Genomic DNA, 57,671 nt, shown 5'->3' with positions numbered 1-57,671 from the left:
GGAAGAGCTCCACATGCCTCTTTCTGAGCAGCTGCCAGGCGCTCACCCCGGCGACGAACGTCCCGGCGGCGATGAACGCGCCGAACAGCACGTGCGGGAAGGTGACCAGGGTGGTGGAGTTGGTGAGCACCGCCCAGATGTCGGTGAGCTCCGCGCGGCCGGTCTGCGGGTTGAGGCGGTAGCCGACCGGGTGCTGCATCCAGGAGTTGGCGGCGAGGATGAAGTAGGCCGACAGGTTGGTGCCGATCGCGGCGATCCAGATCGTGGCCAGGTGGACCCTGGGCGACAGCCTCTCCCAACCGAAGATCCACAGTCCGAGGAAGGTGGACTCCAGGAAGAAGGCCATCAGTCCCTCCATCGCCAGCGGCGCGCCGAACACGTCACCGACGAAGCGGGAGTAGTCACTCCAGTTCATCCCGAACTGGAACTCCTGCACGATGCCGGTGACCACCCCCATCGCAAAGTTGATCAGAAACAGGCGGCCCCAGAACTTCGTCATCCGCAGGTAGGTGGGATTGCCCGTACGGTGCCAGGCGGTCTGGAATCCCGCGACGAGTACCGACAGACCGATCGTCAGCGGCACGAACAGGAAGTGGTAGACCGTCGTAATCCCGAACTGCCAGCGCGACAGATCCAAGACGTCCATCAATGCTCCGTCTCACGAGTGATATCTCCGCAAGGATTCCGATTAGGGGTGTTTGCCACGTAGGGCCGCCGGGCCCTGATCGGAAGGACCTTGGTCCCGCCCCCTCGTCCCGGTATCCGGGACTTACGGCCCTCACTGTGGAAGATCACGGACGGCGGCGAGGTTTCCGCAGGTGAGCTGGTGGGTTAGGGGTGTGTGGCTGCGGGGGAGGCCTCAGGTGATGCCGATCGGGGGACGCGGAGCCGGAGGAGCCCCGGACTCGCGGCGACATCGATCTTCGCAGTGGGAGAAACCCATGACCGGACGCAGATCGGCGCCGGGCGACCTTGGCCGCCGGATCGCCAGACGACGCGAGGATCTCGGCCTCAGCCGGGAGGAGCTGGCGAGGCGGGCCGGAATCGATCCCGGTTATCTCGCCTACCTGGAGGAGTCCGTGGCCTCACCGAACACCGGCACCGTGAACCGCGTGGCCACCGCCCTGGACACCAGGCCCGAGGAGCTGCTCGGCAAGTACACCGACCTGCCGCCCGGCCACGGCCGGGCAACGGGTCACCCCGTGCTGGAGAAGCTCAACCGGGACGAGTGCCTGCGGCTCATCACCCCCGGAGGGGTGGGCAGGATCGCCTTCGAGGGGGCCGACGGTCCGGTGATCCTTCCGGTCGACTACGCCCTGCTCGGCGACTCGGTGATCTTCCGCACCGCCTTCGGCGGCCCGCTCGACGCCCCCCTGCGCACCGGGGTCCAGGGGGTCGAGTGCAAGGTCGCCTTCGAGGTCGACCGGATCGACGACGCCTGCCACGAGGGCTGGAGCGTGCTGGTGCGCGGCGGGATCCAGCACGTCTCCTCCGAGGAGGACCGGGCCACCCTGGCGGCGCTGGGCGTCCGGCCGTGGGCGGGAGGCGAGCGGGAGCCGTACGTGAAGATCACCGCCGCCGAGGTCAGCGGCCGGCGCATCCGGCGCGGCGTGTGATCCCCGCGGAGATGGACGCCTGGGTCGTCGCCCACCCGGGGCCGATCCTCTCGCGTCCCCTGCGTCGGGTCCGCGTCCCGGTCCCCTCCCCCGGGCCCGGTGAGGTGCTGGTCCGCGTCGAGGTCTGCGCGGTCTGCCGGACCGACCTGCATCTCGCCGAGGGCGACCTGCGGCCACGCCGTCCGAGGACCACACCCGGCCACGAGGCCGTGGGCCGGGTGGTGGCCGCCGGTCCCGGCGCCGGGCGGCTGTCGCCGGGCACCCGGGTGGGCGCGGCCTGGCTCCGCTCGACCTGCGGTCACTGCCGCTACTGCCTGCGGGGCTCGGAGAACCTCTGTCCCCGCTCGACCTACACCGGCTGGGACGCCGACGGCGGCTACGCCGAATACCTGACCGTTCCCGAGGACTTCGCCTACCCGCTGCCGCCGGAGGCGCCGGCGGAGAAGCTGGCACCGCTGCTGTGCGCCGGGATCATCGGCTACCGCGCGCTGCTCCGCAGTGACCTTCCTCCCGGCGGGCGCCTGGGCATCTACGGCTTCGGCGCCTCGGCGCATCTGACCGCGCAGATCGCCATCGCCCAGGGCGCGACGGTGCATGTGCTGACCCGCTCGGCCAGAGCCAGGGAACTGGCCATGACGCTGGGCGCGGCCTCGGCGGGCGACGCCGCGGACGCCCCGCCCGAGCCGCTGGACTCGGCGATCCTGTTCGCCCCGGTGGGCGAGCTGGTACCGGTCGCGCTGGCCGCGCTGGACCGGGGCGGCACCCTCGCGGTGGCGGGCATCCATCTCAGCGACATCCCGCCTCTGACCTACCAGCGCCACCTGTTCCAGGAGCGCACCCTGCGCAGCGTCACCGCCAACACCCGGGCCGACGGCCGGGCCTACCTGGAACTCGCCATGGCCCACCCGCCCCAGGTGACCACGGTGCCCTACCCCCTGGCCGAGGCCGACCGGGCCCTGGCCGACCTGGCCGCCGACCGGGTCGAGGGCGCCGCCGTCCTGACGATCTCCTCCCCCTGACCGGTTCCGGCCAAAGGAGCTCAGACCTCCCTGAGGACGCGGTGCAGGATGGCCGCCGTCCCGGCCGGCTGCTCGGCCTCGATGCCCAGGCGGTTCAAGATGTGCCAGTAACGCTCGACGTCGGCGGCCTTGTCCAGGTAGAGGGCTCCGGTGAGCTGTTCGAGGTAGACCACATCGGGCAGTTGCCCCTCGGGGAAGCGCAGGATGGTGGCGGGGCCGGTCACCGCGGCGGCGGCTCCGACGCTGAAAGGCATGACCTGGAACGTGACATGGCCGAGCTCGACGATCTCCATGAGGTGCCTGAGCTGGGCGCGCAGCACCTCGGGGCCTCCGACGGGGCGGCGCAGCGCCGCCTCGTCGACGACCGCCCAGAGCGTGGGGGGCTCTGGACGCCACAGGAGTCGCCGGCGTTCCATGCGCAGGGCGACGCGGCGCTCGATCTCGGAGGTGGAGGCATCGGCGCAGGCGGACCGGATGAGAGCACGGGCGTAGTCCTCGGTCTGCAACAACTCCGGGACGGACTGGACGTCATAGGCGCGGATGAGGGACGCGGCCTGCTCCAGCCCGAGATAGGCGTCGGACCAGGCGGGAACCACGTCACCGTAGGCCTGCCACCAGCCGGGCCTGTTGGCCTCCGCGGCCAGGGCGAGCAGCGGGGCGCGTTCGTCGTCGTCGACGACCCCGTAGAGGGTGAGGAGATCGGCCACGTCGCGCTGCTTGAAACCGGTCCGCCCCAGCTCCAGGCGACTGATCTTGGAGTGCGACCCGCGGATCGCCTCCCCGGCCTCCTCACGTGTGATGTGACCGGCCTCGCGCAGCCGCCGCAGCTGCGCGCCCACCAGCATGCGCACCACGGTGGGCCCGGCCTGCCGGTGATCCGGGCTGTGACCATCGGTCTGCGCATTTACCGCCCGAACAATGCGCAAATCTGCTCCTCTGAATCGCAGTCGCTTGATCCGTGACTCTTCAAGACTTTCACGCCGAGGTTGCTTTTCGCAGTGGGACGAGGACTCTCCGCGAGAAATTCGTACCATCTCCACACGTAATGGCAAGATCGTGGCAGCCTCGGCGATCCGGCGGGGCAGCCGGCCGGAGCGCCCGCCGGGTCCTTACGGCTCCCGGAAACCGGCCCGGCCCCGATCCGACCCCAAGGAGAACGCGTGGACGGCGAGCGACCCCCTTTCGGATCCAACGAGCTCAACCCGCATGTCGCCCACAACGCCAGGGTCTGGAACTACTGGCTGGGCGGCAAGGACCACTATTCCGCCGACCGGGAGGTCGGTGACCGTGTTTTCGCGATGTTCCCGAACATCGTCCATGTGGCCCGCGCCGACCGGGCGTTCCTGGGACGGGTGGTCCGCCACCTGACCGGCGAGGTGGGGATCCGGCAGTTCCTCGACATCGGCACCGGGCTGCCCACCGTGGACAACACCCACCAGGTGGCGCAGCGGGTGAACCCGCGGGCGCGCGTCGTGTACGTCGACAACGACCCCCTCGTACTCGTGCACGCCCGCGCGCTGCTGTCCGGCACGCCGGAGGGCGCCACCGACTACGTCGACGCCGACGCCCGCGACCCCGAGACGATACTGCGGGCCGCGGCGAAGACACTGGATTTCGGCCGTCCGGTGGCGGTCATGCTCCTGGGCATCCTGAACTTCGTCCTCGACACCGCGGAGGCCCGGTCGGTGGTGCGCCGGCTCATGGACGCCGTGCCCTCCGGCAGCCATCTGGTGCTCACCCACCCGACCCTGGAACTCGGCGGCGAGGGCAACGTCGAGGCGATGCGTTTCTGGAACGAGCACGCCAAGCCCCCGATCGTCGCCCGCAACGGCCAGGAGATCGCCGCCTTCCTCGACGGCCTGGAACTGCTCGAACCCGGCCTGGTCTCGTGCTCGCTCTGGCGTCCCGAGCTGGCCGGCGTCGGCGGCGAGCCCACCCGGATCGCCCAGTACGGCGCCGTCGGCCGCAAGCCGTAGGCCAGGCGCCGCTCCCGGCTCCGCCCGGAGCCTGGAACGGCGTCCGGCTCCGGGCGGAGGTGATCGCCGGCCACCCCCGTTGCTAGCATCGACCCATGCCACGCCCGCGAACCGTCAGCGACGAGGCGATCTTCGCCGCGGTCGCGGGGGTCGTCAGCCGGGTCGGTCCCGCCAGGCTCACCCTGGCGGCCGTCGCCAAGGAGGCGGGGCTCTCGCCCGCCACCCTGGTGCAGCGCTTCGGTTCCAAGCGCGCGCTGCTGCTGGGCCTTCACCAGGGCGACACCGAGGACGTCCGCCGGCGGCTGCGCGCGGCGGGCCCCCGGAACGGGATCCTTGAGACGCTGCTGGACAACCTGGCGGACCTGGCCGGGCCGGTCTCCGACCCCGTGGCCTTCTCCAACCACCTCGCCGTCCTCCACCAGGATCTCAGCGACCCCGAGTTCCACGCCCAGGCGCGGGCACACGCCCGCGCCATGCGTGAGGAGATCCACGACCTGCTCGTCAGGGCCACGGAGGCCGGCGAGCTCCTGCCCACCGACCTCGCACAGCTGGCCCGCTCCGTGCAGTCGACCTACAACGGCGCGCTGGTCACCTGGGCGATCCATCGCGAGGCGCCGCTGGAGACCTGGCTCCGCCGCGAACTCGACGCGGTTCTCGCCCCCTGGCGCGCCACCGGGAAAGCACGGGAGCGGCAGGCACCCTAGGGCGGGCCCCTACGGCCCCGCCTGCCGGGGCGGACAGGTCGTCAAGGTTCCCGCCGCGGGCACCTCGCAGACGTGCCACCGGTGCGGCCACCGCGAGGCCACTAATCGCGACGGAACAAAGTTCGCGTGCCGCAACCCTGATTGCGGGTGGGTCGGCCACGCCGACACCAACGCCGCGATCAATATCAAGAACGTCGACGGCCCCAGCCTCGCCCCGGTCGTCGGCGAGCGTGGCCCGCCGCGCGGTGGGGACGTTCCCGACCGCTGCGGTCGCCCCGGGCGGGGCACGCGCCGCCGCCAACCCGGACGACAAGTTCCTGGCCGGGGAATTCGATCTGGTCCGGGTCGTGGATCCGGCGGGAGGCCAGGACAACCAGGTCAGGACCATCGACACGTCACTGAAGACCCTCCCCCACCGGGGCGGGAACAGGACGAGGATCCTGCTGACGATCTACGAGGGCCTGGGGAGGAACAGCGGTCCAGGGATCGTGGACGTGGCCCCGCCGCGGAGCTGGAGAAGGTCACTCTCTGGTACACGCCCAGGTGACCGGCCGCGGGGTGCGCGTCACGGCCCGGTGACCTGGCCGTCCTCTCTCCCATCGGCCGCCCCGAGTAAGGGATCGGCGCAGGAGGCGCCTGGCAACCCGCGAAAAACGACATCCGTCTGGAACGATCCAGGATTTCACCTCCCCGCGATCACCGCCAGGGCATGCGGTACGGGCACCTCAAGCACTCTCTTGTTCGCCGAAGGTTCCGATATCTTCGCAAAACAGCTGAAAAGCCGCAGTAGACACAAATGACTTTGACCTGCCACCGAGGATTGGCCATATTTGCGCAATGGTTAATCTACGCCCCCTCGCGGGAGCGATCCTCACATCCGCTCTGCTGATCGGCTACACCGCCGCCACCCCTGCGGCCGCCTCGACCGCGGAGACCGTCACGGTCTCCGTCACGGAGGCCGCGGCACGGCCGAGTAACGGAAAGATCCTCTACTCCCGCTACAGCCGCGGGCAGGGCACCCTGAAGGTCAAGAACGGCAACCGGACGGACGCCGTCATCACCCTGGTCCGCGGCAAGTCCAAGGCGCTCAGCGTCTACGTCCGCGCGCGGTCCACCGCCACCGTCAAGGTGGTCAGGGACGGCACCTACACCATCTTCTACACCTCCGGCTACAGGTTCAGCACCTCCAGCGGCAGGTTCACCCGCAACCCCTCCTACCAGCGCTTCGACGACCGGCTGAGGTTCGTCACGACCTCCACCAGCTCGACCATCTGGACCCTCACCCTCACCCCCACCAGGGGAGGCAACGCCCGTACCCGCGGCGTCTCTCCGGGCGACTTCCCGGCCTGATCCCCCGAGGTCCCGCACGCCCGACCGCCATCGCGACGCCCGCAGCGTCACCGAAGGGCGGCCGGGCCGCCTTCCCGCCGAGCGGGCGGCCCGGCCGCCCGCTCGGCGGCAGAACCCGACGACCCCACCCCATGAGAGCCCCGGCGGCGGAGGCTCTCCGCTCCTGGCGAAGGACACGACGGCGAGCCAGGCGCCGCAGCACACCTTCGCGGGACGTACCTTGAACTGCACGGGTTGTTGTATCTGACCAGACCCAGGGAAGGTGTGAACGCCATGGAAGCCGCCACCGTGGAAGGCACCGTTGAGGAAGACGAACTCGTCCTGACCGACGACGACGAGATGCCCGCCGCCCTGGAGGCGAGTGTCGGAGCGAGCACCGACCCGGTCAAGGACTATCTCAAGCAGATCGGCAGGATCCCCCTGCTCAACGCCGAGCAGGAGGTCGAGCTCGCCAGACGCATCGAGGCCGGCCTGTTCGCCACCGAGCGGCTCAACGACAGCGATCTACTCCAGCCCGACGTGCGCGCGGAGCTCGAATGGCTCGCCGAGGACGGCCACCGGGCCAAGAACCATCTGCTGGAGGCGAACCTGCGCCTGGTGGTGTCGCTGGCCAAGCGCCACACCGGCCGGGGCATGCTGTTCCTGGACCTGATCCAGGAGGGCAATCTGGGCTTGATCCGCGCCGTGGAGAAGTTCGACTACACCAAGGGGTTCAAGTTCTCCACGTACGCCACCTGGTGGATCAAGCAGGCGATCACCCGGGCGCTCGCCGACCAGGCCCGCACCATCCGCATCCCCGTGCACATGGTCGAAGTGATCAACAAACTGGCGCGCGTGCACCGGCAGATGACGACGGACCTGGGCCGCGAGCCCACCCCCGAGGAACTGGCCGTGGAGCTGGAGATGACCCCGGAGCGGGTCGTCGAGGTCCAGGGCTACGGCCGAGAGCCGATCTCCCTGCACAGCCCGCTGGGCACCGAGGGCGACAGCGAGTTCGGCGACCTCATCGAGGACTCCGAGGCGATCACCCCCGAGGACGCGGTGGCCTCCGCGCTACTCCAGGAACAGCTGCACACGATCCTGGAGGCGCTGTCGGAGCGTGAGGCCGGGGTGGTGGCGATGCGGTTCGGGCTTGGCGACGGGCGGCCGAAGACCCTGGAGGAGATCGGCCGCGCCTACGGGGTGACCCGCGAGCGCATCCGGCAGATCGAGTCCAAGACCATGACGAAGCTGCGCCACCCCTCGCGCTCACGGGCCCTGCGCGACTATCTGACCTGACCGGCCGCCGGAGCTCAGCCGCCCATGCGCGCGGCGAGGGCGGCGGCCGTCTCCTCCAGGCCGGCGGCCGGCCGGCCGAGCAGGCGCGCGAGGTCGGGGCCGGTCGCCGCCAGGGCACCGGCGCGCACCGCGGGGAACAGGCTGCCCAGCCAGCCGGCCTCCGCGTCGGTGATCTCCCGGTAGCCGACGGGGCTGCCCAGGACGCGGGTGAGAACCACGGCAAGCTCCGGATAGGTCCAGAGCGGGCCGTACAGCTCGTAGGTCGCGTTCTCGTGCCCGGCGCCGGTCAGGGCGGCGCTCGCCGCCAGCGCCAGGTCACGGAGCCGCGCGGTGTTGAGCGGCCGGCCGCCGGTGGAGGAGGTGATCTCGCCGGTCTGCCTCGCCTGGGCCAGTGCGGTCCCCAGGAACGCCTCGGAGTAGAGCGCGTTGCGCAGCACGGTGTAGGCCGTCCCCGACTCGCGAAGCGCCCTTTCCGTGGCCGTGTGGTCGGCGGCCGGGCCCTGGCCGTTCTCCGCGCCGGCGGCACTGGTGTAGACGATCCGGCGCACCCCCGCCCGGACGGCGCGGTCGACGACCGTGCGGTGCTGCCGCACGCGGACCCCGGGCGTCATGTCCGGGCCGGACACCAGGAGCAGGATCTCGATCCCCTGGAGAGCGGCGTCCAGACCGGCGGCGTCGTCGTGGTCTCCCCGACGCACCTCGACACCGCGTCCCGGCAGGTCGGCCGCCTTCTCCGGGGTGCGGGCGAGGGCGACGAGGTCGCCGGGAGGGACTTTGGCGAGCAGGTCCTCGACAACGAGGCGTCCTAGATTTCCCGTTACACCGGTCACAGCGATCCTGGTCAACTACGGCTCTTCTTTTCCGGCCCCCCGCGGGCGGCCTGGTCGGTGACAGCGTGGAGATGCCGAGGGAGCGTACCGGCGACGGGCCTTCGCCCGCCTCCGATTTAACTCCCGCCACGCTCCGGGCCGTCACCGCCGCCCGGCGGGGACCGGGCCACCCACCGGGCTCTCCAGGCATGCGACGGTGTCGCGCGCTGTCGTCTCCCAGGCGATCGGACCGCCGACGTCCGGATCCCCGGTGTCGGCGGTCCCCGGCCACCGGCGAGGCCCCGGGGGACCTCGCCGCCGGCACGGCTAGTACTTCCGATCGGGCAGGGCCGCCTTGGCCTGCTCGGGGGTGAAGGTGGTCTCCTCGGTGAGGACCCGCTGCGGGATCTGCTCGCCCTTGACCGCCTTCTTGACCAGGTCCATCAGTTGCGGGCCGAGGAGCGGACTGCATTCCGCGATGAAGTTGATCTTCCCGTCGGCCAGGGCCTGCATGCCGTCCTTGACCGCGTCGATGGTAATGATCTTAATGTCGGTGCCCGGCTTGAGCCCCGCGCCCTCGATCGCCTCGATCGCCCCCAGACCCATGTCGTCGTTGTGCGCGAACAGGACGTCGATGTCCTTGTGCGCCTTGAGGAAGGCCTCCATGACCTCCTTGCCCTTGGCGCGGGTGAAGTCACCGGTCTGCGAGGCGATGATCTTGAACTTGGGGTCGGCCGCGATGGCGTCCCCGAAGCCCTTCTTCCTGTCGTTGGCGGGCGCGGAGCCCGTGGTGCCCTGAAGCTCGACGATGTTGACCGGGCCCGGCTCGCCCTCGTACTCCTTGACCAGCCACTCGCCGGACTTCTGACCTTCGATGACGAAGTCGGAGCCGATGAAGGTCCGGTAGAGCGAGGTGTCGGCGGAGTCGACGGCCCTGTCGGTCAGGATGACCGGGATGCCGGCGTCCTTGACCTCCTTCAGCACGGTGTCCCAGCCCGACTCGACCACCGGCGAGAAGGCGATCGCGTCGACCTTCTGCTGGATGAACGAGCGGATGGCCTTGATCTGGTTCTCCTGCTTCTGCTGGGCGTCGGAGAACTTCAGGTCGATGCCGGCCTCCTTGGCCGCCTCCTGGACGGACTTGGTGTTCGCGGTCCGCCAGCCGCTCTCCGCGCCGACCTGCGAGAAGCCGAGCGTGATCTGGTCGGATCCGACACCGGCCCCGGTGTCACCTCCGCCGCAGGCGGTGAGCACGAGGGTCAGAAGCCCGGCGGCCAGCGCCGCGGGTACTTTCTTGAACATGGTTTCTCTCTTTCAGTGGGGGGCGGGACCGCTGCTCTCCCTGACCACCAGTTCGGGTTCCACGATGCGCGGGCCTTCTTGCTCGGTGCCCTGGATCCGGTCGAGCAGCAGCCGGAAAGCGTGCCGGCCGACCTCGCCGAAGTTCTGCCTGACCGTCGTCAGCGGCGGCCAGAAGTAGGCGGCCTCGGGCACGTCGTCGAAGCCCACCACGCTCACGTCCTCGGGGACGTGCCGGCCGGCCTCGCGCAGGGCCCGCAGCACCCCCAGGGTCATCTGGTCGTTGGCCACGAAGACCGCCGTGACCGACGGATCACCGGCCAGCCGCTTGCCGAGCCGGTAGCCGGAGTAGGCGCTCCAGTCACCGGCCGCCGCCTCGGGCACCGGCCGCCCCTCGGCCTCCAGAACGGACCGCCACCCCTCGACCCGTCCCCTGGCGTCGATCCAGTTGGGAGGGCCGGACAGGTGCCAGACCGTCTCATGGCCGAGGCTCAGCAGATGTCGCGTCGCCCGTACGGCGCCACCACGCTGGTCGACCATGACGACGGGGACCGGGATGTCCTCCCCGGCGTCCACCGCGACCACCGGGAGACCGGGTGAGAGGTGGCGCAGGCCGTCGGCGGCCGACTCGTGGGGAGCGACGATGACGATGCCGTCGACCGACTGCGCGCGCAACCGCTCGACCCCCTCACCGATCGACCTGCGATTCAGCGCGCCGAGGCTGGCGATGTTGACCACGTAGTCGTTCTGCCTGGCCGCCTGCTCGATCGCGTAGAGCGTGGAGGCGGGCCCGTACAGGGTGGTGTCGAAGCTGACCACGCCGAGCACACCCGAGCGGCCCGTGACGAGCTGGCGCGCGGCCGGGTTGGGCCGGTAGCCGAGCTTGTTCACCGCCGCCATGACGCGCGCCCGGGTCTCGGGGCGCACCCTGTCGGGCGCGTTCAGCGCTCGCGACACGGTCATGGCGGAGACCCCGGCGAGCTCGGCGACGTCGTCGAGCACCGCCGGTCTGGTCCGCGCCCTGCCGTCGTCGGAGCTCGGTGTCATGGGTTCCTCGCCATGTTTCGCTGGGGTTACCAGAGTGTTTGCGATAACACAGGACCTGTCAATACCGAGGAAGACACCTTTCCTCCACTCTGCCCGGCGAGCTGGATTTCCCTTCCCAGCCGGAGTTTCTTCCCGAATCGTGACACCGGATACTCTTGACGCCCTAGCTGATAGCGCTAACAATCAGAGCCCGACAACCACCCCTTCCGACCCGCACACAAGGGCGCCGGGCAGGACCTGAGAGAGGTGGACATCGTGGAAGAGCGTCAGACGTCCTGGAGTACGAGTGGCACCAGGACGGCGAGCCCGCGGGGCGGGTGCGCCGGGAGCCGGCGCACGACCCCGGCCAAGGGCACCAGGGTCGTGCTGGCGCGGACGGTTCCCGCGCGGCCGGCCGGCCTGCGCACGACGGCGCTCGCCGCCTGGCAGACGCACCTGGAGTTTGCTCTTCGCGGCCGTCCAGGGCGAGCCCCGGTGCCGGTCCGAGCGCCGTGTCGAGGGACTGCGGAAGCTGTACGAGGAGCGCCTGGGCCGACGGCGGACGGGCGCACCGGTTCAGCCGGTCTTGCCCACCCTCGCCTCCTCCAGGAGCACCAGGGCCAGCGCGTCGGCGGCGTCGACACGGCCGAGGGAGCCCGCGGCACCGGCCATGGCGGCACGGGCGCCCGGATCCCGCAGGAGCGCGTCCAACTCGGCCAGGAGCGCCTCGGCGGTGGGACCGTTCTCCAGCAGCGCCCGGGCGGCACCCGCCTCGGCGAGGTAGCGGGCGTTCTGACGCTGCTCGTCGGCGGCGGAGGGCACCAGGGGGATGAGGACGGACGCCTTGCCCACGGCGGTCAGCTCGGCGACGGTGCCCGCGCCGCTGCGGGAGACCACGACATCGGCCGCGGCGAACACGTCGGCCAGCTCCGCACCGACGTACGGCACGGGATGGTAACGATCGCGCAGCCGCTCGGGGAGCCCCGCGGCGGTACGGGTGAGCTGGCCGATCCAGTCGGGGCCGCACTGGTGGAGCACCTGCGCCCTGGCGAGCAGTTCGGGCAGGATCGTCTCGACCATGGTGTTGATCTGACGGCTGCCCTGCGCGCCGCCGGTCACGTAGACCACCGGCAGGTCGGGTGAGAGCCCGAAGTGGCGCCGTCCGGCGTCGACGTTGCCGCGCAGCAGATGGGGACGGACCGGGTTGCCGGTGACCACGGCACGGTCGCGCACCCCGGCGGGCAGGTGCTCGATCGAGGAGGGGTGGGTCAGCGCGATCCGCCGGGCGAAACGCGACAGGATGCGGTTGGCCAGACCCAGCGAGGTGATCTGCTCGTGCATGACCAGCGGGCGGCCCAGCACCCGGGAGGCGACGCCCAGCGGCACACAGACGTACCCGCCGGTCGACAGCACCACGTCGGGGCGGTAGCGGGCGGCGATGCCGAAGGCCTGGAGCACGCCGACGGGGATCCGGAACATGTCCACGAGGTTGGTGACCAGCTCACGCGGGTTGGGCGAGCGCCTGAGCTTCCCGGCCTTGATGGCCCGGAACGGGATGCCGTGCTCCGCCGCGATGCGGGCCTCCAGGCCGGTCGCCGTACCGACCCAGAGCACGTCCAGGCTGAGCCCCCGCGCGCCGGCATGGTCGCGCAGGGCCGCGACTGTGGTCAGTGCGGGGTAGGTGTGGCCACCGGTTCCGCCTCCGGTGACGAGCAACCGCAGGGTCCGGTGATTGCCGGCGTCCATGTCTGTCCATCCTTCCGATATCACGACGGTCCATGTTCGCGGTGTGCCGGACTGCTCCTGAGCCCCGGGCACGCCACCCGAGCCTCCGACGAAGATCCACTGACGAGCGACCGCAGGGTCCGGTGAATGCCGGCCTCCATATGTCGGTTCATCCTTCCGATGTGACAATGGTTCGTGTTCGCGGGGCGCACCGGAGTTCTCCGGGGCCCCGGGCACGGTACCCGAGGTCTCAGCGAAGATCCACATTGCCCTTCGTCGCCGGGCGGTCGCGCCCGGTGGTTTCTCCGACACGCCCGGCATCCGGGAGCGTCACTCGAACGGCGCACGGCATTCGTTGCGGTGAGTACCGTATGTGACATGGATTTGACGGAAGAGCATTTCGCCGGGGCGTCGGAGCGTCTTGGTGACGCGCTGACGGTGCTCCGGCAGCGAGCCGGGGCCGGCGCGGAGGCGCTGGACTATTTCGGTGACATCGCCGAAGAGCTGCATCCGATCGGATCCTGGCTACGGCGACCGGCTCAGGCCGGGGAGTGGCCGCACCACATCATGCCTCCCGTCTACGGTCTGCTGTTCGCCCAGGCGTGGTCGCTGGCCTTTCCCGGCGAGGCACCTTCGGTCTTCCCCCACGGCGCGGAGCGGACCGAGTCCGGGTGGACCGTGCAGCGGGCCACCATCTGGTTCGGCGACACCTACGTTCCCGGGTGGCTGGATGTGAAGGCGCCGTTGATCGTGATCGGTTCGCTGGTGGTGGAAGGGCTTCTCGACGACGGCGACGTCTCGGAGAGCTATCTCGCGGTGACCGGTGACCTGCGGGCCCGCGCGATCCACAGCGCGGCGGACCACCTGGTGCTCGGCACCGTCGCCGCGGGAGTGATCTTCTGTTCCGGCAACGACGGCTCCCTCGTCGCGGGCGGGGACATCATGGCGGACCTGTTCGTGCCCGCCGAGCACGCGTACGAGCACTACGGCCTGCTGCGGGCCGGTGTGGTCGGCGTCGGTGACCGCGCCGACATCGTGGCCGAGCGGCTGGCGCCGTGGCTGCCCTCGGGCTACGTCCGCCTCGGCGGGCTGGGCGAGCCGGTGGACCGCTGGCGTGTCCTGCAGGAGGCCGCCGCCGGGCGGTCACCGGTGCTCGCCCAGCCCCGGCCGGTGATGCTCCCGCCGCCGGCGCTCCTGCTCTCGGCCCTCGCCGCACCTGCCGGGGTGACGGAGCTCGACCTGTCCGGCAGCCGCCTGCACCGCATCCCCGAGGACATCTCGGCCCTCACCTCGCTGACCCGGCTGGACCTGGAGCACACACCGCTGACCGGCCTGGACGGCATCGAGGGTCTGCGCATGCTGGAGCACCTGTCGATCAGGAACACGCCCGTGCGGTCACTGGCCCCGCTCCAGGCGCTGAAGGATCTCCGTCACCTCGACGTCTCCTACTGCGAGGACGTCCAGGACTGGGCCGTGCTCCTCGACCTGCCCTCGCTCGACACGCTCGTCGCGCACGGCTGCGCCCTTCCGGCGCACGTACGCGCGCTGCTCGTCGCCAGGCTCGGCGACCGGATCATCGGGCGGGGCTAGGGCCTGTCCCGCGGATCTTGCCGTGGCGAGGATCGATCAGGTGGTGTCTCGCAAGGCGGAGGAGGGAGCCGCAGCGTGCTGCGGTGACCGACGACAACGCGGCGAGGCGCCGCCTGGGCGACCGCGGTAGGCAAAAGATCCAAGGGACAGGGCCTAAGCGAGGAGGACGGCCGGGCCCCGGCAGGGGCACCGGCCGAAGAGCTCTCACAGGCCGTAACGACTCTTGAGATGGCGCCACCAGTCGCGGAACATCCACTTGTCGAACTCGGTGATCTGACTGGCGCTTCCCGCCTTCATGAGGAAGCCTCCGACGCCGGTGGGCGTCCAGTCGTAGAAGTCGTCGAGGCCGAAGCTGTGTCCCAGCTCATGGAGCAGTATGTGTATGTTGTCGGCGTTGAGGTTGTTCACGTAGTACTCGCTGCCGGTGCGCTGGCCCCAGTCGCCGCCCGCGCCGCCGCTCATACCCGCGGTGAGCCACAGGGACATGTCGTAGTGGCGCGCGAGACCGCCGGGGCAGTTGGGATACTGACCGTTCTGGTTGAAGAACCGGCCGCAGGGCTGGGCGCACTGGGGGGCGTTCTCACGGATGTCGTTGACGTACACGTCCACGGAGCTGTCGCTCCACTGCAGGGTGGCGCGGTCGCGCACGGCCCAGCCGACCACCTTGACCGGGACGTTCGCGTACGGCCAGCCGTTGTGGCCGGCCATCACGTCCATCCACTTCTTGAACTGCCGGGCGAGCGAGGCGTGGATCTGGTCGCGCAGGGTGGCCGAGACCGGCGCCGAGGAGTCCCACCGCACGCAGTAGTTGATGCTCCCGCCGTTGGCCATGACCTGGTCCCAGCCGTAGTTGCGGAAGGCGGAGGGCCCGGGGTTGTAGGTGCTCTCGACGTGCTGCCAGACCTGGTTGAGCGGGGTGACGAGGCTGGCCGGCGGGCTCCAGCCGGTGCCGCCGCCTCCCTCGCCAGGTGACTCGGTGGCATAGACCTTCACCTCCAGCAGGCCGACCGAGCCCGCGCCGCTCTGCAGCAGCACGCGCAGCCTGGTCGTGGTGACGCCGGTGAAGGTGACCCTGTTGTAAGCGTTGACCGCCGTCGGGTAGCCACTCGCGCCGGTGACGTCGGCGTAGGCGCTCCCGTTCCAGTACTGCAGCCTCCACGACGCGGGCACGCGCACCCCGCCGTTGTCGTCAAAGAAGTACACCTGTGCCGAGCGCAGTGCCTGCGGCTGCGCCCAGGTCAGCTCGGCCCACTGCGCACCGGTCTGCGGCCAGGTGCCCCAGCGGGGGTTGACCGTGTCGTTGGACTGCGTGGGGTCGATGTCGTCCTTGATCGCCGCGATGCTCTCCCAGGGAGAGGTGTAGGAGGCGGTCGCGGTCGCGTTGACCGCCAGGTTGCCGTCTCCGGGCGCGGCCGCCGCCGCGTCGGCCGGAGACATCAGTAAGCCGAGTATCAGGGCGGGAACGGCCGCCATCCACCAACGTCTCATGCGCGAACCTCCGTAAGGCGTCAGGTCTCGAACGGTGGGCGTGCTTGCGGGGCCTTCCTCCCGGGCCTGAGCCCGGGAGGAAGGTGGGACACCGGTGCCTAGCCGGATGAGGCGGCGCCTCCCACGGCGCCTCCCACGGTGACGGTCGCCTGGGCGGTGAGCGAGGTGCCCGGCACGGTGCCGGTGACGGTGAAGGTCCCGGCCGAGGCATACCGGGAGGCGGGGATCGACGCCCAGTTCACCGTCGTGGTGACGTTGTCCTTCGAACCGTCGTTGAAGGTGGCGGTGACCGTCGGGGGCAGGGACGGGGCCACCTCCACCGGGGTGGAGACGGCCTCCGGCTCGATGAAGGTGATGCTGACCGCGCCGGTCGTCCGCACCCACACCGTGGCCGAGGCGGTCGCGGTCACCCCCTCGACGATCCCCGCCACGGTGAGACTCGAGCCGCCGTTCGCCACCTGGGCGGGGGTGATCTGTGCCCAGCTGACCGGGGAGTTCAGCCGGGAGCCGTTGGCGTAGACCTTCGTGACCGTGGCGGGCAGCGTGGGGACCTGCCCCGCCAGGGTCGCCTGGTGGACCGGGCGGATCGACTGCGGGACCTCCGCGTAGGCCCGCCACTCCAGGAGGCCGACGGATCCGGCACCGCTGGTCAGCGACACCCGCAGCCGGGTCGTGGTCACCGAAGTGAAGTCGACCTTGTTGAAGGCGTTCAGTGCCCTGTTGTACGCGCCCGCGCCGGGCACGTCGGCGTAGGCGCTCCCGTTCCAGTACTGCAGCTTCCAGGACGCGGGCACGCGCACCCCGCCGTTGTCGTCGAAGAAGTACAGTTCGGCGGAGTTGAGCCGCTGCGGCCCGCTCCAGGTCAGCTCGGCCCACTGGGTGCCGGTCTCGGGCCAGGTTCCCCAGCGCGGGTTGGCGGAGTCGTTGGAACTCGCCGGGGTGAACCCGTCGTTGATCGCGTTCACCGACTCCCAGGGGGAGGTGTAGGACGCCGACGCGATGGCCGAGCCCGCCACGTTGGCCGCGCCGCCCCCGCCGCCGGAGCCCTGGGTGACGGTGACCGTCACATCCGAGGTGGCCGAGGAGGTGCCGTCACTCGCGGTGAGCCGCACCGTGTAGGTGCCCGCGACGGTGAACGAGGCCAGCGTGACGGCCGCGGTCGGCGCGGTGAAGACGGCCGCCCCCGGGCCGCCGACCAGCGACCAGGCGGTGCTCAGGGTGCCGTTCGGCAGCGCGTCGTCCTTGACGGTGCCGAGCAGCCGCACCTGTGCGGGCTGGTTGTAGGCGGGATCCTTTCTGGCGAGGACGTACGGGGCCTGGTTGGTCGCGGCGGGCGGGCTGCCCGCGGAGTTGTAGATCTTGACCTCGGTGAGGCCCGTCCTGAGGCCCGCCCGGTGGGTCATCAGCACCCGGACCCGCTGGGCGCCGATCGCGGGGAAGCGGACCCGGTTGTAGTTGGACACCGGCGCCGCCGGGCTCTTGGCCTGGTTGGGGACGGTGACCCAGGTGCTGCCGTCGTGATACTGGATCTGGTACATCGCGGGTTCGGCGTAGCCTCCCGCCGCCCGGTCGTTGCGGAAGTGCAGCCGCACGTCGTTGAAGGTCTGCGACGAGCCGAGGTTGATCTCGTACCAGTCCTGGGCGTTGGCCGAGCCCTTGGCACCCCAGATCGGGTCGTTGATGGTGTAGCCGTCCACCGCCGCGGCCGTGGTGGTTCCGGACGCGGTGTAGGAGGCCGTGGCGGCCCGGCCCTGGGCGAGGTTGGCCGGGGCGGCGCCGGTGGTGAGGTTGACCCCGGCCTTGGCGAACATGTCGACCACCCGGGCGTCGGTCTGCACCACCTGGGTGGGCGCCTGCATGCCGGGCATCGCGACGTTGTAGCCGACGGTGCCGGCGGTGCCGGGGAAGGTCACCGCGCCGGTGGCCGGGTCGTAGACGAGCCGGGTGAGGCGGTCGACGGTGAGGGCACGGGTGCCGTTGACGTACACCGAGTAGCCCTGCGGGACACCGGCGTAGCGGACGACACCGTCGGCGGGGTCGTCCCAGACGATGCTCAGGTCGCTGTTGCGGTAGCGCAGGTTGTTGACCGTGAAGTGCGACCAGCCGATGTCGATCGGCGACAGTTCGACCTTGCCGTCGTCGCGCGGGCGCAGCCCCGCCACGTCCTCGACGACCGTCCAGTTGCTGCTGCCCAGGATCGTGTGGTGGATCCAGGAGCGGTAGTCGATGGTCTTCGTCCCGGGGTTCCAGTTGGCCCAGAACTCGTTGGAGTCGGGCCAGGCGGTGTTGCCGCCGACGTACTGCGCCCAGGCGTTCCAGTACAGCAGCTTCTTGTAGTGGTCGGCTGTGATGTAGGAGGTCGGGTAGTTGCGCAGTGCCGAGGAGAGCAGCCGGAACTGCACAGTCGAGTTGATCTGCGAGAAGTTGTTGGAACCCGGGTTGCCCGCGGCCGCCGCGGCGGCCTTGTCCTTCTGGTCGGCGGTGTAGAACGGGAAGATCGGATACTCGGTCTCGTCGTCGAACAGCCGCAGCGCCTCACGGTAGGTCGCGGTGTTGGGCATCAGGCCCACCGAGTACGGATAGAAGTTGTTGATCTCCTTCCAGGGCACCAGCGCGTTGGTCGACACGTGCCGGTGCTGCAGAACCTTCGCCGTGGGATTCCAGAGCACGTTGACGACCGCGTTCTTGACGTTGGTGGCGATGGTGCGCATCTCGTTGGCCTTGGCGGTGTCGCCGACCGCGTCGTAGGCGGAGGCCGAGGCCATGGCGTTGCTGTAGACGTAGGCCGACTCGGTGCGGTCCAGGCGCCCGGCACGCCAGTGGAAGGAGACGGCGTCGGCGTCGTTGCCGGTCAGCGCTCCCCAGTCGTACTCGATGAGGTTGTTGTGGTCCTGGTCGTAGAAGGCGAGCTGGCCCTTGACGTCCTGCTCGGCGTAGCGGGCGAGGTTGGCCGCGATGCCGGGCTGGCCGCCGTGGATCTGGTAGCTGCGCCAGGCCGCCTCGGAGATGTACTGGGTGTAGCTGTTGGACCAGTTCTCCGGATCACCCGGGTTGTCCATGTAGCGGCCGTTCTTCGACACCTCCCCCGCCGACACCCACGGCCCGTAGGAGTACATCGGGTTGCGCAGGTACTTGAGCTCGTCGACGAACATCGGCACGGTCAGCGCGATGGCGTTGTTGTACCCCAGTGCCCCCTCGACCGAGGTCGGCCACTGGTAGTCCTGGCCGGGGATGTCGGCGTCCAGGTGGTTGAAGCGCATCAGCCACCAGCGGTAGTAGACGCTCTTCTTGATGGCGGGCTCGGGCACGTCGATGTAGGGGACGTTCTGCGCCCACCACTGGTTGTAGGCCCGCACGTGCGTCGCGAACGCGGCGGCGGGGGTGGCCGAGCGGTACGACTGGTACTCGGTGAGCGAGGCCGGGAGCTCGTCGGTCACGAAGCCCATCGCCACCTTGGTCGTCACGGTCGCCCCGGCGGCGACGGTGACCGAGCGGGTCAGGTCGGTGCCGCTGACGGCGAAGCCGTCCCCGGAGAGCCTGGGGAAGATCGTGGTGAGCTTGTTCTTGGCGTCCACGATGCCGGTGAGCTCGGCGCCCGCCGGGGTCTTGGCGTACGGCGAGGTCGCCTTCAGGGTGAGCGTCTGGGACCCGGAACCGTTGTTGGTGACCGACAGGTTGGTGACGGCGACGTTGTTGTGGGTGATGAACTTGGTGACGTTCACCACCAGGGAACCGCTGGTGTGCACGCTCTTCCAGTGGCTGGGCGCCTGCCGGCGCTGGGCGGGCTGCTCGGTGAACGTGCCGGGCGAGATCGCCACCGAGTAGGCGTTCTCATTGGAGATGCTCTCCCAGTAGGCCACCTGACCGCCGAAGCCGATGACGGACGGGGTGTGGTTCTTCATGAAGACCGCGCGGCCCCGGCTCATCAGCCAGGTGCCCGCGGGGTCGTTGCCGGAGCGCGACAGCAGCCGGTCCATCCAGAAGTCGGTGCCCGGACTCTCGGCGTCGTAGATGCTCTGCATCATGTTGCCGGGCGTGTACGAGACGGGCGGGGCCGGGATCGCGGGCCCGCCGAAGGTGGGCAGTCCGATGCTCTGCACCGCCGAGGCGGAGGTGCCGAGCGTGAGCGAGGTCGCGGTGAGAAGCAGGGTGACGGCGGCGGCGGTCAGCGACCGCCGGGCGCGGGAGAGGACGGGCATCGCTTCACATCTCTCGGAGGGGGGTTGACGCGGGGGCCTGCGTGCTCCTAGAGAGCCATCCATTCCAGGACACCGGTCGAGTAGCCGGTCCTGGAGGTGATGCTCAGTCTCAGCCGGGTGGTCGAGACCGGGGTGAACGTGGTGACGTTGTAGGTGTTCGCCGCGACGCCGCAGGCCGACTGGCCGGGTACGTCGACGTAGGCGCTGCCGTTCCAGTACTGCACCTTGCAGGAGGCGGGCAGGTCGATGCCCTGGTCGTCGTCGAACCAGTAGGTCGCCACCTTGCCGACGCTCTTCGCGGTGGGCCAGCGGTACTCGATCCACTCGGTGCCCTGGTGGTTCCAGTTGCCGTACGCGCCGTGGCTGCGGTCGGCGGAGCTCGCCGGGACGTGGCCGTCGTTGATCGCTCCGAGGGTCTCCCACGGAGAGACGTACGAGGTGGAGGCGGTGGCGGTGAGGGCGTGGTTGGTACCGGAGGGCGGCTGGCCGCCTCCCCCTCCGCCGGAGGTCTGCACGACCTTCTGCATGGTGCCGTCGGCGTTCCAGTAGAGCTTGTCCAGGGTGACCGAACGGCGGAAGTTGCCCCCGCCCGGCGCCGCGGCGTTGTGGTAGACCATGTACCACTGGCCCTTGAACTCGATGATGGCCGGGTGGTTGGTGGTCGAGCTGACCTGGTCGAGCACCACGCCCCGGTGGGTCCACGGGCCCATCGGGTTGCCGGCCGTGGCGTAGCGGATGCAGGCGTAGCCGGGCTGGGAGCAGCCGGAGTCGTTGGCGGCGTAGGCGAGATAGTAGGTGCCGTTCCGCTTGAACATCCAGGGGGCCTCCCAGAAGTTGCTCACCCCCGCCGGGGTGATCACCGGGCCGTCCAGATTGATCATGTCGGGCTTGAGCTTGGCCGCGCGCAGGCCGTAGTAGGAGCCCCAGTAGATGTACGCCTGGCCGTCGTCGTCGGTGAAGACCGTCGGGTCGATGTTGAGCGGCGAGGAGTTCGGGGTGCCGTCGCTGATCAGCGGCCCGCCCTTGGCGTCGGTGAACGGGCCGAGCGGGCTGTCGCCGACCGCGACGCCGATGTCCATCCAGCCCGCGCCGTTGCCGTTGACCGGGACGTACCAGTAGTACTTGCCGCCGCGGGGCTCGACCTCCCCCGCCCACGCGTCGGCACCGGCCCAGGGGAAGTTCGACAGCGAGAGCCTCGCCCCCTGGTCCGTCCAGGTCGTGGCGTCGGTGGAGGAGAACACGTGCCAGTCACGCATGACGAAGTTGGTGCCGCCCGGGGCCGCTTCGTCATGGCCGGTGTACAGGTACATGGTGTCGCCGACGACCAGCGCGGCGGGGTCGGCGGTGTAGATGGACGTCGTGATCGGGCTCGCGGCGGGTGCGGGTCCGGCCGAGGCGAGGACGAGGGTGAAGGCGAAGATCATGGCGAGGGCCGTTGTCCATCGTCTTCTCATGACACTGCTCCTGGGGGGTGATCATGGCGCTTGCCAATGTCCGGCAACTACTTGTGTTAACGCTAACAATTCCGATCGCGGGAACTCGCCGCCCGAAACGAGGAACCCTGAGCTTTGTTTCGCCGAGGTTTCCTGAGTGTTTGCGATAACAGAATCGCTGTCAAGACCCAATCTCCAGGGCTGTCAGAAACGCTTTGAACTGGTGCTTTGTCACTCCGCTTAACGCCTGTGGCCGAAAAAAGTTGGAAAAAAATGATAGGGCTAACATTTGCGATGTCTGAGCCTCGAACAGCGAGAGAGGGGATTTACCGGGGGCCGACCGTGGACATTCGGCGGCCCCTCGATCACCCCGCACCCGGCCCACCATGCCGGCCCCCCGTACTCGAAGTACGCGGCGGCCGAACCCACCCGGGACCCCGGCCAACGCCTCCCTCGCGAATTAAGGGAATGCCTAGGTGGCCGTTGACAGCTTCGCGGGGCCGGAGTGCACCGGGCTGTCGAGCACGAGGGCGATCGCGAAGTCGTCCAGCTCCGTCCGCGCGTGGTGCCGGCGCGGCGACGGTCTCGGGGTCCCGTTGAAGGCCATGAGCGCACAGGGTAGGGCAGGCGAGGGTCACCTGGACGGCGCGGAACGAGAAGACCTATGCGGGGTCGCCGAACCAGGTGGCCAGCGCCTCCCGGAGGCCGAAGCTCACGGGGTCGCCCGTTTCCTCGCCAGGGGCCGCCCAGGCGACGTAGCCGTCCGGGCGGATCAGCAGCCCGGCGGGGACCCGCCGCCTGGAAGTGGCGGTGACGACGTCCACCCGGTCCTTCCAGCCCGCCGCCGTCTCATCCAGCTCGTCGCCCCCACCGAGGTCGAGGAGGAGCGGCCGGGCGCCGTGCGTCAGGTCCGCGAGCCGCACGGTGCCCGCGTCCGTGGCGAGGGAGAGATCCGGTGCCGGGCGGCCGAGGAGGGGGTGCGACGCCGCACGGGCACCCCCCATGTCGTAGCGGATGTCCGAACCCGCCATGAGCTCGGCGATGTGCCGCCGGTTCTCCTGGTGTTCGAGCAGCTCGGCGAAGAGCGCGCGCAGCGCGGTGACCTCTCCCCCGGGCGCGAGCAGGGCGGCCTGCGCCTGAGTGTGCATGACGACCCGCCGGCCCACGGGGTGCCGTTCATCGTGGTAGGTGTCGAGCAGTCCCGGCGGCGCCCAGCCGTGAACCTCGGCGGCGAGCTTCCAGCCGAGGTTCACGACATCCTGCAGGCCGAGATTGAGCCCGGGGCCGCCGACCGCCGAGTGGACGTGCGCGGCGTCCCCGGCCACCAGCACGCGACCGGCGCGGTAGCGGTCGGCCAGCCGGGTGTTGCCGCCGGTGAGGCGGCGGAGCACATGGGGTCCTCGACTCGCGGGCGGGGTCATCGGCAGGTCGGCCCCGAGCACCCGGTGCACGCTGTCACGCAACTCCTCCAGGGTCATCGGCACCCGCTCGTCGATCTGCTCCCGCCGCCCCCACTCCATGGTGGTCACGAGGTGCACGCCCGGCTCGAACGACGCGAGGGCGAACACGCCGTGTGCGGTTCGGTGGATCATGAACGGCCTCCAGCGCGCCCCGGCCAGCAGCAGCTCGCCGGTCGCGGGGTCGAGCACGGAGGCGGGCAGGACGGCGTGCGCGCTGCGCGACACGACGTCCTCGGCGGTGACACCGGGGAAGCCGATACCCGCCCGCTTCCGTACCACGCTGTGGGCTCCGTCGCAGCCGACCAGGTAGCGGGTGCGCAGCTCGTAGTCTCCGTCGGGGGCGTGGACGGCGACCGTGACACCGTCCCCGTCCTGCGCCAGGTCCACCAGTTCGTGGCCGCGCCGGATCTCCACCCCGAGCTCCAGCGCCCGCTCATGGAGCAGCTGTTCCAGGCGGCGTTGCGGGATCGGGAGGGTGTGCAGCGGGCCCGGGTCCAGCGTGCTCAGGTCCAGGGGCATACCGCCGAACATGAAGAACGGCACGGGAACCGGGGGCTGTGAGGTACCGGTGAACCGCCGGTACAGGCCCCGGCTGTCGAGAACCTGGACCACCTGCCCGACCAGGCCATTGGCCCTGGGCTCCTCGCCCGGCTGCGGCAACCGCTCCAGCAGCACCGGGCGGACGCCTGCCAGGCTCAGCTCACAGGCCAGCATCAGCCCGTTCGGGCCGCCGCCGGCGATCACGACGTCAACGGACATCACAAACCTCCTTGATCGGATGAGGGAGCGGGCGCGATGGCACACCGCCCGCCGGGGGCCGGCGGAACAGCCATGGCCCGTATACGGCCACGCGTCGAAACCGTCTCGGTGCCCGCGCACCGCCCGCGAATGTCAATATAGGTTGACAGCAACCCTACGTCAACCCTGGTTGACGAGAGGTCTGCGCCCTCCCTCGAACACCGGGGAGCACATCTGGGAGCACGGCCGCGACCGTGCCCGGTGGCCGTGTTCGCGTCAACGGCCGCGAACCGGGAGAGGTGCCCCGGGCACGGCCGCGGCCGGGATCCTCCGGGTTCCCCCCTGCCGGGAATTGCTGCCAGGATCGGCACATGGTGAGGATCGGACAGGTGGTGCTGGGCGTCACCGACATGCGACGTGCCGTCGACTTCTGGACGCGGGCGCTGGACTACGCGCCCCGCGAGGGCGAGACCGGGGACGACTGGACCGTGATCGACCCGGTGGAGGGGAACGGCGTCCCGCTGGCACTCGACGTCAGTCGGACACCGGCGCGTCGGCATCCCCGGATGCACCTCGACCTGTTCGCCCCCGACGCCGCCGGGCAGGCGTCAGAGGTGGAGCGACTGGTGTCGCTGGGGGCCGAACGGGTCGCCTGGGACCTCTACCCGGACGACCCCGACTTCGTGGTCCTCGCCGACCCCGAGGGCAACGTCTTCTGCGTCATCGACCTCAGTCACGGCTGAGAACCGGAGCGCGGCCACCCGGCCGGGCCCGTCCCGTCCCGTATCCAGGCGGTTTCCCGCCAGGCACGCCATGCGGCCGACTACGACATGGGGCTCCTGCACGAGCGCGTGGCGGCCCGGGTGTCACCCGCCGGAGGGGTTACCCCGGGCCGGGTCTCAAGGCGTACCTGGACGACATCGCGACGGGCCGACACCGGCGAGAACGGCTCCCTAGGCGGCCACGGCGGGCGAACGGTCGCCGGCGATGCGAATGGCGAGGCCCGCGAGCACGGTGCCCGTCAGGTAGCGCTGCACGCGCATCCAGGTGGGCCGCCGGCCGAGGAAGGTCGCGACCGAGCCCGCGGTCAGCACGATCATCGCGTTGACCGACAGGGCGATGACGATCTGGGTGGCTCCCAGCAGGAGGCTCTGCGTGCCGACGTCACCCCGGGCCGGATCGACGAACTGGGGCAGCAGCGACACATACAGGATGGCGATCTTGGGGTTGAGCAGGTTGGTGACCAGTCCCATGGAGAACAGCCGCCGCGGCGGATCCGCGGAGAGGGCGCCGGGGGCGAAGATCGGCTCACCGCCGGGCCTGACCGTCTTCCAGGCCAGCCAGAGCAGGTACCCGGCGCCCGCGAGCTTGACCGCGACGTAGACGGCGGGCACCATCGCGAAGATCGTGGCGATCCCGGCCACCGCCGCCAGCAGGTAGACCAGGAAGCCCGCCGCGACGCCCGCCAGGGAGATCAGCCCGGCCCAGCGCCCCTGCGTCACGGACCGCGACACCAGGTAGATCATGTTGGGGCCGGGAGTGAGCACCAGGCCGAGGGCGACTGCGGCGATACCCGCGAGGGCGCTGACAGAGATCATGGGCACATCATCGAGCATCCCTCCTGCCGGGAGAACGGCCAATTTTCAGAATTGGCCTGGTAACCATCGATCCCGGCCGCCGGCCGATCGGACCAGGGCCCGGAGACGCCCTCGCCCCGGCAGTGAAGCCCCTGGCCGGGCTCGCCCGGTTAAGGACACCCGATATGACAGATGAATTCTAGTATCGGTAGTGATAAATGGCGTTGACGGTGGCATACGTGTTGAAGTCGGCATCGCCGTTGTAGTAGTTCCACCAGGCCTTTTCCAGACGCGAGTCGACAACGGAACATCGGCTGGTGCGAGAACCACCACGCTTGATGGATCCTATATAGACCTGCCCCTTTCCCACTACGCGCCCGTTGACCCGGAGGGTGCACTTGCCCCCCACCCAGTCGATGTGACGACGGCTCTTGTTCGTGACGGTGACATGGATCACACAGGCGGTCTCACACCATCCGAAGCGCAGCTTGAGCCGGATTCCAGGGGCCTCTGCGGCCGCGGCCGAGGGAACGGCGACAAGCGCGGCGGCGCACAGGAGAGCACTTATCAGAGCGATCAAACGTCTCATGGCATGCCTTAATCCGGAAATCACCATACTTAACCGATAATTTCACGTGACCCCGTTTACCACAACGCTGTTCATCGAGGTTCTTCGCCCTGACAACGCAGACCACGGACACGCCTCGGGAAAAGGCGGCACGCCATTTCAGGGCACTCGCCCTTCACCACGAAAAGGCCGTCTCCGGCACCCCCGCCGGCGGGCGGCGAGACCTCGCCTCAGAACTCCCCGAAGCCCCGGCACCGCCCACCTGGCCCATCGGCCGGCGCGGCGGGGAGGCTGCGCGACCCGCGGTCAGGCCTCGTGGAAACGGATGTCGCGAGATGACGCCTCAGGGGCGACGAAGTCGAGCAGGCGTGCTCCCTCCACCTCCAGGTCCGCCCGCTCCCCCGCGCTCACCGGCGCGAACAGCTCCACCTCCAGGATCGCCTCGCCCCGTTTCCCCGTCACCTTCCACATTCCCCGTACGAAGCCGTCGACCAGTACCGTCGCCTTGATGATGCCGTTGACCGTGAAGATCCGTCCCCGATACTCCTCCTCCGTGATCCGGGTCCTGGTCCGCGGGGCGAACGACAGCAGCGTGTTGTCGAACTCCGACAGGTAGCGCACCGGGGCAGGGGTCTCGGGGCCGGGGCGCGGCGCCTCTGGCAGGTCGAACAGCTCCGCGCCGTCCTCGGTCGCGAAGGTCCGCAGGCCCATCCCGCGGACGATCTCCCCCAGACGGGTCATGCCCGACCACTGCTGGACGTCCATCACCGTGGCGGGACCGTAGGCGGCGAGATAGCGGCGGATCGCCTCCTCGGCGGAGGGCCGCTCCTCCTGCGACCGGCCCAGCCATGCCTCCGCGGTGGTGTGGGTGGCCTGGCCACCCACACCCCAGATGCCTCTCGGCGGGACCTGCACCAGCGCCAGCGTGTTGCGCACCCCGGCGGCCAGGGCGTCGGCGGGGGAATCCGGCCACCGCTCCCGCAGCACCGCCCCGAGCTCACGGAAGGTCAGCGGACGCTCCTCCACCAGCTCGCGCCCCGCGGCGGTCAGCTCGTCCAGGTCCACGCCGGCCAGGCCCTTGCTGTGCGTACCCCGCAGGCCCCGCGCCAGCAGCGGTCCCAGCAGCGGGCGAAGCGCCAGGCAGTCGTCGGCGGTGACCAGGTGGATGGTGGAGCGCATCAGCGCCAGCCTCACCACCAGGCGCTCGTTGATCAACCGGGCGAGGTCGTCGTGGGCGAACCCGGCCAGGCGTGCCCAGAGCCCGACGTAGGGAGGGTTGGGGGCCTGTGCCTGCATGCCGTACAGGTGCCGGACCGCCTCCAGCGCGGACAGCTCGGCGCGGGCCAGCAGCAGCTGCCGCTCCAGGGTGGCCCGGTTGAGCGCGCGCCGGCTGAGCACCTCGGGCATGCGTGTCCTCTCATCGCGAGTCGCGGCGGCGCGGCCTCGTCTTGATCCACTTCAAGCTACCAGAACGGAATAATTCATCCCACACGGCTTCCAGCGGGCGGTGCCAGGTCAGAGGGTCGGCGGCACCCACACGTACGGCGTCGTCGTCGTGATCGCCTCCAGCCCGAGCCTGGCCAGGATCGGGCGGCTGGCATCGGAGGCGTCCACCTGCACCAGCCGGAAACCTCGCGCCACCGCCAGCTCCGCCCGGTACGACACCATCGCCCGGTAGATACCCCTGCCCCGCCACTCCTTCAGGGTCGAGCCGCCCCACAGGGAGACGAAGTCGGTGCCCTCGTGGAAACGCACCCATGCCGCGCACACCAACTGCCCGCCCGCCTCGGCGATCACCACCGTGCACGGATCTCCAGGACCGGCGAGCTCGCGCTCCAGCATGCCGGGCAGCCAGCCGTGGTCGGCATCCCAGACCGTCTCCTCCAGCTCGCGGATGCGCTCCAGGTCATCGCGCCCCGCCACCTCGCGCAGCCGCACCCCGGCGGGTGGCACGTGGGCACCGGCCAGCTCACCGGCCTCGCCGACGAGCACCGTCTCCCGCTCCCCCGCCTCGAACCCGGCCACCACGAGCCGCTCGGGCAGGTCGGCGGGCAGGTCATAGCCGTGGTACTTCCACTCGACCTCGCGCCCGACCCGGGTGAAGAAGTCCCGCTGGCGCGCGATGAAGGCGTCCAGTTCGACACCCTGCAAACCACCAAGGTCGCGATATGTCAGGAAACCTTGGCCGTGGCCGTTCGACACGACCCTCAGCAGCGGCCCGATCCTCTCGGCCGTGCGACCCGGCATCGGCCGGGCCCGGAGCTGCTCGTCATATGCCCGAAGGTAGGCGGAAACCCGCGATGAGATGTCCATTGGAGACAGCCAACCACACACTTATCGGCTTCGACATGGCGTTATGGACCTAGACACGGTCCAGGCGCCGGTGCGGGAGCGGTGGCCGCTCCACCTCGATCGGATCGCCGGGCCGCACCTCACCGCCCGCCACCACCACGCTCATCACCCCGGCCCTGCGGACCAGCTCACCGTTCTCGTCCCGGCCCACCACCTGCCTGAGCAGGCCCTTCTGGAAACCCTCGATCTGCCCGCAGGGATTGCGCAGCCCGGTCACCTCCACCACCGCGTCCCGCCCCAGTCTGAGCAGTGTCCCCACCGGCAGGCCGAGCAGGTCGACGCCCCGGGTGGTGACGTTCTCCCCCAGCTCTCCGGCGGCCACCGAGAAGCCCGCGGCCCGCAGTTCGTCGTGGAGCTCGGCCTGGATCAGATGAACCTGGCGCAGGTTGGGCTGGGTGGGATCCTGCGCCACCCGCGACCGGTGTTTCACGGTCACCCCGAGATGCGCGTCCCCCTCCACGCCCAGCCCAGCCAGCAGCCGGATGGCGGGTTCCGTGAACTTGCCAAAGGTGTGGGTGGCGCTACGGCTGACCGCCGTCACCAGGATGCCCCGGCCTTCAGGCCGGGGAGGAATCGGGAGCGGGAGGGCCGTCAAGGCCCGAGCGTGCTCTGACTGGTCGGTCATTTTGATCGGCTTCTTTCCGGGTCGTGTAGCCGTAGCCGTCCGCGCGCTGAAGATGACGGACGTGCCGGTGGTTGATCCCGGCGACGCGACCGTGCCGGGTGGTGATGTCGAACGAGCCAGAAGAGCGGACCAGGACTCGCCCGGCGTGAACCCCGGCCTTCTTGCCCGCCGGGACGTTCGCCCGGACCAGGTCGCCGGTTTGGAAGCGGTGGTGCCGTTTGCTCCGTGGCCGGACAAGACGGGGGAACCCGTATCGGTCGGGGATGGTGCGGGCGTAGGTGCCGCGCCCGGTCGCCTTGGCCACGAGCACGGTGGACGGCCAGGCGGCCACGCTCTCCAGGTGGCCGACGTGCAGCGCGTCCAACGTGTGGGATTTCGGGGCGCCGGTGCGGGAGCGGTTCCATTTGGTGCGCCCGCCGGAGGCGGTGTGAACGGGCAGGTCGGTTGCTTCCAGTGCCCGCCACAGCGCCCAGCGGGTGGTGTTGACGGCGGCGGCGTCGCGCAGCGGTGCTTTCGCCTGCTTGAGGATTTCCGCGAGGAGGGCGGGCTTGTCCTTGAGGAACTCCTGCACGGGGGTGGCGTTCTTGGTCTGGTTACACGGGATGCAAGCCAGGGTGAGGTTACTGACGCGGTCGGAGCCGCCCCGGCTGCGGGGGTGGATGTGATCGAGGTTCAACGGCACGTCCTGCTTGCCGCAGTAGGCACAAGCGCGCCCCCATTTGGCGAGCAGGTATTCGCGCACCTCGTACCCGGCGAGGGTTCCCCGCTTGTATTCCGCTCCTTCGAGCGGCCGCCCGGCCGATAGGGCGTGGGTGTCGAAGGAGACCTTCTCCACGTGGACGGCGGCCACGGGCGCCCACCGGGTCAGCCGCGCCACCCACGACACGGTGGTGTCGACGCGGTGTCGCAGCGACGGCGCGAGCCACCCCTGCGGTTTGATGCGGTTGAGGAACCGGGGGGAGCGGTAGCGCAGGTTCGCGCTACGGCGTCGCCGTCGATACCGCGAGCGGGCGGTGAGCTTGTCACGGATCAGTGCGCCTCGGTGGTCGAGCTGGATCGCATACCGTCCGGCCCGGCTCCCCTCATGGTTGGTGAACACGGCCAGGCCGGTGTGCTTGCTGCCCGGGTCGATGCCCACGTGCACGCCCTCGACGGTCGAGGCCGCCGCGTCGCGATCTTTGAGACGGATGACGAACGGGGTGTGACGGGCCACCACCGCCCGCCCGGCCGCCAGCAGGCGACGGGCACGAGCGGGATGGCAGGGATCGAGCGGGTGGCCGCGGGCGTCCAAGACGAACACGACCGGGTGAACCTCACGGTTCGCTCCCTCGGACACCGAAGCGTCCTCGGGGTGACGCCGAGCAGGCCGGGTGCCGGTCCGCTCGATCTCCCCTCGCCCAGGTCGAACACCAGGTACCGCCTGGCGGCGGTGTCCGTGAGCCGTTTCGTGCCCACCCTCGGGCGTGTCTGCTCCCACGGATTCCAGAGCAGCAGGCTGAGGAAGCACCCCAAGGTCGGTCTGCGATCTCGTGTTCAACGTAGCCATCAAAACGCACCTCCTTGAGCTGATGACTAGGGCTGGTCAACGCGGGGCTTGTGAAGCGCATCGCTGCGCCTCAAGCCCTCTCCTTCAGGAGGGGGTCGTTGACTCGTCCGTCCGTCATACTGCGATCCTTCCTCCTCTCCGGCAAGGATGGAATCTCGCGCCCGCGCCTGCACAGCGCGGATTCATGACCCCCGGTAGGGTCGGCATGGTGAGCGTGCCAGCCGTCCCCGCCTCGCCCGGCCCCTCCATCGAGCCCGCGCGAGACCCCTACCGGGTGTATCTCGACTCCCTGACCAGCGCCGAGTCCCGCCGCACCATGCGCGGCTGTCTCGACAGGCTCGCGGCGCTCGTCTCCGGCGACGAGGTCTCCAGCGGCGCGGGCCGGCCCTGGCACCTGCTGCGCTATGAGCACACGGTGCGCATCCGCGCCCTGATGACCGAGCGCGGCTGGTCCCCCTCGTACGTCAACAAGCACCTGGTCGCGCTGCGCAGGGTGCTGCGCGAGGCCTGGCGGCTCGGCCTGATGACCGCCGAGGAGTACCAGCGCGCCGCCGACCTGCCGACGGTCGAGCACACCCGCCTGCCGACGGGCCAGCACGTCCCGCCTGAGGTGGTGGGCGCCGCGCTGGCCGCCTGCGACCGCGACGACTCCCCCGCGGGGGTCCGCGACGCCGCCCTGCTGGCGGCGCTCTACTCCACCGGCTGCCGCCGCGCCGAGATCGCCGGGCTCGCACTGGGCGACTACGACCCCGGCTCCCGCTCGCTGCGGGTGCGCGGCAAGCGTGACAAGGAGCGGATGGTCTACCTCACCACCGAGGCCATGGCCAGGATGGAACGCTGGCTGGCCGTACGGGGCCGCTCCGCGGGGGCCCTGTTCTGCCCCGTCAGCAAGCTCGGCCGGTTGCGGACCAGGGACGGCGGGCCCGCGCCCATGACGGGACAGGCGGTCGCCGACATCCTGACCAGACGCCTGGCCGAGGCCGGGGCCGGGGCACGCACCCCGCACGACTTCAGGCGCACCTTCATCGGCGAGCTGCTCGACGCCGGGGTGGACCTGGCCACCGCGCAGGCCCTCGTCGGCCACTCCTCCCCCGCCACCACGGCCCGCTACGACCGCCGCCCCGAACGACGCCGCCGCGAGGCCGTCGACAGGATCACCCTGCCCGCCCCCAGGCCGCTCTGACCGTCGGCGCGGAATCGCGGGCGGTGATCTCGGGTGATCCCACCGGCACCGACGGCCCCCGATCTCGCCACGATTCACCAGCCTCGCGGTAACTGTCGGTGGCGCCCCCTACTATGAGCCACCTCAAGGAGGGATAACCGCTCATGGTGAACGCACTGAGGGTTTCGCTGCTGGTCACGACCGACCTGCCACCGGATACCGACCTGACGGAGTTCGGGCGGTTACTGGTCGACTCGGTGCGTACGCTCCAGCGGGACGAGGTGACCTATCCCGCGTTCCTGCGCGGCGGGGTGTTCTGGCTGGACCGGCCTCTGCCGCCGTCCGACGACGGGATTCCCCGCGCGGCGGCCGAGGAGCTGCGGTTCGCGGCGCTGCTGGGTCATCTGTCGGCCGGTCACCCGCCGGGCTCCTCGAAGGAGACGGTCGCCGACGCCTGCCGGGCGATCACCGCCGCCGTCGCCGCCAGGTACGGTGACCTGGGCAGCCCGCCCGCCGTGATGGCGATCCGCAGCGAGGACGTGCGTGAGCGCACCCCCTCCTCGGCCGTCTCCGTCGGCCCCGCGGAGACGTTCCCCAAAACCGCGGATCCCTCCGCCCGGGACGTGTGGTCCCGGGCGGAGGGATCCGGGCAGGTGGAGGGTCAGCCCTTGGCGACGGCCCGGAAGGTCCAGGTCCCGGAGCCGACGGTGTAGACCGTCGCGGAGGTGTTCTCGGGCATGGGCGGATGGACCCCGAGCCGTAGGGGGCCGGGGGCGGCCTCGGATGGGTGGCGGGTGGTTCACCCCTGCGCGGGGCGCTTTCCCCGAAGCCGCGGGCCGCGCCGTCGCCCGGCGGAGCGGTCATTCCCTCGGGAGAGCCGGCCGGCGGGGCCGCGCCTCAGGGCTGGACGTGGACGACCTCGATGCCGAGCAGGTCGGCGACCGCGCGCAGCTCGGCCAGCCGGTGGCCGGTGCCCAGCGCCCAGTGATGGGAGATGCCCGTGGCGCTCCACGCGTCGGTCCACTCCCCCGGGTCGCAGCCGAAGTCCACCCGCGAGGTGGTGTTGCCGATCCGCAGCAGCGGGCCCTCCACCGTGACGCCCTCGGAGACCACGAAGGCGAACGTACCGTCGCGCCGCTGCAGCAGGCCGAGCGTGGTCACTGGACCGTGCGCCACGTCGAACTCCACCGAGACGCCCCACCCGCGCTTGCCGTGGTAGACGCCCAGCCCGCGCAGCAGCGGCCGGCGCGCGCTGATCGCCAGGTGGGCGGGGCCGTCGTGGCCCATCTCCACATGACCGCGCGCGAAGTCCAGCGCCTGCAGTTCGGTGAACGAACCGCCTGCCCCGATCCGGTCCATGACCAGCATGGCGAGCGAGGTACGCAGCTCGTACTCGCCGGCCGTGGGGATGCCCCGCGCGGTCAGCAGGGACGAGCCCAGGATCATGCCCGCGCCCAGCCGCTCGTGGATCTCCCCGTCCAGGCCCCGGTGGTAGTAGGCCAGGCTGTCGAGGGCGAAGTCCTCCACCAGCCGGTCCAGCCCGACCGAGACCCGCGCGGCCCAGGCGAAGTCCTCGTCGTTGACCGTGTCGGCCAGCTCGAAGACCTCCCGTGCCAGACCGGTACGCTCCTTGACCTCGGCGTCGGTGACCTTCTCCACCCGCACCCGCAGGTCGTCGAACTCCAGCACCTCCACGTGCCCGCCGAGGTTCACCGGCACCAGGGTCAGGTCGGTGGCCACATCGAGCATGCCGGGGTACAGGTGCCCCATCAGCCCGTGGCGGCCCCGGCGCAGCGCGGCGCGCACACCGGCGGCCCGCACCCATCGGCCGATCTTGGCCCAGGCCCGCTCGTCCTCCAGGTACCCCGACACCGACCGGAAGGGGATGCCCGCGCGGATGAAGGTGTTGGCCATCTCCGGCAGCGGGCACGCCCCGCAGTAGGCGAGCCACTGGCCGGTGTCGAAGGTCGCGTGGTCCATCGACTCGCTGGGCTGGAGATTGATCAGCAGTACCGGCGCGCCGCTGCGCTGCGCGACCGGCAGGAGCATCGTCGCGGTCATGTACGTGGTCAGGAAGCCCACGATGATGTCACAGCCGGCCTCGCGCAGCCTCTCCGCCGCGACCGCACCCTCCTGGGCGTCGGAGATGAAGCCGACGTCGACGACGTCGCAGCCCAGCTCCCGCATCCGCGCCGAGACGCGCTCGGAGGAGCGCCGGAGCTGCGGGAGCAGGTCGGGGAACTGCGGCCAGTAGGCTCCCAGCCCACCGGCGACCAGTCCCACCTTCGTGCGGGGCGGGGCGATCCGATCCAGGACCGTGGTCAAGACGTTCTCCTCTCACCGGGGATTGCCACGGGAAGCGGGGTCAGCGCAGGAAGGCGGCGGCGACGCCGGCGTCCACCGGGATGTGCAGGCCGGTGGTCTGGGTGAGCTGGGTCAACTGGAAGACCGCGGCGGCGATGTGCTCGGGCAGCACCTCGCGCTTGAGCAGGGTGCGCTGCGCGTAGTACTCGCCCAGCTTCTCCTCCTGAACCCCGTACACCGCCGCCCGGTTGGCCCCCCAGCCCGAGGCGAAGATGCCGGAGCCGCGCACCACCCCGTCGGGATTGATGCCGTTGACCCTGATCCCGTACTGGCCCAGCTCGGCCGCCAGCAGCCGTACCTGGTGCGCCTGGTCGGCCTTGGCCGCCCCGTAGGCCACGTTGTTCGGCCCGGCGAACACCGCGTTCTTGGAGGAGATGTAGACGATCTCCCCGCCCATGCCCTGGTCGACCATCACCCGGGCGCTCTCCCGCGAGACCAGGAACGAGCCGCGGGCCATCACGTCGTGCTGCAGGTCCCAGTCGGCGACGCTGGTCTCCAGCAGCGAGCGCGACAGCGACAGGCCGGCGTTGTTGACCACCAGGTCCACCCCGCCGAACGCCAGCACCGCCGCCTGGAGCGCGGAGATCACCTGTGCCTCGTCGGTGACGTCCACCCGCACGGCGGTCGCCACGTCCTCGGCCCGGTAGGCTCCGGCGCCGAGCTCGGCGGCGACCTTCTCCGCGGCGTCCAGGTCGCGATCGGCCACCACCACGCACGCGCCCTCGGCGGCCAGCCTGCGGGCGGTGGCCGCGCCGATGCCCGAGCCGCCCCCGGTGACCAGCGCGACCCTGGTGGCCAGCGGCTTCGGCGCCGGCATCCGGCGCAGCTTGGCCTCCTCCAGCTCCCAGTACTCGATCCGGAACTTCTCGCTCTCCTCGATCGGGGCGTAGCGCGACAGCGCCTCGGCGCCGCGCATCACGTTGATCGCGTTGACGTAGAACTCCCCGGCCACCCGGGCGGTCTGCCTGTCCCGGCCGAAGGAGAACATGCCCACCCCCGGCACCAGCACGATCGCCGGATCCGCGCCGCGCATGGCGGGCGAGTCGGCGGTGGCGTGCCGGTCGTAATAGGCCGCGTACTCCTCGCGGTAGGCGGCGTGCAGCTCGCGCAGCCGGGTGACGGCGTCGTCGAGCGGCGCGTCGGCGGGCAGGTCGAGCACCAGCGGGGCCACCTTGGTGCGCAGGAAGTGGTCGGGACAGGAGGTGCCCAGCGCGGCCAGTTCGGGGTGACGCTCGCGGGACAGGAAGTCCAGCACCTCGTCGGTCGCGGTGTAGTGGCCGACCTGCGCCACGTCGGTGGAGGCCAGGCCGCGGATCACCGGGAAGAGCGCGGCGGCCCGCTCACGCCGGGCCTCCTCGGGAAGCGGCTGGTAGCCGGGCCTGACCGGGCCGAACGGCTCGGCCGCGCCGTGTTCGGCGATGTGGGCCTCGGCGGTCCGGATGATCCACAGCGAGTTGGCCTCGCACTCCTCGGAGGTGTCGCCCCAGGCGGTGATGCCGTGGCCGCCGAGGATGCAGCCCACGGCCTGTGGGTTGTCCCTCTTGATCGCGGCGATGTCGAGGCCGAGCTGGAAGCCGGGGCGCCGCCACGGCACCCAGACCACCCGGTCGCCGAAGATCCGTGCCGTCAGCGCCTCACCGTCGGCGGCGGTGGCGATCGCGATGCCCGCGTCCGGGTGCAGGTGGTCCACGTGCGCCGCGTCCACCAGGCCGTGCATCGCGGTGTCGATCGACGGTGCCGCGCCGCCCTTGCCGAAGGCGCAGAAGTCGAACGCGGCGACCATCTCGTCCTCGCGTTCGACCCCCGGGTAGACACCGCTCAGGGCGTGCAGCCGGTCCAGCCGCAGTACGGCCAGGCCCGTCTCGGCCAGCGTGCCGAGGTCTCCCCCGGACCCCTTGACCCACATCAGCTCCACGTCGGAGCCGGTCACCGGGTCGACGGCCACGCCCTTGGCCGAGGTGTTGCCGCCCGCGAAGTTGGTGTTGCGCGGGTCCGCACCGAGCGCGCGTGACCGCTGCAGCAGTTTCTCAACCGGCGTTCTCATGAAATATCCCCCAACGAATGAACCGTGTTCTCAGCATGCGAGGCGCGGGTCTCAGGCGCCCCAGCCGGCCTGGGCACCGCCGACGCGCTCGGCGGCGATCTTCTCGAAGTACCCCGAGCGCGCGTAGGCGGCCATCGGGTCGGGGTCCAGCCCCTGCTCGGCGCGCACCTCCGCCAGGAGCGGACGCACGTCGGTGTTGTAGGCGTCCATGAACACCCCGTTGGCCCCCAGCACGTCACCGGCGGACTGGGCCGCCGCCAGCGCCGCCCGGTCCACCAGCAGCGCCTTGGCCGTGGCCTCCTGCACGTTCATCACCGACCGGATCTGCCCGGCGATCTTCGGCTCGATGTTGTGGCACTGGTCCAGCATGAACGCCACGTCCTCGGTGTATCCGCCACCGCGAATCACCTCGAACATGATACGGAAGAGCTGGAACGGGTCGGCGGCCCCCGCCATCAGGTCGTCGTCGGCGTAGAAGCGGGAGTTGAAGTCGAACCCGCCCAGCTTGCCCTCGCGCAGCAGGAACGCCACGATGAACTCGATGTTGGTGCCCGGCGCGTGGTGCCCGGTGTCGACCACCACCTGAGCCTTGGGGCCGAGCTTGACGCAGTGAGCGTAGGCGGTGCCCCAGTCGGGCACGTCGGTGGTGTAGAAGGCCGGCTCGAACAGCTTGTACTCCAGCAGGAAGCGCTGGTGCTCGCCCAGCCGGTCGTAGACCTCGGCCAGCGACTCGGCCAGCCGGTCCTGCCGGGAACGGATGTCGTCCTGGCCGGGGTAGTTGGTGCCGTCGGAGAACCACAGCTTCAGCGTGTCCGAACCGGTGGCGTCCATGACGTCGACGCATTCCAGCAGGTGGTCGGTCGCCTTGCGCCGCACCCGCGCGTCCGGGCTCGTCACGCTGCCCAGCATGTAGTCGTCGTCCTGGAAGACGTTGGAGTTGATCGCGCCGATCCGCACTCCCAGGTTCGACGCGTGCGCCGCGAGGTCGGCGTAGTCGTCGACCTTGTCCCAGGGGATGTGCAGCGCCACGCTCGGCGCGGCGCCCGTGAAGGCGTGCACCTGGGCGGCGTCCGCGAGCTTCTCGTACGGATCCCGGGGCACCCCCCGCTGGGCGAACACCTTGAACCGGGTACCGCTGTTGCCGTACGCCCATGACGGGGTCTCGATGGCCTGCGCCAGCAGGGCGGCCTTGATGTCGCTCATCGAAGCTCCGGGGCCGTGACAGCCCCTCCTCCTATCTTCCTGATCCAGTGGGGGTACGCGGTCCGACCGTTCCGGCGCGCACGCCGGCCGGTCCCACCGGGGCACGGCGCGCGGGTCGGGCGGGCCGTGCCGGTGGTGTCGGTCAGAAGTCGAACTGGTCGATGTTGGCCTTGTCGAAGACGAAGGGCGGACCCAAGATGATCTCCCCGTCCTTGCCGATGGTCCTCTCGCCGAGCCTGCCCGCCTTGAGCACCTCCCCCTCGGCGCCGGTGATCTGCCCGGAGGCCAGCGCCGCGGCGGCGTAGGAGGCCAGGTAGCCCAGGTCCTTGGGGTTCCACAGCGCGAACTTCTGCACCGTGCCGTCCTTGACGAACTGGCGCATCTGGTTCGGGGTGCCCAGACCGGTCAGCACGACCTCGCCCTTGTACTTGGAACCGGAGATGTAGCGGGCGGCGGCGGAGATACCGACCGTGGTCGGGGAGATGATGCCCTTCAGGTCGGGGTAGGCCTGCAGCAGTCCCTGGGTCTCCTGGAAGGACTTCTGGTCGTCGTCGTCGCCGTAGGCGACCTTGACCAGTTTCATCTCCGCGTACTCGGGCTTGCCCAGTTCGTCCTTCATGAACTCGATCCAGGTGTTCTGGTTGGTCGCGTTCGCCGTCGCCGACAAGATCGCCACCTCGCCCTTGCCGCCGATCATCTCCGACAGCAGTTTCACCTGGCTGCGTCCGATCTCCTCGGAGTTGGCCTGGTTGATGAAGAGGTCACGACAGTCCTTGGAGGCGTCGGAGTCGTAGGAGACGATCTTCACCCCCTTGTCGCGGGCCTGCTGGAGCGGGCCGCACACCGCGTTGGCGTCGTTGGCCGCGATCAGGATCGCGTCGTGGCCCTGCTGGGTCAGCGTGTTGATGTAGGACACCTGGGAGGAGGCCGAGGCGTCGGAGGGCCCGATCTCCTTGGCCTGTCCCTTGAACTCCGCGGCCGCCTCGATGCCCGCCTTGTCGACGATCGTCTCGTAGGGGTTGTTGATCTGCTTGGGCAGGAACGCGATCTTCAGCCCTTCCTTGATCGGCGCGTTCGGATCGGCCTTGGCCGGGGCCGAGGATGCCGGGGCCGCCGGGGCCGCCGAACCGGCCGAGTCCTTGGTGGTGCCGCCGCAGGCGGCGAGCCCGAGCGAGAGCAGACCGGCCATGACCGCGGTCGAGGCGGACCTTCGCGAAACAGTGAACATAAGCGCTTCCTCAGGATGCGGGGGGTGTGGGCGATGGGACAGGTGACGGGCGACGCCGGCGTTGCCCTATGACGGCAACGAGACGCGGGGTGATCACCGAGATGATCAGGAGAAGTCCGGTGACGATCGACTGGATCTCCGTCGACACGTCGTTGAGCATGAGCAGGTTGCGGAGAAGGCCGATGAGCAGCACTCCGGCGATCACCCCGCCGAGGGTGCCCTTGCCGCCGTCGAAGTCGACGCCGCCCAGCAGGACGGCCGCGATGACGGCCAGCTCCAGGCCCATGCCGTTGTCGGCGCGGGCACTGCCGTAGCGGAGGGTGAAGACCACTCCGGCGAAGGCGGCGACCGTGCCGGAGAGCACGAACAGGATGAGCTTGATGCGCTTGACCCGGATGCCGGCGAACAGCGCGGCCTCCTCCTGGGCGCCGATGGCGAACAGCGAGCGGCCGAATCCGGTGGCGTGCAGCACGATGCCGGTGATGATCGCCAGCAGGACGAACAGCGCCACCGGGTAGGGGATCGGGGTGCCGGGAACATCCTCCACGGTGAGGGAGACGTACTGCTGCGGGAACTCGGCGATGGCCCGGTCCCCGAGCACCACGTAGGCCAGGCCCCGGTAGAGCGCCAGCGTGCCGATCGTCACCGCCAGTGACGGCAGTCCCAGCCTGGTCACCAGCAGGCCGTTGACAAGGCCGCATACCGCCCCGACCACGACCACCAGCGGGATGATCGTCTCGATCGCCCAGCCGGCGTCCCACAGGGTGCCGACCAGCGCGCTCGACAGGCCGAGCACGGAGGCCACCGACAGGTCCACCTCGGCGGCGACGACCAGCATGGTCATCGCCAGTGCGATCAATGCGATCTCACCGAGGTCGCCAAGGGCGAAGGACAGGTTGTCGACGCCGGCGAAGCCGGGCGATCCCACCGAGCCGCCGATGAAGACGAGCACCAGGAGCAGGCCGACCAGCACGTCCCAGCGGAGGAAGCGGCCTGGCGAGCCACGGTCCGGCAGCCCGGCGAGGAGCGGAGCGGCCGTGTCCGCGGCGCCGGTGGCGGACTTCACGTCAGGAGCCATTTCGGAAGTTCCTCCTCCGCAGTACCCTCGCGACCCGCAGGGCGAGCAGCCGGTCGACGCTGATCGCCAGAAGCAGCAACGCGCCGGTGATGGCCTGCTGCCAGAACGGGCTGACCTTGAGCACCACCAGCGCGCTGGTGATCGTGGTGAGCAGCAGCGCGCCGAGGGCCGCGCCGTATACGGTGCCGACACCGCCGGTGATCGCCACGCCGCCGACCACGACGGCGCTGACCACCTGGAGTTCCCAGCCGTTGGCGGCGTCGGCGACGACGGTGCCGAACCGGGAGAGCCAGAGCACCCCGGCCAGGCCGGCGAGCGCACCGCTGAAGAGATAGGCCGCCATGACGCGGCGCCGCACGGACACACCGGCCAGTGCCGCCGCCTCCGGGCTGGAGCCGATGGCGTAGAAGTCCCGGCCCGAGGCGTAGGAGCGCAGGTAGTAGCCGACGGCCAGCATCACCAGGACGGCGATCATCGGCAGGTACGGGATGCCGAACACCGTGCCGTTGCCCAGCGACAGCAGTGCCGGAGGAAGGTCGACGGCGTTGATCTGCCTGCCGTGGGCGATGTAGTGGTCGACGCCCTGGATCACGTACAGCGTGCCGAGCGTCACCACCAGGGCCGGGACTCGGCCGACACTGACCAGCAGGCCGTTGACCAGTCCGCAGAGCGCGCCGAGCCCGACGCCCAGGACCACCGCGAAGACGATGCCCCTGCTGTGGTCGGCGGCGAGGAAGTCTCCGACGGTAAAGGCCACCAGGCCGACGACCGAGCCGACGGACAGGTCGATGTTGCGGGTGATGACCACGACGGACTGGCCCACGGCGAGCAGCACCAGGATGGAGGCGTTGAGGAAGATGTCCTTGACGCCCTGCTCGGACAGGAAGTTGCCGTTGACGCCCACGGTCACGATGACCAGGACGGCCAGTGCCGCCACGATGCTCAGCTCGCGGGCCCGGAAGACCAGGTCCACCAGGTTCCGGGTGCTCCGCCCGGCGGTGACGGCGCTCATGAGGCCTCCTCCGTCCGCCGCATGACCCGGGCACCGTGCTTTCCGGCGCCCTCGTTCCTGTCGATCACGAGGTCCCTCCGGTCGCTGCGGTCATCACGCTCTCCTCGGTGGCCCGCTCCCGCGGGATCTCGGCGACGAGCCGCCCCTCCTGCATGACGAGCACCCGGTCGGCCATGCCCAGCACCTCGGGCAGGTCGGAGGAGATCATCAGCACGGCGAGCCCGTCGGCGGCCAGCTGGGACAGCAGGCGGTGTACCTCGGCCTTGGTGCCCACGTCGATGCCCCGGGTGGGCTCGTCGATGATGAGCACGTCGGGCTTGGTGGACAACCACTTGCCCAGCACGACCTTCTGCTGGTTGCCGCCGGAGAGCACGTTCACCGCGTCCGACAGCCGGTTGAACTTGAGCTGGAGCCGGATGGCCCAGTCGCGGGCGCGGTCCCGCTCGGCGGCCCGGGAAATCACCGGGCCACGGCGCAGCGCCTTCAGGCCGGTGATGCCGATGTTGCGCTCGATCGAGTGGTCCATCACCAGCCCCTGCTGACGCCTGTCCTCGGGGACCAGGGCCAGGCCCGCGGACATCGCGGCGGTCGGGGACGCGGGCGGCAGCCGCTCTCCGTTGACCTCCACGGTCCCGGCGTCCCAGCGGTCCACTCCGAAGATGGCCCGGGCGACCTCGCTGCGCCCGGCGCCGACCAGCCCCGCCAGTGCCACGATCTCGCCCCGCCGCACCTCGAAGGAGACGTCGGTGAACACGCCCTCACGGGTGAGCCGGCCGACCTTGAGGGCGACCTCGCCGACCTCGGTCTCCTGCTTGGGATAAAGGTTGTCGAGGTCGCGGCCGACCATACGGCGGATCAGGTCGTCATGGGTCAGGCCCGCGACGGGTTCGCTGGCGATCCAGCCGCCGTCGCGCAGCGTGGTGACCCGCTGGCAGAGCTCGAAGATCTCGTCCAGGCGGTGCGAGATGAACAGCACCGCGCACCCCTGCTCGCGCAGCGCCTTGACCACGTTGAACAGCCGGGTCACCTCGTTGCCGGACAGCGCCGCGGTGGGTTCGTCCATGATCAGCACCCGGGCGTCCCGGGAGAGCGCCTTGGCGATCTCCACGAGCTGCTGGTCGGCGATGGACAGGCCGCGGGCCGGCTGCTCGGGGTCGAGCGCCACGCCGAGCCGTTTGAACAGCTCGGCGGCCCGGCCGTGCATGGCCCTGCGGTCGATGCGGCGGAGCGCGGCCTTGGGCTGCCGGCCGATGAAGATGTTCTCGGCGACCGACAGGTCGGGGAACATCGTGGGTTCCTGGTAGATCACGGCCACGCCCGCCTGCTGGGCGTCGGCGGGACTGCCGAATTCCACCGGCTCGCCGTCCAGCAGGACCTGCCCGGTGTCCGGACGGTGCACCCCGGCCAGGGTCTTCACCAGAGTGGACTTCCCCGCGCCGTTCTCCCCGGCGAGCGCGTGCGCCTCTCCGGCGTAAAGGTTCAGAGAGACCTCGCGCAACGCCTGCACGGCGCCGAACGCCTTGCTGACCCCGGCCAGGGCCAGGACCGGAGGGGCCCCGCCGGGGGACGGCCCGAGTGGCGCCTCCCCTTCGCCCGGTGCGGTCACCGCGCCACACCCCTTCCCTGCTCTAAAAACGTTTTAGAAGACTGACCGGACGCTAAACCGCAGCGTCAGACATTGTCAATGGGTGGTGAAGGTCTCGTTTCCAACGCGTTACGACAACTACGCAGGCAGGGGGATGGCGGGCCCGTCGTCATCTTTGAGTAGGGTCTTGTCGACATCGTGTAACACGTTTTAATCTATGCCGGGTCAAGGGGGGACAGTAGGTGAGCGGCGTCGGCATCAAGGAGGTCGCTCGGGTCGCCGGGGTCTCCCCCGGCACGGTGTCCAACGTGCTCAACCGGCCGGAGCGGGTCGCCCCCGAGACCCGGGAGCGCGTCAGGCGCGCGATCCGCGAACTCGGCTTCGTCCGGCACGGCTCCGCCTCGACGCTGCGCGCCGGGCACAGCCGGACCATCGGGCTGTCGCTCATGGACATCGGCAACCCGTTCTTCACCGATGTCGCCGCGGGCGCCGAGGACGTCGCCAGCGAGCTCGGCTACGCGGTGATCCTCGGCAACTCGGGAGGTTCCCGCACCAAGGAGGAGCACAACCTGCGCGTGTTCGCCGAACATCGGGTACGCGGCGTGCTGATCACGCCGTCGGACGACGATCCCCGGCGGCTCGACGGGTTGCGCGAGCACGGCATCAGCGTGGTGCTGGTCGACCATCCGGCGTACCGGCCCGACCTGTGCTCGGTGAGCGTCGACGACGTGGCGGGCGGTCGGCTGGCCACCCGCCACCTGCTGGAGCGCGGCGCGCGGAGCATCCACCACATCACCGGCCCGCTGGCCATCCGGCAGTGCGCGGACCGCAGACGGGGCGCGGAGCTGGCTCTCGCCGCCGCGGGTCTCGCCCCGGCGACCGCGCTGGAGACGGTGGAGATGCCCGCGATGACCGCGCGGGCGGGCCAGGAGGCGGCGGAGCGGCTGGTCCGCTCCGGGCGGCTGCCCGAGGCGATCTTCTGCGCCAACGACATGCTCGCCCTCGGTGTGCTGCGCGGCCTGCACCAGGCCGGGGTCGGCGTGCCCGGCGACGTGGCCCTGATCGGCTACGACGACATCGACTTCGCGGTGGCCTCGGCGGTGTCGCTGAGCTCGATCCGTCAGCCCACCTACGAACTCGGGCGGATCGCCACCGAACTGCTGCTGGACGAGTGCGGCAACCCCGGCGAGCACGCCCACCGGCAGATCATGTTCCAGCCCGAACTGGTCGCCCGCGAGTCCACCGGCTGAGCGGCGGACGGAACGGCGGCGGCCACCTGACCACGAGTGGTGAGTGACAGATGAGCGTTTACGCGGCGGTCGACCTGGGAGCCTCCAGCGGCCGGGTGATGACGGCGCGGATCGAGGGCGAGCGGATCAGCCTGACCGAGGCGCACCGCTTCGCCAACCGTCCGGTCCGGGTCGACGGCACCCTGCACTGGGACATCCTCGCCCTCTATCAAGGGGTGCTCGACGGGCTTCGCGAGGCCGGGCCGGTCGACTCGATCGGCGTCGACTCCTGGGCCGTCGACTACGGGCTGCTCGACGGCACGGGCCGACTCATCGGCAACCCGGTGCACTACCGCGACCGGCGGACCAACGGGATCATGGAGCGAGTCGTCGCCGATCTGGGAGCCGACACGCTCTACCAGGTCGGCGGCTTGCAGTTCCTGCCGTTCAACACCGTCTACCAGTTGCTCGCCGAGCCGGGCCTCGACCGCGCGGAGACGCTGCTGATGATCCCGGACCTGCTGACCCGCTGGCTGACCGGTTCCGTCGGCGCGGAGGTCACCAACGCCTCCACCACCGGCCTGTACGACGTGCGGACCGGCGACTGGGCCCGAGGGCTGGCGGAGCGACTGGGCCTGCCGGCCGGGCTCCTGCCGGAGCTGCGGCACCCCGGAGCGCCCGCCGGGACGCTCCTGGCCGAGGTGGCCGCGGAGACCGGGCTGCCGGGTTCCACCCCGGTCACCACGGTCGCCTCGCACGACACCGCCTCCGCGGTGGCGGCGGTGCCCGCGAGCACCGAGCGGTTCGCCTACGTCTCCTCCGGTACCTGGTCGCTGGTCGGGCTCGAACTCCCCAGGCCCGTCCTGACCGAGGAGAGCCGGCTGGCCAACTTCACCAACGAGGGCGGCCTCGACGGCACCGTCCGGTACCTGCGCAACGTGATGGGCCTGTGGATCCTGCAGGAGTGCATGCGCACCTGGGGCGAGACCGATGTGGCCGGCCTGCTCGACGCCGCCGCGCAGGCCGTCCCGTTCCAGGCGGTGGTCGACCCCGACGACCCGGTCTTCATGCCCCCCGGCGACATGCCGGCCCGAATCGCGACCTACTGCGAGCGGACCGGCCAGCGGCCCCCGCAGGGACGGGCGCAAACCGTACGGTGCGTGCTGGAGAGCCTGGCCCTGGCCTACCGGCGCACGCTCCGCGACGCTGTACGCCTCAGCGGCCAGGAGGTGGAGGTCGTGCACGTGGTCGGCGGCGGTGCCCGCAACGCGCTGCTCTGCCGGATGACCGCCGACGCGACCGGCCTGCCCGTGGTCGCCGGGCCGGTGGAGGCCGCCGCCCTCGGCAACGCCCTGGTCCAGGCCCGCGCCCAAGGGGTGGTCTCCGATATCCGCGCCCTGGTGCGGCAGAGCGAGCGGTTGGTCACCTACCTTCCCGAAGGGGGCGAGGAGCCATGGGCCCGTGCGGAGGCCCGGCTGGCCGGCCGCTGAGCCTCCCCCGCGGCGCCGCGCCGGCGGTCCCAGCGGCCGGTCAGCAGAAGTCTTGAATCTCCCCCTCGCGCGGCGAGGGCGGCGGAGTCCGATTCCCACCGTGAGCTGCGAGTGACCGGAGGCCGCCGGCCATGGCTGACACGCCGGTGACGGGAGAAGCGGAATAACCACCGGCGGACGTCCGTTAGAGTGATCGTGCCGATGTGGTTTGTGTCCCCCGGGCCGCAAATTACCGCCTTCACGGAATACCGTTCGGCTGGAGCCGTGTTGTGCCTCTCGCCGAGGAGGCGACCGCCACATCGGCACCAAAACATCGCGTCCCGTGAGCCCCCCAGGCTTGCGGGACGCTTCTTTTTCATCGGGCCCGGCCGGAGGATTTCGTCGGGCTCGCCCCGGAAAAGAGCCACGCTGTTGGAGGAGGGCCACAAACCCGGCGGCTCCGCTTGTGCGGGTGCGTACAACCGTCGGCCGTCGGGCCACCACCTAGTGTGGTGAACCCGTCTCATGAGGAGAGTCCGTGCTCTATCGCCTGACCAAGACCGTCAGCGCTCCGATCCTGCATCTGCTCTGGCCGACCACGGTCACCGGGCATGAGCACGTTCCCGTCACGGGTCCGGCCATCATGGCCTCCAACCATCTGTCGATCCTCGACTCGACCTTCCTGCCGCTGGTGCTCAAGCGCCAGGTACGCTTCGTCGCCAAGGCCGAGTACTTCACCGGTAACCCCGTCACCGCGATGTGGATGCGCGCCACCGGCCAGATCAGCATCGACCGGCAGAGCCCCACCTCGGCCCAGGACATGCTCGACGCGGCGGCGAAGGTGCTCGGCGACGGCGAGCTGTTCGGCATCTACCCCGAGGGCACCCGCTCTCCCGACGGCCGCCTCTACCGGGGCAAGGTCGGCGTCTCCTGGCTGGCCCTGGCCACCGGCGCGCCGGTGGTCCCGGTGGCGATGGGGGGCACCGACAAGGTGCTGCCGATCGGTGCCGCGAGGCCCAGGCCGGGCCGGGTGAGCGTCCGCATCGGCAAGCCGATGACCTTCACCGGTTCCGAGACGAACGCGCGCGACCGGCGCAGGGTGACCGACGAGATCATGGCCGCGATCCAGGAGCTGTCCGGGCAGGAGTACGTGACGAGCTACGCGCCCAGCCGTACACAGGGCAAATGATCATTTATCGGAATATCTCGCGCAGGTCACGCTAGGCTGCGGCGCTGGGGCACCGAGAGCTGGGGGGATCACGTGGCACGGGGTAGAACTATCGCGATCACATCGGCGGCCGTCGTGCTGGTGGCGGGGGCCGCCGGCGGCGGCGCCTGGTGGTACCTGCACACCAGGGGCACGCCCGAGGAGACCGCACAGCGATTCGTCGGCGCCTGGCAGAGCGGCGACCTGGCGGGCATGCGCGCCGAGCTGGGAGCGCCGGACCCGGCGTTCGCCACGACGTACGACAACATGCGCAAGGCCCTGGCCGTGGAGAACACCGTCGTACGGCTCGACGGGGTGCGCGAGACCGGGGACGGCACCGGCCAGGCCTCCTACACCGCGACGCTGAAGCTGAAGGACGTCGGTGAGTGGAGTTACTCCGGCAGCGTCGACCTGGCGGTCGTCGACCGGCACTGGCGGGTCAGGTGGTCGCCCAGTGCCGTCCACCCCGACCTGACCGCGACCACCGCCTTCGCGCTGAGAACGAAGTGGCCGGAGCGTGCCGCGATCACCTCCGCCGACGGTGCCCGCATCGACGGCGCCGACGTGGGCGGCTCGGTGCAGCAACTCGTCGGCTACCTGGAGAAGGCCACGGCGAAGAGCGTCGCGAAACTGGGGGTCCCCTACAAGGTCGGCGACGCGGTCGGCGCGAGCGGGTTGCAGAGCACCTTCCAGAAGCGCCTGGCCGGCACCCCCGACACCGAGGTCGAACTCGTCGGCGCGAACAAGAAGACCGTCAAGACGCTCGGCAAGATCGAGGGCGAGGCCGGCGAGAACCTGGAGACCAGCTTGGACATGCGGGTCCAGCGAGCCGCGGTCGAGGCGGTCCGCGACCTGAAGAAGACCACCGCACTGGTCGCGATCAAACCCTCGACAGGCGAGATCCTCTCGGTGGTGAACAACAAGGGCGGCTTCAACCGGGCACTGGACGGCAACTATCCCCCCGGCTCGACCTTCAAGGCGGTCACCGCCGTGGGGCTGCTGGCCGAGGGGATGAACCCGGGCGATCGGGTCACCTGCCCCAAGGACGTCAAGGTAGGCGGCCTGCCGATCCGTAACTCCCACCACGCCGCCTACGGTTCGGTGTCGCTGTCCGACTCCTTCGCCCACTCCTGCAACACCACCTTCGCCCCCCTGGCCAAGGAGCGGCTGGGCGCCGACAAGCTGCTGAGCACCGCGGAGCTGTTCGGTTTCAACAAGCAGCTCAGCATCGGCGTCCCGGCCACCAAGGGCAGCTTCCCCAGGGCCCAGAGCGACGCGGAGCTGGCCGCGGAGTCCTTCGGGCAGGGCCGGATCACCGCCAGCCCGCTGATGATGGCCTCGGTGGCCGCCGCGCTGGCCGACGGCACCTGGCGCCCGCCGACCCTGGTCCCCTCGATCAAGCAGAAGGCGGAGCCTCAGGTGCTCCCCGAGGCCGTCATGCCCGGCATGCACCAGATGATGTCCGCGGTGGTCACCAAGGGAACGGCCAAGGACGCGGGCCTGCCCCAGGGCACCCGGGGCAAGACCGGGACCGCCGAGTACGGCGCGCAGGGCGACCTGAAGACCCATGCCTGGTTCATCGGCTTCCGCGGCGACCTGGCCTTCGCGGTGATCGTCGAGGAGGGCTCCGGCGGCGGGGCGGTCGCCGCCCCGGTGGCCGCCGACTTCCTGCGCGCCCTCGGCTGACGGACGGCCGCGATCGCGGCGACGGTCACGGAGGCCCGCCGAGGGGGCCGCCGGCGACGGCTGTTGTCACAGCGGGAACGCGGCGGCCGCCTCGTGGCGCAGAACCATGATGAGAAGCGTGGCGATCAGCGTCGCGATCAGCAGCCAGCTGAACATGATGATGACCGTCGAACGGCGCAGGCGCCTGGCAGAACGCCCCCGGCCCTTCTTGGCGCCGCGTTTGCGGCCACCGCCACCCTCCTTGCGCTGGACACGCTCGTTGAACGACTCCAGCCGCGCGGCTAGCCGCGGATCCTCATCGACGAGATGGCGCTCGATCTGCAGCAGCATGCGCTCCTCGTCTTGTGACCAGGCCATGCATCACCTCCCCGGAACGCAAGCCATGTGCCGACGTTCTGCCCAATCGTGAAGATCATTATCCGTTCTGAGGGCTGCGATTTACCTCTTCTTTTCGCAGGCGCAATCCAAGCACGCGATCATGCCCTCCCCCGGGGCCGGAAGGGCCGCGGCTCAGGTGTCGGGCGATTCCCAGCCTTCTCCGCGATCTCGACATTCCCGCGGCCCGGATCACCGCCATCGGCCGCCCCGGGAACAACGCCTCCCGCCCGGCGGAATGCCGGTGGCATGCTCATACCGGACAACCTCGAAGGCGACCTCACACTCCTGGCCGCCGCCGTCCGCTACGACGAGCCCGGCGCGTACGACACCGGCGCGGCGGTTACGAGGACGAGCGCCCTCGCCGGAGCCCCCGGCGGCGAGGACCGCACATGATTCGACGCGTCGACCGACACCCCCCTCGACCACGCACCGCATCCGTAACCGCACAGATTGTGGGTGGTTGATGCCCGTAAAGGGTATTAAACCCCTCTGAGTGCCTAATCAAGGGCGTCGTCCATCAAGCACAACGGGGGAAACGATGACGGACACCAAGAACACCAAGGACAGTAAGAACAAGGCGGCGAAGAGCTCGGGTAAGAGCAAGAAGGCCGCCATAAAAGCGACACGCTCCGCCAAACAGGCGAAGAAAGAGGCCGGACAGCCCGAGACCAGGTTGCCCGAGACGGGGCCCGCCCACCCGGGTGGACGAGCCTCCTAGCCACCGAGGACGTGAAATCATGATCGGGCGACCGGCATGAAACCCGGTCGCCCGATCATGGAGTGACACGATGCCCGCCTACCTTCGTTTTCCGACGATCTTCGGCAACATGGTGGTCTTCGCCGCCGAGGACGACCTGTGGATGGTCACCGCCGGCGGCGGGCGGGCCTTCCGGCTGACCGCCGGGGTGGCCGAGGCGGGATACCCGCGCTTCTCCCCCGGTGGCGACCGGCTCGCCTTCGTCGGCCGCGAGGAGGGGCCCGAAGAGGTCTACGTGATGCCCGCCGACGGTGGCGCGGCCCGGCGGGTGACCTACCACGGTGCCCGGTCCAGCGTCACCGGCTGGGATCCCGGCGGCGGCATCGTCTACGCCAGCGACCAGGGCCAGCCCTTCGACGGCCGCAACCGGCTGCACCGGGTGGAACCGGATGGGATGCCCGAGCTCCTGCCGTACGGCCCGGCCAACACCATCTCCTACGGCCCGCGGATCGTGCTCGGCCGCAACACCGCCGACCCCGCCCGGTGGAAGCGCTACCGAGGCGGCACCGTGGGCGATCTGTGGATCGAGACCGGCGACGACGGGCGGTTCCGGCGGCTCACCGCGCTCCCCGGCAATCTCGCCTCGCCCTGCTGGGTCGGGGACCGGGTCTACTTCATCTCCGACCACGAGGGCGTGGGCAACGTCTACTCCTGCGACGCGAACGGCGGCGACCTGCGCAGGCACTCCGACCACGCCGACTACTACGCCCGCAACCTGTCGGGCGACGGCCACCGGCTGGTCTACCACGCCGGGGCCGAGCTCTATCTGGTGGAGGACGGCGAGTCGCGCCCCATCGAGGTACGGCTGCGCAGCTCGCGTACCCAGCTCAACCGCCGCTTCGCCTCGGCCGAGAACTTCCTGGACAGCGCCACGCTCAGCCCCGACGGCAGTGGCCTGGCCATCACCACCCGGGGCAAGGCGTTCTCCTTCGCCGCCTGGGAGGGTCCGGTACGCCAGCACGGGGAGCTGTACGGGGTGCGCTACCGGCTGCTGAACTGGCTCAACGACGGTGAGCGGCTCGTGGCGGCGGCCAGCGACGAAGGCGACCGCGAGGTGCTGGTGGTGCTCACCGCCGACGGCTCCGCCGACCCCGTCAGGCTCGACCACCTCGAGGTCGGCCGCGCCACCGCGCTGGAGGTCTCCCCCACGGCCGACCTGCTCGCGGTGGCCAACCACCGCAACGAGCTGATCCTGGTCGACCTCACACCGGAGAAGTCCCCCAGAACCTCCAGGCGGAAAAAGAGTCCGGCACGGGGCAGGACCGTCGACTCCAGCGTGTTCGGCGCGATCGAGGACCTGGCCTGGTCCCCCGACGGCCGCTGGCTCGCGTACGCCTGCCGGGACACCGCGCAGACGACGGCGGTGAAACTGTGCCGGGTCGAAACAGGCGAGACCTTCTTCGCCACCCGGCCGGTGCTGCGGGACGCCCATCCCGCCTTTGACCCGGGCGGCGACTACCTCTACTTCATCGGCCGGCGTGTCTTCAATCCCGTCTACGACGAGCTCCACTTCGATCTGGGCTTCCCGCTGGGCTCCCGTCCCTACGCGATCGCGCTCCGCACCGACGTCACGTCTCCCTTCGTCCCCAAGCCCCGGCCTCTCACGGACGACGACGGCGACGACGACGAGAACGAGGACGAGGAGGTGCCCGAGGTGGTCATCGATCTCGACGGCATCGAGAACCGGATCGTCGGCTTTCCCGTCCCCGAGGGCCGCTACGAGGGCATCGCCGGTATCAAGGGCAAGGCCGTCTACCTGACCTTCCCCGTCGAGGGCAGCCTCGGTGACGACTACGCCGACTCCTCCGAAGGCACCCTGCACGTCTACGACTTCGCCAAGCAGAAGCAGGAGACCATGGTCGGGGACGTGTCGGAGTTCCGGCTCGGCCGTGACCAGAGCACGTTGCTCTACCAGGCGGGCAGGCGGCTGCGGGTGGTCAAGGCGGGCGAGGAGCCTGAGAGCGACGAGACACCGGGCCGGACGAGCGGATGGGTGGACCTGTCCCGGGTCAAGGTGTCCATCCGCCCCGAGGCTGAGTGGCGGCAGATGTTCAGGGAGGCCTGGCGGCTGCAGCGGGAGAACTTCTGGACCGAGGACATGGCCGGGCTCGACTGGGACGGCGTCTACCTGCGCTACCTGCCGCTGGTCGACCGGGTCACCACCCGAGGGGAGTTCTCCGACCTGCTGTGGGAGCTCCTCGGCGAGCTGGGCACCTCGCACGCCTACGAGAGCGGCGGCGCCTACCGGCCCCGGCCGCACTACCGGCAGGGCAAGCTGGGCGTCGACTGGGCCTTCGAGGACGGCGTCCACCGGATCGCGAAGATCGTCGGTGGTGACCGGTGGGACCCCGAGGCGACCTCGCCGCTCAACCGTCTCGGAGTGGACGTACAGCCGGGTGACGTGGTGCTGGCCGTCAACGGCCAGCCCGTCGGCGCCGAGGTCAGCCCCGACGAGCTGCTGGTCAACCAGGCCGATCAGGAGGTCCAGCTCACCATCCAGCGCGGGGACGAAAGGCGGACCGTCACCGTCAAGGCCGTCGACGACGAGCAGCCGGGCCGCTACCGCGACTGGGTGGAGGCCAACCGAGCCCGCTGCCACGAGCTCAGCGACGGCCGGATCGGCTACCTGCACATCCCCGACATGGGCCCGGAGGGCTACGCCGAGTTCCACCGCGGCTTCCTGACCGAGTACGACCGAGAGGCGCTCGTGGTGGACGTCCGCTTCAACCGCGGCGGCCACGTGTCGGCGCTGCTGCTGGAGAAGCTGGCCCGGCGCCGCCGGGGTTACAACTTCCCCCGCTGGGGCGTGCCCGAGCCCTACCCCGAGGAGTCACCGCGCGGCCCGATGGTGGCGATCGCCAACGAGTGGGCGGGCTCCGACGGCGACATCTTCAGTCACACCTTCAAGCTGCTCGGCCTGGGCCCGCTGATCGGCAAGCGCACCTGGGGCGGGGTGATCGGCATCTGGCCCCGGCATCACCTGGCCGACGGGACGGTCACCACCCAGCCGGAGTTCTCCTTCGCCTTCGACGACGTGGGCTGGCGGGTGGAGAACTACGGCACCGATCCCGACATCGAGGTCGACATCACTCCGCAGGACTACGCGGCTGGTGTGGACACCCAGCTGGACCGGGCGATCGAGGTCGCCCTGGAGCGCCTGGTCCTGCAGCCGCCGCACACCCCCAACCCGGCGGCCCGCCCCCGGCTCGTGGTGCCGCGCCTGCCACCCCGCCGGCGTTCCCGCTGACCGCGAGCCGGCCCGGGCTCGGACACTGCCAGGCCGCCCAACAAATCGATCGTTCTCCTGGAGGCCGTCTGCCGTCCTGCTGAGGACGGTCGATCGATCAAGGAGACGAAAAGGGACGACCAGGTCATCGTGCTCGACCGGGGCCGCGCACCGGCCACGTCACCGGCCGCAGCCCGCTCGGCGAGCCGCTGGGAGCTGTCCGGAGATGCGGTGGCTGTGCAGCGAGGAACTCGCCGCCGAAGCCGTGGCGGATCCCGCGTCATGGGCACGCGGGATCCGCCACGGCGAGCCGGGTGGAGGAATCAGGCGAGGTTCAGCTGCCAGGAGACGCCGAAGCGGTCGTTGGTCCAGCCGAAGCGCTTGCTGAAGCCGTAGGAGCCGAGCGGCATCAGCGGCTCGCCGTTCTCCGACAGCGCCGCGTACAGGCGCTCGATCTCCGCCTCCGACTCGCACTGCACGTACAGCGAGACCGACGGGGTGAAGGTGAACGCGTGCGACACGTAGCTGTCGATGGCCATGTACTCCTGTCCCGCCAGCGTGAACGTGGCGTGCTGCACACTGCCCTCCGCGCCGGGCCCCTCGGGGCCGTAGCGGGCAATGGCCAGGATCTCCGCGTCGTCGAACAGCGACATGTAGAACGTCACCGCTTCTTCTGCCGCGCCCTCGAACATCAAGAAAGTAGTGATTTTTTGTGACATCGGGTGGACTCCTAGCGAGGTGCGTTAAAGGTGATGATGTTCCTGGCGACGGGAACGGCCTGCTCGTCAGCGACCCCGGCTCCGGACCGGATCGCCAGTAACGTCGGCGTGCGTACGCGAAGACTATTTCAGTTTCGCCTTATATAAGTCAAACTCGATATAGCGGTGAGGTCGCCGCCCAGAGGTGAGCAGCTGACGAGACGTCGGCGAGGAGACCGGATCCGCCTCCCAGCTGGGCGCCTCCGGGCCGGTGAGCACTCCGGGCGAGGTTCATCTGTTTCCCGCCCCGCACCCTGAAGCACCCATCGATCCGGGCTGCTGGAGTCCGCGGTAGCGCTACGGCCACCGGCCGTTTCACGGCCCCTTTGGGGTGCTTCGCATCGGCGCCGGCCGCTCCGCTCTCCAAGGGTGCTACCTCTGCGGCCAACCACGCTCGGAACGTTCACGGTCATGCTTCAGAGCAAGGCGTACGGCGAAGTAGATGACCAGGAACTGAATGAGAGCGCCAAGCAGCATGAAGAGCACGCTCACGCCCGTGGCGCCGAAATTCATGATCTCTCCCTCATCGCCGTGTGATCAGCCTGCCCGCCCTGGCCCATGCTGTCCACCGTCGATCCCACGACAGGTGCTGTCTTCAAGCCGGTGATGCGGCGCCGAAGCCAGCACCACCCTCATGATCGCCTGATGCGGGCTGATCTCCGTACAGGGTCGGGGGCGATCGACGGCCTGCGGCTTCGTTCCTAATGACGGTGTGGGCGCGTTCCCTGACACGGTCGCGGGGTTGGATGCCTTCTTCGTTCCAGGATCTTCGAGATCTCTTGGCTGAGGCTGGTGCCGGTGCTCCGAACGGCCGGACGGGAACGCGCCCACACCGGGTAGACCGTGCTCTGAGCCCGCCCACACAGGTTGAGCCCCTTTCACACGTTGGTGAGCGACCAGCTCTGGACGGGACCGGGGCAGCACCCAAAGCACCGGTCAGGGCGCCACGAAAGCCAATAAGCGCCGTCCACTTATAATCCGATGATCACAGGTGAATCCTGCAAGGCCAAGGACCACTTTGGTCGGCCAACAGAAAAAAAGGGGAGCGCCGGTGAGCTGCGCAACACCGACGGATTACGCCTGGTTCATCGAGGAGTACGAGAAGGACAGCGACCTGATCGGAGTGACGTTCGTGCGGGGCCTGCCCCCTGAGGAGGCACTACACCGGATAGGCGCCACCCCCGGTGACATCTCCCGCGAATGGGGCATCGCCGCCTACGCGGCAGTCGGAGGAGCGGTCCTGATCGACTACCACTGCCAGGATCTCCCGGAGGCGCTCTCCCATGAGACGCAGACGGCGAGGCTCATCACCGGCATCACCATGGACGAGCACTTCGTCTACTCGGTCGACGAAGTGGTGACCACACGGTTCGAGCCGTTCTTTCCCAGCGAGCGGAACGGCAGCGATCCGGACCGTCTACTGGCCCATATGCGGGATCTGGGCATGCCGTTGGACGGGGAGGAGTTCACCGACACACGGGTCTCCACCGCTCTCGCCATCGCCCTGGCCGCACGTGCCACCGGGGTCACCTTCACACCGACTCACTACGCGGCGGCGCCCATCGTCGGATCCATTGACTGCCCGGACTGATCGAGGATGAGCTACCCGTTGCATTTCCCGTTGCAGCCCCAGGACGTTCCAAGCGGTTCAGGATGGACCGCCCACACCCACTGACCTGCATTGAACTGCCCGGAACAGCACAAGATCGATCTTTTAATCCGTAGGTTCCGGGTTCGAGTCCCAGGCGTCCTGTCACTCCTGGCCAGGAATTAAGGACCTGCGCTGAATCTTTGCTCCTGTCGGTCTTTCCCGGCACATGCGGCCGGATGCAATTCCGGGCCACCGTTCACGGAACACACGTGGAACGGAACCGGTGGCGTTTTCCCCGTGGCATCGGGAATTTCGGAAGCGCGCGAAATGATTTCGGAGAGCCCGGAGCCGACACGACGAAGGACCCCGAGGGATACCCGGGGTCCTTCGTGTCGCACTGCCAGGGGCCACGTCGACAGCGCTTCCACGATCCGTTTGTCTGCCATCTTGTGCTGCCCGCCGACGCATCGGGCGTAGACCCTGAGCAGCACATCCAGCTCGCGCCCGACCCGCTCGGCGGCCTCCGGCGCATGCACCCTGGCGTTCAGACAGAGTGAGACCGCCGCGTGCCGTGGGTCGTACAGCTACCACGTCGGCGGTGAGGCTACCTGCTCAGGAGTGACGGCGTAGATGCTGGACCATAGGCTCGGCGCTCGGTGCCGCCTCACAGTCCTGCGTCCACTCAGTGGCCGGGCATGCGGCCTGGAGGGGTGGTCCCGGCAGGCAGCGGCTCGGGCCGCACCAATGCACAGCATCGGTCCGAATCACGACTCTTTAGGTATCCCTGACCTTCTTCCACACAGCCTCATTCGGCACCGCATACCATTTCCCCATGATTGAGGCGATCTTGAGCATTCCTATGGCTTTTGCGCTCGGCTCCATAGGATTCGCGGCACGATCAGCCCCGGACGGTCGCCACACCCGCGTACAACTGCTCCACCTGGTCTGTGGATCGATTCTGTCGATGATCGGCATTATGGTGATGGCGCTCACCGCATGGTCCACACACGAAGACCAGCACTATGACGACTTCGGATCGGCATTGACGACCCTGGCGGCCCTGATGGGCGGGGCACTGTTTCTCTTCGGCTTGGGCCCGCTCACCTCATGGCTTCTGGGAATCCTCGGGCGACGCGCCGTACACCTGCCTCTGCCGATGCGCCTGGCGGCCCACGACGTGGCCGACAATCGGGCTAGAACGGCTCCCGCGGTCGCGGCAACGATGGTCGCGACGGCCCTCGCAATCGCGGTAATGATCATCGCTGTCGCCACAACAGCACAGAACAGGGCGGAATACTATCCACAGGTCCGGTCCGGCGCCCTCCTGGTGCAGTGGTTCTCAGCGGAAGAAGCAGCTGCCGTACGTGCGGCCATCCAACAGGAGTTACCCGGAGTGCCCATCACGCAGGTCGATCGCCAGCGCGAGAACGGGCATTTCGGCCTAGACATCGAGAACGTAGAGTTTCCGGACCTGGAGAGCGTTGCTCCGGCCGGCATCATCGGCGACCACGCGCTGCTCCGTTATCTCACTGGAGACCCGTCGACGCCCTACGACGAGAACACAGCAGTAGTGGTCACGGCCGACGACGTGGAAGTCGACAAGGTGACGATCCACTACGACTTCGACTTCGCCAGGAATGACGAGTCACTGTTGACCAAGAGCATTCCTGTAATCGTCGTCAAGCCCGCCGACCCTCACATGGAGGAGCTCTTCCTCCCAGCGAAGATCATGCGAGATCTCGGCTATCACTTGGAGCCCGATAAAATGATCATCGACCCTTCCATTCATCGAACCTCCATGATCGAACAGGAGCGGCTCGACCGCCGGCTGGGTGACACCGCAACCACGTACATCGAGCGAGGGTTCCAGGCTTCGACCGGCTGGTGGGTCTTCGTTGTGGCAGCGGTTGTCGTCGCCCTCGGCAGCGCATTGGCCGCGACCGGCCAGGTCGGCGACTCCCGATCGAGACGTGTGCTTCTACGGGTCGGCGGCGACTCGACCGCGCCTCTGCGATCACTCGCCGCCTGCCGTGCGGGACTCAGCGCGGCCTGCGGTACGGCGATGGGCGCAGCCGCCGGGTGCACGATCGGCCTGCTCCTCGTATGGCCGATGACGGCCTCGGTCGAATGGGATCCGATGCCACGGGTGGCCTTCGATACCCCGTGGTCGCTGATCGCCGCTCTGGTCGTCGGTCTGCCCGTTCTCGCGGCGGTTATCGCCGGTCTTGCCTCACCCGGTACGACCGCCCGGGTAGTGCCGGCGGACGAGACTCGGGTGTCGCGGTAGAGCATTGCGCACCTACCGCACCAACGATCACCTCCACTCGGCTGATGACCGCTTCTGCGTACCCGTCGGGACGGGGGACAGCAGGGAACCATGGGGACTCATAGGCAAGGCGAAACCACCCCTGATCTGAAGAGCGGCAGGTTAGGGAGGTGCGCGCTGAGATCCTCCAAGGTGGCGGCCAAGAGGCCTGGCCGTATAGCCACGAGTACGGCCAAAGGGACGAACGACGGCGAAACTCAGCGAGCGTCCACGGACATCGCGCCCAGCTGGCCGCCGTCGATCTCGGCCTGCCTGACCCGGTTGCGCAGTGACTCCGACCCGATGCCCAACTGCCGGGTAACGCGAGTGACGACGCCGAACGACTCCCCGGCCTGATCAGCGGCCTCCTGCACCATCCGAACCGCCCGCTCTTCCAACTCCGGCGGATACCGACGCTGGGCGGGGTGCGACGAACCAGATCGACTCCACGAAAGCCGGGGAACATCAAAGCCTCCAGCAATCCCGGCGCGGTTCAACCCCGACGTACATGCGAACATCGACGACCTTCATCCCATTGACGACGGACCACCGCTCATCGCTGGCGATCTTGTTTCACAGCGAGCACCGTGTACCACGTCAAGGGCACGAAGGCGAGTGCGTTAAAGGCGACCACCAGCGATGAAGCCCAACCCATGGCCCGAGGCAGGTTGATCATGACGATGAAGGCAGCCATCAGCAGGAACGACCAAGCAGACGACCGCGCCGAGCGTTGATCGCGCTGGCGATACCAGCTCGGCAGCCGATCGGTCCTCAACATGTACAGGCCATGCGCACCGAGTGCGCAACCGAGCAGAAGGGCGACCCACGGGAGCACGTTCACCAACATATGCAAGGTCATCGGTCGTCTCCGTAGCTCGGGAGAGGGAGAAAGTAGACCGCCCACTCATCAAGAAGATCTAAAACTGACGAACATCGTTGACACCTGGGTCTCCGACCACTACGGAGACCGTCTATGTCGACTTCCCCGAACCCCCCACTCGACCGTGAAGC

General features: G+C 69.6%; 49 protein-coding genes and 1 pseudogene (1 of these 50 running past the window's edge). 21 read left to right on the top strand and 29 right to left on the bottom strand.

The window, feature by feature from the left end:
* Positions 1-646 carry the start of a cytochrome ubiquinol oxidase subunit I gene (locus tag ABT061_RS28870; protein WP_350923791.1) on the bottom strand. 740 nt of this gene lie to the left of the window's left edge, so 646 of the gene's 1,386 nt are visible here — the first part of the coding sequence; its start codon is at positions 644-646; its stop codon lies beyond the left edge, outside the window.
* Positions 647-941: 295 nt separating this feature from the next.
* On the opposite strand from ABT061_RS28870, the gene ABT061_RS28865 reads away from it, so the two are divergent.
* Both ABT061_RS28865 and ABT061_RS28860 read left to right on the top strand, forming a co-directional pair.
* Positions 942-1,616 carry a pyridoxamine 5'-phosphate oxidase family protein gene (locus ABT061_RS28865; RefSeq protein ID WP_350923789.1) on the top strand — a complete coding sequence of 225 codons (675 nt, stop codon included), beginning with the start codon at positions 942-944 and terminating at the stop codon, positions 1,614-1,616.
* A gap of 11 nt (positions 1,617-1,627) precedes the next feature.
* Positions 1,628-2,635 carry a zinc-dependent alcohol dehydrogenase family protein gene (locus ABT061_RS28860; protein WP_350923786.1) on the top strand — a complete coding sequence of 336 codons (1,008 nt, stop codon included), beginning with the start codon at positions 1,628-1,630 and terminating at the stop codon, positions 2,633-2,635.
* A 20-nt stretch (positions 2,636-2,655) separates the two neighbouring features.
* Here the strand turns inward: ABT061_RS28860 and ABT061_RS28855 are convergent, their stop codons facing one another.
* Entirely contained in the window at positions 2,656-3,486 is an 831-nt protein-coding gene (locus tag ABT061_RS28855; protein ID WP_502991494.1) for a Sco1979 family transcriptional regulator, read from the bottom strand.
* Positions 3,487-3,795: 309 nt separating this feature from the next.
* Between ABT061_RS28855 and ABT061_RS28850 the strand changes: the two genes are divergently transcribed.
* From ABT061_RS28850 to ABT061_RS28830, 5 genes and pseudogenes are all read left to right on the top strand, one after another.
* Positions 3,796-4,611: an SAM-dependent methyltransferase gene (locus tag ABT061_RS28850; protein ID WP_350923783.1), complete on the top strand. Its 816-nt coding sequence runs from the start codon at positions 3,796-3,798 to the stop codon at positions 4,609-4,611.
* 95 nt (positions 4,612-4,706) lie between these two features.
* On the top strand, positions 4,707-5,315 hold the full coding sequence (locus ABT061_RS28845; RefSeq protein WP_350923781.1) for a TetR/AcrR family transcriptional regulator: 609 nt from the start codon (positions 4,707-4,709) through the stop codon (positions 5,313-5,315).
* Positions 5,215-5,862: a zinc ribbon domain-containing protein gene (locus ABT061_RS28840; RefSeq protein WP_350923970.1), complete on the top strand. Its 648-nt coding sequence runs from the start codon at positions 5,215-5,217 to the stop codon at positions 5,860-5,862. Before ABT061_RS28845 ends, ABT061_RS28840 begins: the two co-directional genes overlap by 101 nt.
* Before the next feature lie 290 nt (positions 5,863-6,152).
* Positions 6,153-6,665: a hypothetical protein gene (locus tag ABT061_RS28835; protein ID WP_350923779.1), complete on the top strand. Its 513-nt coding sequence runs from the start codon at positions 6,153-6,155 to the stop codon at positions 6,663-6,665.
* A gap of 303 nt (positions 6,666-6,968) precedes the next feature.
* Positions 6,969-7,943 (top strand): annotated as a pseudogene (locus ABT061_RS28830) (RNA polymerase sigma factor); the annotation flags it as partial.
* A 14-nt stretch (positions 7,944-7,957) separates the two neighbouring features.
* Here ABT061_RS28830 and ABT061_RS28825 read toward each other — a convergent pair.
* From ABT061_RS28825 to ABT061_RS28805, 5 genes are all read right to left on the bottom strand, one after another.
* Positions 7,958-8,788, bottom strand: a complete 831-nt coding sequence (locus ABT061_RS28825; protein ID WP_350923776.1) for an NAD(P)H-binding protein — start codon at positions 8,786-8,788, stop codon at positions 7,958-7,960.
* 291 nt (positions 8,789-9,079) lie between these two features.
* Complete coding sequence (locus tag ABT061_RS28820; RefSeq protein ID WP_350923774.1) at positions 9,080-10,054, bottom strand: ABC transporter substrate-binding protein; 975 nt, start codon at positions 10,052-10,054, stop codon at positions 9,080-9,082.
* A gap of 12 nt (positions 10,055-10,066) precedes the next feature.
* Complete coding sequence (locus ABT061_RS28815) at positions 10,067-11,098, bottom strand: LacI family DNA-binding transcriptional regulator (RefSeq protein ID WP_350923772.1); 1,032 nt, start codon at positions 11,096-11,098, stop codon at positions 10,067-10,069.
* Between the two features lie 266 nt (positions 11,099-11,364).
* Complete coding sequence (locus ABT061_RS28810; protein WP_350923770.1) at positions 11,365-11,505, bottom strand: hypothetical protein; 141 nt, start codon at positions 11,503-11,505, stop codon at positions 11,365-11,367.
* Between the two features lie 148 nt (positions 11,506-11,653).
* Positions 11,654-12,823 carry a UDP-N-acetylglucosamine--N-acetylmuramyl-(pentapeptide) pyrophosphoryl-undecaprenol N-acetylglucosamine transferase gene (locus ABT061_RS28805; protein ID WP_350923768.1) on the bottom strand — a complete coding sequence of 390 codons (1,170 nt, stop codon included), beginning with the start codon at positions 12,821-12,823 and terminating at the stop codon, positions 11,654-11,656.
* A 357-nt stretch (positions 12,824-13,180) separates the two neighbouring features.
* Between ABT061_RS28805 and ABT061_RS28800 the strand changes: the two genes are divergently transcribed.
* Entirely contained in the window at positions 13,181-14,392 is a 1,212-nt protein-coding gene (locus tag ABT061_RS28800) for a leucine-rich repeat domain-containing protein (RefSeq protein ID WP_350923766.1), read from the top strand.
* Between the two features lie 204 nt (positions 14,393-14,596).
* Here the strand turns inward: ABT061_RS28800 and ABT061_RS28795 are convergent, their stop codons facing one another.
* The 5 genes from ABT061_RS28795 to ABT061_RS28775 all read right to left on the bottom strand — a co-directional run bounded on the left by ABT061_RS28795 (position 14,597) and on the right by ABT061_RS28775 (position 23,731).
* Positions 14,597-15,880 carry a hypothetical protein gene (locus ABT061_RS28795; protein WP_350923764.1) on the bottom strand — a complete coding sequence of 428 codons (1,284 nt, stop codon included), beginning with the start codon at positions 15,878-15,880 and terminating at the stop codon, positions 14,597-14,599.
* A gap of 98 nt (positions 15,881-15,978) precedes the next feature.
* Positions 15,979-20,079, bottom strand: a complete 4,101-nt coding sequence (locus ABT061_RS28790) for an Ig-like domain-containing protein (RefSeq protein WP_350923762.1) — start codon at positions 20,077-20,079, stop codon at positions 15,979-15,981.
* Positions 20,080-20,126: 47 nt separating this feature from the next.
* Positions 20,127-21,533, bottom strand: coding sequence for a glycoside hydrolase family 43 protein (locus ABT061_RS28785; protein ID WP_350923760.1), 1,407 nt, complete (start codon positions 21,531-21,533; stop codon positions 20,127-20,129).
* A gap of 451 nt (positions 21,534-21,984) precedes the next feature.
* Positions 21,985-22,119, bottom strand: coding sequence for a hypothetical protein (locus ABT061_RS28780; protein ID WP_350923757.1), 135 nt, complete (start codon positions 22,117-22,119; stop codon positions 21,985-21,987).
* 55 nt (positions 22,120-22,174) lie between these two features.
* Entirely contained in the window at positions 22,175-23,731 is a 1,557-nt protein-coding gene (locus tag ABT061_RS28775) for an FAD-dependent monooxygenase (protein WP_350923755.1), read from the bottom strand.
* 350 nt (positions 23,732-24,081) lie between these two features.
* Between ABT061_RS28775 and ABT061_RS28770 the strand changes: the two genes are divergently transcribed.
* On the top strand, positions 24,082-24,453 hold the full coding sequence (locus ABT061_RS28770) for a VOC family protein (protein WP_350923753.1): 372 nt from the start codon (positions 24,082-24,084) through the stop codon (positions 24,451-24,453).
* A 210-nt stretch (positions 24,454-24,663) separates the two neighbouring features.
* Here the strand turns inward: ABT061_RS28770 and ABT061_RS28765 are convergent, their stop codons facing one another.
* The 6 genes from ABT061_RS28765 to iscB all read right to left on the bottom strand — a co-directional run bounded on the left by ABT061_RS28765 (position 24,664) and on the right by iscB (position 30,168).
* Positions 24,664-25,308 (bottom strand): LysE family translocator, encoded by a 645-nt coding sequence (locus tag ABT061_RS28765; protein WP_350923751.1) that lies wholly within the window; start codon positions 25,306-25,308, stop codon positions 24,664-24,666.
* 178 nt (positions 25,309-25,486) lie between these two features.
* Complete coding sequence (locus tag ABT061_RS28760) at positions 25,487-25,867, bottom strand: hypothetical protein (protein WP_350923749.1); 381 nt, start codon at positions 25,865-25,867, stop codon at positions 25,487-25,489.
* A gap of 294 nt (positions 25,868-26,161) precedes the next feature.
* Complete coding sequence (locus ABT061_RS28755) at positions 26,162-27,262, bottom strand: winged helix DNA-binding domain-containing protein (protein WP_350923747.1); 1,101 nt, start codon at positions 27,260-27,262, stop codon at positions 26,162-26,164.
* A gap of 108 nt (positions 27,263-27,370) precedes the next feature.
* A complete protein-coding gene (locus ABT061_RS28750; protein ID WP_350923744.1) occupies positions 27,371-28,168 on the bottom strand; it encodes a GNAT family N-acetyltransferase in 798 nt (265 codons plus the stop codon).
* A 49-nt stretch (positions 28,169-28,217) separates the two neighbouring features.
* Positions 28,218-28,802 (bottom strand): MOSC domain-containing protein, encoded by a 585-nt coding sequence (locus ABT061_RS28745; protein ID WP_350923742.1) that lies wholly within the window; start codon positions 28,800-28,802, stop codon positions 28,218-28,220.
* On the bottom strand, positions 28,765-30,168 hold the full coding sequence (gene iscB, locus ABT061_RS28740; protein ID WP_350923740.1) for an RNA-guided endonuclease IscB: 1,404 nt from the start codon (positions 30,166-30,168) through the stop codon (positions 28,765-28,767). The genes ABT061_RS28745 and iscB overlap by 38 nt, the downstream gene beginning before the upstream one ends.
* 394 nt (positions 30,169-30,562) lie before the next feature.
* On the opposite strand from iscB, the gene ABT061_RS28735 reads away from it, so the two are divergent.
* Both ABT061_RS28735 and ABT061_RS28730 read left to right on the top strand, forming a co-directional pair.
* Positions 30,563-31,561 (top strand): tyrosine-type recombinase/integrase, encoded by a 999-nt coding sequence (locus ABT061_RS28735; RefSeq protein WP_350923738.1) that lies wholly within the window; start codon positions 30,563-30,565, stop codon positions 31,559-31,561.
* Positions 31,562-31,704: 143 nt separating this feature from the next.
* A complete protein-coding gene (locus tag ABT061_RS28730; protein WP_350923736.1) occupies positions 31,705-32,253 on the top strand; it encodes a hypothetical protein in 549 nt (182 codons plus the stop codon).
* A gap of 184 nt (positions 32,254-32,437) precedes the next feature.
* Here ABT061_RS28730 and ABT061_RS28725 read toward each other — a convergent pair whose 3' ends face one another.
* The 7 genes from ABT061_RS28725 to ABT061_RS28695 form a co-directional block, all read right to left on the bottom strand.
* Positions 32,438-33,865 (bottom strand): L-fucose/L-arabinose isomerase family protein, encoded by a 1,428-nt coding sequence (locus tag ABT061_RS28725; RefSeq protein ID WP_350923734.1) that lies wholly within the window; start codon positions 33,863-33,865, stop codon positions 32,438-32,440.
* Between the two features lie 40 nt (positions 33,866-33,905).
* The gene (locus ABT061_RS28720; RefSeq protein ID WP_350923732.1) at positions 33,906-35,948 is read right to left on the bottom strand and encodes a bifunctional aldolase/short-chain dehydrogenase; all 2,043 of its coding nucleotides are present in this window, start codon (positions 35,946-35,948) and stop codon (positions 33,906-33,908) included.
* A 51-nt stretch (positions 35,949-35,999) separates the two neighbouring features.
* Complete coding sequence (rhaI, locus tag ABT061_RS28715; RefSeq protein WP_350923730.1) at positions 36,000-37,151, bottom strand: L-rhamnose isomerase; 1,152 nt, start codon at positions 37,149-37,151, stop codon at positions 36,000-36,002.
* A 142-nt stretch (positions 37,152-37,293) separates the two neighbouring features.
* Complete coding sequence (gene rhaS, locus ABT061_RS28710) at positions 37,294-38,379, bottom strand: rhamnose ABC transporter substrate-binding protein (protein ID WP_350923728.1); 1,086 nt, start codon at positions 38,377-38,379, stop codon at positions 37,294-37,296.
* Between the two features lie 10 nt (positions 38,380-38,389).
* Positions 38,390-39,457, bottom strand: coding sequence for an ABC transporter permease (locus ABT061_RS28705; RefSeq protein ID WP_350923726.1), 1,068 nt, complete (start codon positions 39,455-39,457; stop codon positions 38,390-38,392).
* Positions 39,447-40,469, bottom strand: a complete 1,023-nt coding sequence (locus tag ABT061_RS28700) for an ABC transporter permease (protein WP_350923724.1) — start codon at positions 40,467-40,469, stop codon at positions 39,447-39,449. The genes ABT061_RS28705 and ABT061_RS28700 overlap by 11 nt, the downstream gene beginning before the upstream one ends.
* Before the next feature lie 64 nt (positions 40,470-40,533).
* Positions 40,534-42,075 carry a sugar ABC transporter ATP-binding protein gene (locus tag ABT061_RS28695; RefSeq protein WP_350923722.1) on the bottom strand — a complete coding sequence of 514 codons (1,542 nt, stop codon included), beginning with the start codon at positions 42,073-42,075 and terminating at the stop codon, positions 40,534-40,536.
* Positions 42,076-42,296: 221 nt separating this feature from the next.
* On the opposite strand from ABT061_RS28695, the gene ABT061_RS28690 reads away from it, so the two are divergent.
* The 4 genes from ABT061_RS28690 (at position 42,297) to ABT061_RS28675 (ending at position 47,645) form a co-directional block, all read left to right on the top strand.
* Positions 42,297-43,304 carry a LacI family DNA-binding transcriptional regulator gene (locus tag ABT061_RS28690; protein WP_350923720.1) on the top strand — a complete coding sequence of 336 codons (1,008 nt, stop codon included), beginning with the start codon at positions 42,297-42,299 and terminating at the stop codon, positions 43,302-43,304.
* A 50-nt stretch (positions 43,305-43,354) separates the two neighbouring features.
* The gene (locus ABT061_RS28685) at positions 43,355-44,773 is read left to right on the top strand and encodes a rhamnulokinase (protein ID WP_350923718.1); all 1,419 of its coding nucleotides are present in this window, start codon (positions 43,355-43,357) and stop codon (positions 44,771-44,773) included.
* 517 nt (positions 44,774-45,290) lie between these two features.
* Complete coding sequence (locus ABT061_RS28680; protein ID WP_350923716.1) at positions 45,291-45,941, top strand: lysophospholipid acyltransferase family protein; 651 nt, start codon at positions 45,291-45,293, stop codon at positions 45,939-45,941.
* Positions 45,942-46,013: 72 nt separating this feature from the next.
* A complete protein-coding gene (locus tag ABT061_RS28675; protein WP_350923714.1) occupies positions 46,014-47,645 on the top strand; it encodes a penicillin-binding transpeptidase domain-containing protein in 1,632 nt (543 codons plus the stop codon).
* Positions 47,646-47,711: 66 nt separating this feature from the next.
* On the opposite strand, the gene ABT061_RS28670 is transcribed toward ABT061_RS28675, so the two are convergent.
* A complete protein-coding gene (locus ABT061_RS28670) occupies positions 47,712-48,002 on the bottom strand; it encodes a DUF3040 domain-containing protein (RefSeq protein WP_350923712.1) in 291 nt (96 codons plus the stop codon).
* Positions 48,003-48,269: 267 nt separating this feature from the next.
* On the opposite strand from ABT061_RS28670, the gene ABT061_RS28665 reads away from it, so the two are divergent.
* The 3 genes from ABT061_RS28665 to ABT061_RS28655 all read left to right on the top strand — a co-directional run bounded on the left by ABT061_RS28665 (position 48,270) and on the right by ABT061_RS28655 (position 52,027).
* Complete coding sequence (locus ABT061_RS28665; RefSeq protein ID WP_350923710.1) at positions 48,270-48,416, top strand: hypothetical protein; 147 nt, start codon at positions 48,270-48,272, stop codon at positions 48,414-48,416.
* 145 nt (positions 48,417-48,561) lie between these two features.
* Positions 48,562-48,741: a hypothetical protein gene (locus tag ABT061_RS28660; protein WP_350923708.1), complete on the top strand. Its 180-nt coding sequence runs from the start codon at positions 48,562-48,564 to the stop codon at positions 48,739-48,741.
* Positions 48,742-48,811: 70 nt separating this feature from the next.
* Positions 48,812-52,027: a S41 family peptidase gene (locus ABT061_RS28655; protein ID WP_350923706.1), complete on the top strand. Its 3,216-nt coding sequence runs from the start codon at positions 48,812-48,814 to the stop codon at positions 52,025-52,027.
* 302 nt (positions 52,028-52,329) lie between these two features.
* On the opposite strand, the gene ABT061_RS28650 is transcribed toward ABT061_RS28655, so the two are convergent.
* A complete protein-coding gene (locus tag ABT061_RS28650) occupies positions 52,330-52,725 on the bottom strand; it encodes a VOC family protein (protein ID WP_350923703.1) in 396 nt (131 codons plus the stop codon).
* A 450-nt stretch (positions 52,726-53,175) separates the two neighbouring features.
* On the opposite strand from ABT061_RS28650, the gene ABT061_RS28645 reads away from it, so the two are divergent.
* The 3 genes from ABT061_RS28645 (at position 53,176) to ABT061_RS28635 (ending at position 56,642) form a co-directional block, all read left to right on the top strand.
* Positions 53,176-53,301 (top strand): hypothetical protein, encoded by a 126-nt coding sequence (locus ABT061_RS28645; RefSeq protein WP_350923701.1) that lies wholly within the window; start codon positions 53,176-53,178, stop codon positions 53,299-53,301.
* A gap of 514 nt (positions 53,302-53,815) precedes the next feature.
* Positions 53,816-54,355 carry a DUF6461 domain-containing protein gene (locus tag ABT061_RS28640; protein WP_350923700.1) on the top strand — a complete coding sequence of 180 codons (540 nt, stop codon included), beginning with the start codon at positions 53,816-53,818 and terminating at the stop codon, positions 54,353-54,355.
* An 832-nt stretch (positions 54,356-55,187) separates the two neighbouring features.
* On the top strand, positions 55,188-56,642 hold the full coding sequence (locus ABT061_RS28635; protein ID WP_350923697.1) for a hypothetical protein: 1,455 nt from the start codon (positions 55,188-55,190) through the stop codon (positions 56,640-56,642).
* Positions 56,643-56,878: 236 nt separating this feature from the next.
* Here the strand turns inward: ABT061_RS28635 and ABT061_RS28630 are convergent, their stop codons facing one another.
* Both ABT061_RS28630 and ABT061_RS28625 read right to left on the bottom strand, forming a co-directional pair.
* Positions 56,879-57,058, bottom strand: coding sequence for a hypothetical protein (locus ABT061_RS28630; RefSeq protein ID WP_350923695.1), 180 nt, complete (start codon positions 57,056-57,058; stop codon positions 56,879-56,881).
* A gap of 155 nt (positions 57,059-57,213) precedes the next feature.
* Entirely contained in the window at positions 57,214-57,519 is a 306-nt protein-coding gene (locus ABT061_RS28625; RefSeq protein WP_350923693.1) for a hypothetical protein, read from the bottom strand.
* Positions 57,520-57,671: the final 152 nt, after the last annotated feature.

Origin of the sequence: Streptosporangium sp. NPDC002544 (assembly GCF_040295965.1) — a bacterium.
Classification (GTDB): Bacteria; Actinomycetota; Actinomycetes; order Streptosporangiales; family Streptosporangiaceae; genus Streptosporangium.
This window is presented reverse-complemented; position numbering and strand designations above follow the sequence as displayed.

What these genes read in the sequence shown, in the direction of transcription:
- ABT061_RS28685 (WP_350923718.1), top strand. Translation starts at nt 43,355, where the DNA reads ATGAGCGTTTACGCGGCGGTCGACCTGGGAGCCTCCAGCGGCCGGGTG.
- ABT061_RS28815 (WP_350923772.1), bottom strand. Translation starts at nt 11,098, where the DNA reads ATGACACCGAGCTCCGACGACGGCAGGGCGCGGACCAGACCGGCGGTG.
- rhaS (WP_350923728.1), bottom strand. Translation starts at nt 38,379, where the DNA reads ATGTTCACTGTTTCGCGAAGGTCCGCCTCGACCGCGGTCATGGCCGGT.
- ABT061_RS28865 (WP_350923789.1), top strand. Translation starts at nt 942, where the DNA reads ATGACCGGACGCAGATCGGCGCCGGGCGACCTTGGCCGCCGGATCGCC.
- ABT061_RS28635 (WP_350923697.1), top strand. Translation starts at nt 55,188, where the DNA reads ATGATTGAGGCGATCTTGAGCATTCCTATGGCTTTTGCGCTCGGCTCC.
- ABT061_RS28775 (WP_350923755.1), bottom strand. Translation starts at nt 23,731, where the DNA reads ATGTCCGTTGACGTCGTGATCGCCGGCGGCGGCCCGAACGGGCTGATG.
- ABT061_RS28770 (WP_350923753.1), top strand. Translation starts at nt 24,082, where the DNA reads ATGGTGAGGATCGGACAGGTGGTGCTGGGCGTCACCGACATGCGACGT.
- ABT061_RS28800 (WP_350923766.1), top strand. Translation starts at nt 13,181, where the DNA reads ATGGATTTGACGGAAGAGCATTTCGCCGGGGCGTCGGAGCGTCTTGGT.
- ABT061_RS28835 (WP_350923779.1), top strand. Translation starts at nt 6,153, where the DNA reads ATGGTTAATCTACGCCCCCTCGCGGGAGCGATCCTCACATCCGCTCTG.
- ABT061_RS28670 (WP_350923712.1), bottom strand. Translation starts at nt 48,002, where the DNA reads ATGGCCTGGTCACAAGACGAGGAGCGCATGCTGCTGCAGATCGAGCGC.
- ABT061_RS28765 (WP_350923751.1), bottom strand. Translation starts at nt 25,308, where the DNA reads ATGATCTCTGTCAGCGCCCTCGCGGGTATCGCCGCAGTCGCCCTCGGC.
- ABT061_RS28730 (WP_350923736.1), top strand. Translation starts at nt 31,705, where the DNA reads ATGGTGAACGCACTGAGGGTTTCGCTGCTGGTCACGACCGACCTGCCA.
- rhaI (WP_350923730.1), bottom strand. Translation starts at nt 37,151, where the DNA reads ATGAGCGACATCAAGGCCGCCCTGCTGGCGCAGGCCATCGAGACCCCG.
- ABT061_RS28820 (WP_350923774.1), bottom strand. Translation starts at nt 10,054, where the DNA reads ATGTTCAAGAAAGTACCCGCGGCGCTGGCCGCCGGGCTTCTGACCCTC.
- ABT061_RS28705 (WP_350923726.1), bottom strand. Translation starts at nt 39,457, where the DNA reads ATGGCTCCTGACGTGAAGTCCGCCACCGGCGCCGCGGACACGGCCGCT.
- ABT061_RS28645 (WP_350923701.1), top strand. Translation starts at nt 53,176, where the DNA reads ATGCTTCAGAGCAAGGCGTACGGCGAAGTAGATGACCAGGAACTGAAT.
- ABT061_RS28650 (WP_350923703.1), bottom strand. Translation starts at nt 52,725, where the DNA reads ATGTCACAAAAAATCACTACTTTCTTGATGTTCGAGGGCGCGGCAGAA.
- ABT061_RS28660 (WP_350923708.1), top strand. Translation starts at nt 48,562, where the DNA reads ATGACGGACACCAAGAACACCAAGGACAGTAAGAACAAGGCGGCGAAG.
- ABT061_RS28790 (WP_350923762.1), bottom strand. Translation starts at nt 20,079, where the DNA reads ATGCCCGTCCTCTCCCGCGCCCGGCGGTCGCTGACCGCCGCCGCCGTC.
- ABT061_RS28700 (WP_350923724.1), bottom strand. Translation starts at nt 40,469, where the DNA reads ATGAGCGCCGTCACCGCCGGGCGGAGCACCCGGAACCTGGTGGACCTG.
- ABT061_RS28720 (WP_350923732.1), bottom strand. Translation starts at nt 35,948, where the DNA reads ATGAGAACGCCGGTTGAGAAACTGCTGCAGCGGTCACGCGCGCTCGGT.
- ABT061_RS28750 (WP_350923744.1), bottom strand. Translation starts at nt 28,168, where the DNA reads ATGGACATCTCATCGCGGGTTTCCGCCTACCTTCGGGCATATGACGAG.
- ABT061_RS28625 (WP_350923693.1), bottom strand. Translation starts at nt 57,519, where the DNA reads ATGACCTTGCATATGTTGGTGAACGTGCTCCCGTGGGTCGCCCTTCTG.
- ABT061_RS28860 (WP_350923786.1), top strand. Translation starts at nt 1,628, where the DNA reads ATGGACGCCTGGGTCGTCGCCCACCCGGGGCCGATCCTCTCGCGTCCC.
- ABT061_RS28780 (WP_350923757.1), bottom strand. Translation starts at nt 22,119, where the DNA reads ATGGCCTTCAACGGGACCCCGAGACCGTCGCCGCGCCGGCACCACGCG.
- ABT061_RS28735 (WP_350923738.1), top strand. Translation starts at nt 30,563, where the DNA reads ATGACCCCCGGTAGGGTCGGCATGGTGAGCGTGCCAGCCGTCCCCGCC.
- ABT061_RS28795 (WP_350923764.1), bottom strand. Translation starts at nt 15,880, where the DNA reads ATGAGACGTTGGTGGATGGCGGCCGTTCCCGCCCTGATACTCGGCTTA.
- ABT061_RS28805 (WP_350923768.1), bottom strand. Translation starts at nt 12,823, where the DNA reads ATGGACGCCGGCAATCACCGGACCCTGCGGTTGCTCGTCACCGGAGGC.
- ABT061_RS28785 (WP_350923760.1), bottom strand. Translation starts at nt 21,533, where the DNA reads ATGAGAAGACGATGGACAACGGCCCTCGCCATGATCTTCGCCTTCACC.
- ABT061_RS28655 (WP_350923706.1), top strand. Translation starts at nt 48,812, where the DNA reads ATGCCCGCCTACCTTCGTTTTCCGACGATCTTCGGCAACATGGTGGTC.
- ABT061_RS28755 (WP_350923747.1), bottom strand. Translation starts at nt 27,262, where the DNA reads ATGCCCGAGGTGCTCAGCCGGCGCGCGCTCAACCGGGCCACCCTGGAG.
- ABT061_RS28665 (WP_350923710.1), top strand. Translation starts at nt 48,270, where the DNA reads ATGCTCATACCGGACAACCTCGAAGGCGACCTCACACTCCTGGCCGCC.
- ABT061_RS28845 (WP_350923781.1), top strand. Translation starts at nt 4,707, where the DNA reads ATGCCACGCCCGCGAACCGTCAGCGACGAGGCGATCTTCGCCGCGGTC.